This is a genomic window from Hymenobacter tenuis (assembly GCF_054780495.1).
Map to the genome: position 1 here is coordinate 169,962 of NZ_BAAGWF010000003.1, position 57,671 is coordinate 227,632.

44 protein-coding genes (2 of these 44 cut by a window edge) are annotated in these 57,671 nt (G+C 56.5%); 16 read left to right on the plus strand and 28 right to left on the minus strand.

Annotated elements, in window-relative coordinates; all coding sequences use genetic code 11:
- The 4 genes from ACYVGU_RS12220 to ACYVGU_RS12235 all read right to left on the minus strand — a co-directional run.
- Positions 1-177, minus strand: the 5' portion of a protein-coding gene (locus tag ACYVGU_RS12220; protein WP_460622327.1) for an McrC family protein. Its footprint begins 855 nt before the window's first position; the window shows 177 of its 1,032 coding nt (coding positions 1-177); it begins with the start codon at positions 175-177; its stop codon lies off the left edge, out of view.
- A 5-nt stretch (positions 178-182) separates the two neighbouring features.
- Positions 183-1,535, minus strand: a complete 1,353-nt coding sequence (locus ACYVGU_RS12225; RefSeq protein WP_460622329.1) for an AAA family ATPase — start codon at positions 1,533-1,535, stop codon at positions 183-185.
- Between the two features lie 120 nt (positions 1,536-1,655).
- Entirely contained in the window at positions 1,656-1,778 is a 123-nt protein-coding gene (locus ACYVGU_RS12230) for a hypothetical protein (protein WP_460622331.1), read from the minus strand.
- Between the two features lie 342 nt (positions 1,779-2,120).
- Positions 2,121-4,217 (minus strand): sigma 54-interacting transcriptional regulator, encoded by a 2,097-nt coding sequence (locus ACYVGU_RS12235; protein ID WP_460622332.1) that lies wholly within the window; start codon positions 4,215-4,217, stop codon positions 2,121-2,123.
- Between the two features lie 236 nt (positions 4,218-4,453).
- Between ACYVGU_RS12235 and ACYVGU_RS12240 the strand changes: the two genes are divergently transcribed.
- The 3 genes from ACYVGU_RS12240 (at position 4,454) to ACYVGU_RS12250 (ending at position 7,506) form a co-directional block, all read left to right on the plus strand.
- A complete protein-coding gene (locus ACYVGU_RS12240; protein WP_460622334.1) occupies positions 4,454-5,779 on the plus strand; it encodes a TolC family protein in 1,326 nt (441 codons plus the stop codon).
- A gap of 111 nt (positions 5,780-5,890) precedes the next feature.
- On the plus strand, positions 5,891-6,316 hold the full coding sequence (locus tag ACYVGU_RS12245) for a universal stress protein (RefSeq protein ID WP_460622335.1): 426 nt from the start codon (positions 5,891-5,893) through the stop codon (positions 6,314-6,316).
- A gap of 83 nt (positions 6,317-6,399) precedes the next feature.
- Positions 6,400-7,506 (plus strand): HlyD family secretion protein, encoded by a 1,107-nt coding sequence (locus ACYVGU_RS12250; RefSeq protein ID WP_460614934.1) that lies wholly within the window; start codon positions 6,400-6,402, stop codon positions 7,504-7,506.
- Between the two features lie 46 nt (positions 7,507-7,552).
- Here the strand turns inward: ACYVGU_RS12250 and ACYVGU_RS12255 are convergent, their stop codons facing one another.
- On the minus strand, positions 7,553-7,942 hold the full coding sequence (locus ACYVGU_RS12255; protein WP_460622336.1) for a four helix bundle protein: 390 nt from the start codon (positions 7,940-7,942) through the stop codon (positions 7,553-7,555).
- Positions 7,943-8,023: 81 nt separating this feature from the next.
- Here ACYVGU_RS12255 and ACYVGU_RS12260 point away from each other — a divergent pair, with 81 nt between their 5' ends.
- Positions 8,024-9,595: an efflux MFS transporter permease gene (locus ACYVGU_RS12260; protein ID WP_460614936.1), complete on the plus strand. Its 1,572-nt coding sequence runs from the start codon at positions 8,024-8,026 to the stop codon at positions 9,593-9,595.
- A 64-nt stretch (positions 9,596-9,659) separates the two neighbouring features.
- Here ACYVGU_RS12260 and ACYVGU_RS12265 read toward each other — a convergent pair whose 3' ends face one another.
- The 4 genes from ACYVGU_RS12265 to ACYVGU_RS12280 all read right to left on the minus strand — a co-directional run bounded on the left by ACYVGU_RS12265 (position 9,660) and on the right by ACYVGU_RS12280 (position 16,429).
- Complete coding sequence (locus ACYVGU_RS12265; RefSeq protein WP_460622337.1) at positions 9,660-13,163, minus strand: PAS domain-containing protein; 3,504 nt, start codon at positions 13,161-13,163, stop codon at positions 9,660-9,662.
- A gap of 253 nt (positions 13,164-13,416) precedes the next feature.
- Entirely contained in the window at positions 13,417-14,454 is a 1,038-nt protein-coding gene (locus tag ACYVGU_RS12270) for a hypothetical protein (RefSeq protein ID WP_460614938.1), read from the minus strand.
- A 225-nt stretch (positions 14,455-14,679) separates the two neighbouring features.
- Positions 14,680-16,041 (minus strand): TonB family protein, encoded by a 1,362-nt coding sequence (locus ACYVGU_RS12275; protein WP_460622338.1) that lies wholly within the window; start codon positions 16,039-16,041, stop codon positions 14,680-14,682.
- Entirely contained in the window at positions 15,998-16,429 is a 432-nt protein-coding gene (locus ACYVGU_RS12280; RefSeq protein WP_460622339.1) for a BlaI/MecI/CopY family transcriptional regulator, read from the minus strand. Before ACYVGU_RS12280 ends, ACYVGU_RS12275 begins: the two co-directional genes overlap by 44 nt.
- A gap of 216 nt (positions 16,430-16,645) precedes the next feature.
- Here ACYVGU_RS12280 and ACYVGU_RS12285 point away from each other — a divergent pair, with 216 nt between their 5' ends.
- Positions 16,646-17,908, plus strand: a complete 1,263-nt coding sequence (locus ACYVGU_RS12285; RefSeq protein WP_460622340.1) for an alpha/beta hydrolase family protein — start codon at positions 16,646-16,648, stop codon at positions 17,906-17,908.
- Positions 17,909-17,981: 73 nt separating this feature from the next.
- Here ACYVGU_RS12285 and ACYVGU_RS12290 read toward each other — a convergent pair whose 3' ends face one another.
- From ACYVGU_RS12290 to ACYVGU_RS12310, 5 genes are all read right to left on the minus strand, one after another.
- The gene (locus ACYVGU_RS12290; RefSeq protein WP_460622341.1) at positions 17,982-18,368 is read right to left on the minus strand and encodes a hypothetical protein; all 387 of its coding nucleotides are present in this window, start codon (positions 18,366-18,368) and stop codon (positions 17,982-17,984) included.
- Positions 18,369-18,378: 10 nt separating this feature from the next.
- Positions 18,379-18,819, minus strand: a complete 441-nt coding sequence (locus ACYVGU_RS12295) for an energy transducer TonB (protein WP_460614943.1) — start codon at positions 18,817-18,819, stop codon at positions 18,379-18,381.
- Between the two features lie 28 nt (positions 18,820-18,847).
- Complete coding sequence (locus ACYVGU_RS12300; protein WP_460622342.1) at positions 18,848-21,322, minus strand: penicillin acylase family protein; 2,475 nt, start codon at positions 21,320-21,322, stop codon at positions 18,848-18,850.
- Between the two features lie 75 nt (positions 21,323-21,397).
- Positions 21,398-21,997, minus strand: a complete 600-nt coding sequence (locus tag ACYVGU_RS12305) for a hypothetical protein (protein ID WP_460622343.1) — start codon at positions 21,995-21,997, stop codon at positions 21,398-21,400.
- A 168-nt stretch (positions 21,998-22,165) separates the two neighbouring features.
- Positions 22,166-22,984, minus strand: a complete 819-nt coding sequence (locus tag ACYVGU_RS12310; RefSeq protein WP_460614946.1) for a septal ring lytic transglycosylase RlpA family protein — start codon at positions 22,982-22,984, stop codon at positions 22,166-22,168.
- A gap of 380 nt (positions 22,985-23,364) precedes the next feature.
- Here ACYVGU_RS12310 and ACYVGU_RS12315 point away from each other — a divergent pair, with 380 nt between their 5' ends.
- Complete coding sequence (locus ACYVGU_RS12315) at positions 23,365-24,279, plus strand: DUF72 domain-containing protein (protein ID WP_460622344.1); 915 nt, start codon at positions 23,365-23,367, stop codon at positions 24,277-24,279.
- A gap of 181 nt (positions 24,280-24,460) precedes the next feature.
- Positions 24,461-26,578, plus strand: coding sequence for a matrixin family metalloprotease (locus tag ACYVGU_RS12320; RefSeq protein WP_460622345.1), 2,118 nt, complete (start codon positions 24,461-24,463; stop codon positions 26,576-26,578).
- A 122-nt stretch (positions 26,579-26,700) separates the two neighbouring features.
- Here ACYVGU_RS12320 and ACYVGU_RS12325 read toward each other — a convergent pair whose 3' ends face one another.
- Positions 26,701-27,648, minus strand: coding sequence for a 3-oxoacyl-ACP synthase III family protein (locus ACYVGU_RS12325; protein ID WP_460614949.1), 948 nt, complete (start codon positions 27,646-27,648; stop codon positions 26,701-26,703).
- A 207-nt stretch (positions 27,649-27,855) separates the two neighbouring features.
- Between ACYVGU_RS12325 and ACYVGU_RS12330 the strand changes: the two genes are divergently transcribed.
- Together ACYVGU_RS12330 and ACYVGU_RS12335 are read left to right on the plus strand one after the other, a co-directional pair.
- Positions 27,856-28,386, plus strand: a complete 531-nt coding sequence (locus tag ACYVGU_RS12330) for a hypothetical protein (RefSeq protein WP_460614950.1) — start codon at positions 27,856-27,858, stop codon at positions 28,384-28,386.
- 410 nt (positions 28,387-28,796) lie between these two features.
- The gene (locus ACYVGU_RS12335) at positions 28,797-31,694 is read left to right on the plus strand and encodes a PA14 domain-containing protein (protein ID WP_460622346.1); all 2,898 of its coding nucleotides are present in this window, start codon (positions 28,797-28,799) and stop codon (positions 31,692-31,694) included.
- A 105-nt stretch (positions 31,695-31,799) separates the two neighbouring features.
- Here ACYVGU_RS12335 and ACYVGU_RS12340 read toward each other — a convergent pair whose 3' ends face one another.
- Entirely contained in the window at positions 31,800-32,501 is a 702-nt protein-coding gene (locus ACYVGU_RS12340; RefSeq protein WP_460622347.1) for a head GIN domain-containing protein, read from the minus strand.
- Between the two features lie 315 nt (positions 32,502-32,816).
- Entirely contained in the window at positions 32,817-34,874 is a 2,058-nt protein-coding gene (locus ACYVGU_RS12345; RefSeq protein WP_460622348.1) for a M13 family metallopeptidase, read from the minus strand.
- 99 nt (positions 34,875-34,973) lie between these two features.
- On the opposite strand from ACYVGU_RS12345, the gene ACYVGU_RS12350 reads away from it, so the two are divergent.
- Together ACYVGU_RS12350 and arfB are read left to right on the plus strand one after the other, a co-directional pair.
- Complete coding sequence (locus tag ACYVGU_RS12350; protein WP_460622349.1) at positions 34,974-35,420, plus strand: hypothetical protein; 447 nt, start codon at positions 34,974-34,976, stop codon at positions 35,418-35,420.
- A gap of 67 nt (positions 35,421-35,487) precedes the next feature.
- Entirely contained in the window at positions 35,488-35,895 is a 408-nt protein-coding gene (gene arfB / locus ACYVGU_RS12355; protein ID WP_460622350.1) for an aminoacyl-tRNA hydrolase, read from the plus strand.
- 54 nt (positions 35,896-35,949) lie between these two features.
- Here arfB and mgtE read toward each other — a convergent pair whose 3' ends face one another.
- Positions 35,950-37,335, minus strand: a complete 1,386-nt coding sequence (gene mgtE / locus ACYVGU_RS12360; protein WP_460622351.1) for a magnesium transporter — start codon at positions 37,333-37,335, stop codon at positions 35,950-35,952.
- A gap of 272 nt (positions 37,336-37,607) precedes the next feature.
- Here mgtE and ACYVGU_RS12365 point away from each other — a divergent pair, with 272 nt between their 5' ends.
- The 3 genes from ACYVGU_RS12365 (at position 37,608) to ACYVGU_RS12375 (ending at position 41,348) form a co-directional block, all read left to right on the plus strand.
- Positions 37,608-38,435 carry a cyanophycinase gene (locus tag ACYVGU_RS12365; protein WP_460614957.1) on the plus strand — a complete coding sequence of 276 codons (828 nt, stop codon included), beginning with the start codon at positions 37,608-37,610 and terminating at the stop codon, positions 38,433-38,435.
- A 198-nt stretch (positions 38,436-38,633) separates the two neighbouring features.
- Complete coding sequence (locus ACYVGU_RS12370) at positions 38,634-39,881, plus strand: OmpP1/FadL family transporter (RefSeq protein WP_460622352.1); 1,248 nt, start codon at positions 38,634-38,636, stop codon at positions 39,879-39,881.
- Positions 39,882-39,902: 21 nt separating this feature from the next.
- Positions 39,903-41,348: an SGNH/GDSL hydrolase family protein gene (locus tag ACYVGU_RS12375; protein ID WP_460622353.1), complete on the plus strand. Its 1,446-nt coding sequence runs from the start codon at positions 39,903-39,905 to the stop codon at positions 41,346-41,348.
- A gap of 76 nt (positions 41,349-41,424) precedes the next feature.
- On the opposite strand, the gene ACYVGU_RS12380 is transcribed toward ACYVGU_RS12375, so the two are convergent.
- From ACYVGU_RS12380 to polA, 3 genes are all read right to left on the minus strand, one after another.
- Positions 41,425-42,441: a YpdA family putative bacillithiol disulfide reductase gene (locus ACYVGU_RS12380; RefSeq protein WP_460622354.1), complete on the minus strand. Its 1,017-nt coding sequence runs from the start codon at positions 42,439-42,441 to the stop codon at positions 41,425-41,427.
- A gap of 69 nt (positions 42,442-42,510) precedes the next feature.
- On the minus strand, positions 42,511-42,930 hold the full coding sequence (locus ACYVGU_RS12385; RefSeq protein WP_460622355.1) for a DoxX family protein: 420 nt from the start codon (positions 42,928-42,930) through the stop codon (positions 42,511-42,513).
- 66 nt (positions 42,931-42,996) lie between these two features.
- Positions 42,997-45,885, minus strand: a complete 2,889-nt coding sequence (gene polA, locus ACYVGU_RS12390; RefSeq protein WP_460622356.1) for a DNA polymerase I — start codon at positions 45,883-45,885, stop codon at positions 42,997-42,999.
- Positions 45,886-46,020: 135 nt separating this feature from the next.
- On the opposite strand from polA, the gene ACYVGU_RS12395 reads away from it, so the two are divergent.
- On the plus strand, positions 46,021-46,659 hold the full coding sequence (locus tag ACYVGU_RS12395; protein WP_460622357.1) for a DUF1684 domain-containing protein: 639 nt from the start codon (positions 46,021-46,023) through the stop codon (positions 46,657-46,659).
- Between the two features lie 635 nt (positions 46,660-47,294).
- On the opposite strand, the gene ACYVGU_RS12400 is transcribed toward ACYVGU_RS12395, so the two are convergent.
- From ACYVGU_RS12400 to ACYVGU_RS12420, 5 genes are read right to left on the minus strand one after another with little or no spacing between them, the layout of a single operon-like run.
- A complete protein-coding gene (locus tag ACYVGU_RS12400) occupies positions 47,295-49,730 on the minus strand; it encodes an MG2 domain-containing protein (protein WP_460622358.1) in 2,436 nt (811 codons plus the stop codon).
- A gap of 39 nt (positions 49,731-49,769) precedes the next feature.
- The gene (locus ACYVGU_RS12405) at positions 49,770-50,921 is read right to left on the minus strand and encodes a DUF4249 domain-containing protein (RefSeq protein ID WP_460622359.1); all 1,152 of its coding nucleotides are present in this window, start codon (positions 50,919-50,921) and stop codon (positions 49,770-49,772) included.
- Positions 50,922-50,967: 46 nt separating this feature from the next.
- The gene (locus ACYVGU_RS12410; protein WP_460622360.1) at positions 50,968-52,125 is read right to left on the minus strand and encodes a DUF4249 domain-containing protein; all 1,158 of its coding nucleotides are present in this window, start codon (positions 52,123-52,125) and stop codon (positions 50,968-50,970) included.
- An 11-nt stretch (positions 52,126-52,136) separates the two neighbouring features.
- On the minus strand, positions 52,137-54,917 hold the full coding sequence (locus ACYVGU_RS12415) for a TonB-dependent receptor domain-containing protein (protein ID WP_460622361.1): 2,781 nt from the start codon (positions 54,915-54,917) through the stop codon (positions 52,137-52,139).
- Between the two features lie 50 nt (positions 54,918-54,967).
- Positions 54,968-55,750 carry a hypothetical protein gene (locus ACYVGU_RS12420; RefSeq protein WP_460622362.1) on the minus strand — a complete coding sequence of 261 codons (783 nt, stop codon included), beginning with the start codon at positions 55,748-55,750 and terminating at the stop codon, positions 54,968-54,970.
- Between the two features lie 200 nt (positions 55,751-55,950).
- Between ACYVGU_RS12420 and ACYVGU_RS12425 the strand changes: the two genes are divergently transcribed.
- The gene (locus ACYVGU_RS12425) at positions 55,951-56,544 is read left to right on the plus strand and encodes a 3'-5' exonuclease family protein (RefSeq protein WP_460622363.1); all 594 of its coding nucleotides are present in this window, start codon (positions 55,951-55,953) and stop codon (positions 56,542-56,544) included.
- A gap of 78 nt (positions 56,545-56,622) precedes the next feature.
- On the opposite strand, the gene ACYVGU_RS12430 is transcribed toward ACYVGU_RS12425, so the two are convergent.
- Together ACYVGU_RS12430 and ACYVGU_RS12435 are read right to left on the minus strand one after the other, a co-directional pair.
- Entirely contained in the window at positions 56,623-57,462 is an 840-nt protein-coding gene (locus ACYVGU_RS12430; RefSeq protein WP_460622364.1) for a TPM domain-containing protein, read from the minus strand.
- A protein-coding gene (locus tag ACYVGU_RS12435; protein ID WP_460614972.1) for a TPM domain-containing protein crosses the window boundary here: on the minus strand, positions 57,459-57,671 show its final stretch. The gene runs 243 nt beyond the window's last position; only the last 213 of its 456 coding nucleotides appear in the window; its start codon lies off the right edge, out of view — the gene reads right to left on this strand; the stop codon is at positions 57,459-57,461. Before ACYVGU_RS12435 ends, ACYVGU_RS12430 begins: the two co-directional genes overlap by 4 nt.

The window sequence follows — 57,671 nt, forward strand, 5'->3', positions numbered from 1 at the left end:
GTAAGCCACGGGCAGCCCCAGCCGCAACTGCCGCCGGGTAGCCGTGAGCAGAACGTGCGCCAACAGCTCTAGCGGCCGATGAAAAGCGCCGGCGTGGGTTGCCAACAGCTCGGCACGCTCCGGAAGCCGGTTCCAGGCATAGCAGAGCAAGTAGTATAGGTTCTGAATCGGTATCATCCGCCTCAGCCCAGCAGCTTCTTTTTTTGCTGCGCGGCCTTCGCGGGTTGGTCGAGCCAGTAGTCATCTAGCAAAGGGGCAATTTCCTGCTCCAGAATCAGGTGTAGCCACTTAGGTGCTTCCGAGGGGGTAGTGGGCGGCTGGCAGAAGTAACTGTGGCCAATGCAGAAGTCAGGTCCTAATTCCGGGTCGTCGCTGATTACCTGGTTCAGGTCAGTGAGCAGGCTAGTAAGCCGCGTACTAACGGACGCGGGCACGTTGTGCGCCGCCAGAAACGCGCGGAGCGGCTCGCCAAACTCGGGCTCCAAACCCACGAAGGCAAACCGGCGGCGCAAGGCATAATCCAAGGGAGCCAGGCTGCGGTCGGCTAGGTTCATGGTGCCGATGAGGTAGAGGTTTTCGGGCACGAAAAAAGGGGCACTTCCGGCCGGAGAGTAGGGTAGGCGCACGGCGTGGCCGGGCCCGCGTTTGTCGGCCTCGAGCAGTAACAAAAGCTCCCCAAAAATGCGCGCTACGTTGCCCCGGTTCAGCTCATCAATCAGCAGAAGGTATGGCCGCTCGGGGTCTTGGGTGGCGCGGTGGCAAAAGTCAACCAGAATGCCATGCTGCAGCCGGAAGGTGCCCTGTGCATCGGGCCGGAAACCTTGCACAAAATCCTCGTAGCTGTAACTGGGGTGAAACTGCACCAACTCCACCCGAGAGGCGTCGGTAGCGCCCAGGGCTAGCCAGGCCAACCGCCGCGCCAGAAACGTTTTGCCCGTGCCCGGCGGCCCCTGCAGAATCAGGTTGCGGCGGCGTTGCAAGGCAGCCTGCGCCGCTACTAGCTTTTCCTCTGAAATGAACAGCTCTGCTAATGCCGTTTCCTGAGTATAGGGCTCGGTTGGCGGCCGCTCATAGGCTAGGGCCGGCTCGTGGGCCACTGGTATTTCTACCTCTGCCGGGGGAGGGTTGACGGGTTCTGAAGGCCTAGTGCTCCCCGACTTCTTAGGCTTAACGGGCTGCGCTTCGCGTGGCGAGCCGGTATATAGGCCCTGCATTTGTTCCTGCGCAGCTACATCCCCATCCAATAGCGGGGAGTTTTCTAGGGTAGGCCGCTTGGTGGCAATAGTAAAGTCAAGCTGCTCCAGTACGCGGTTGGTAGGCGCGCCCGCGGCTAAAGGCCATTTGGCGGCGGGCTCCCCGGTGGCCAACCGAAAGGCCAACTGCGCCACAGCCCGGGGCGCGTACCGGCGGCCTTTAAACACTAGGTCATATACGGTGCTCAAAGGCATGCGCGGGCCTTCGCGGTCGAGCTGGCGAAGCGCACGCAGCACTTGGTCGCGGGTGAGGAGGGTGGGGTCGAGGTCGGGAACTGGCATTCGGTTCTAAAGTACGGTCAAAACACCGTTGGCGGTACAGTTAGCTCCCGAGCGGGGCTTGGGCCACTAAAAAAAGCCCGACCGCTTCTGGGCGGTCGGGCTTTTTTTCAAGAGGCGGTATTAGCCTTTTTGAGTGGTCTTTTTCTTGCCATCGGGCTTGTCCTTAATGGTCTCCTCGTTCTTCTTTTCCTGGGTTTTGGTAGCAGGATCGGTATGCTGGGGCGTGGTGGTAGGCTGGGCCATGGTATGGAGTCGTAAATGAATGGATACCACTGTTTACGTCTGAGCTAACGCTAGGGCGACAAATGCCGAAGTATTGTGCAATAAAGGGCCACGAACTTCTCTCTTCAGAGCCTTCTGCCGGCTTGGTGTGTACATTCGGCTAACTACACTACTGCTGTTTTTATGGCACTTGTTACTACACTACCTTGGCCCACCTGCTGCGCTTGAACGCCGAAGCCCGCAGCAGAAAGCCGTAGTGCTGGCAAAAAAGAAGGCAAACCTGCCGAAGGCTTTCAGGAAGTGCTGTGCACAATGAAAAGCCGCACGCTCGAGGTTACTCCCGTAAACTGCCCTAGTGAGTTACTAGTCGCCAGCAGTTATTGTGCGCTGAATGCCTAGCTTTTTCATGCGGGCTTCCAGGGTTTTGGGGTTGATATCAAGCAGAATAGCGGCTCCGTTTGGGCCGCTTACTCGCCCGCCCGTACGGCGCAAGGCAGCCAGTATATGGTCGCGCTCCTGGTCTTTAAGCGTTTTGATGGGCCCGCCGGCTTCCGCTGCTGCCGGTGTGGCCAAAGCAACTGCCGAAAAGCCCGCGAATTCCAGAAATGGCCCTTGGCTCACGATAACGGCCTGCTCCAGCACGTGTTCCAGCTCGCGCACGTTGCCTGGCCAGCCATATTGCTGCAGCGCCCGCAAATCCCGCTCACGCAGGCCACGCACCGGTTTGCCCATTTGCTTGGTAAAGCGCTCCAGAAAGTGGCGCATCAGGGGCTCAATGTCTTCGGGCCGCTCGCGCAGCGCGGGCAGCCGGATGGGAAACACGTTCAGGCGGTAGTATAAGTCGGCGCGGAAATGCCCGGTGGCTACCTCGTCTTCCAGCACCCGGTTAGTAGCCGCAATTACCCGCACATCTGCCCGAATAACCCGCCGGCCGCCAATGCGCTCAAATTCTTTTTCCTGGAGCACGCGCAACAGCTTGGCCTGTAAATCAAGCGGCAGCTCACCCACTTCATCCAGAAAAATAGTGCCCCCATCGGCCAGCTCAAACTTCCCGATGCGCCGGTCGTGCGCCCCGGTAAAGGCACCTTTTTCGTGACCGAACAATTCACTCTCAATTAACTGAGCCGGTAAGGCTGCGCAGTTTAGCTTAATTAGGGCCCGTTCACGCCGTGGCGAGAGGTTGTGCAGAGCCCGGGCCACCAGCTCTTTGCCCGTACCGGTTTCGCCCGTAATCAGTACTGTGGTGTCAGTGGGCGCCACCTGCGAAAGGCGCGTGTACACCTGCTGCATCACGCCGCTACCCCCCACAAAGTCATCAAGCCGGGCCGAGGCAGTAGTATTAATTTCGTCGATGAGGTAGGTGCGTTCCCGTTCCAGCTGCGCGCGTAGAGTGTCAATCTGCTCGAAGGCAAACACGTTTTGTACGGCCAGCTGAATCTGAGGGACTAGGCTCTCAATCAGCTCCAGGGTAACCTGTGTAAACGCCAGCGGCTGATGGCTGGCCAGCACCAGCGCAGCCGTTTGCTTGTCGTCGAGGTCCATTGGCACGCACAAAATAGACTGGGTGCCCCGCTGCTCCCGGATGTAGCGCAGCAAGGCGTGGTTTTTAGCCAAGGTCTCGAAATCGTGACCGGTGTACACGCCGGGCCGCGAAAAAAGCTCGGCCATTGCCTGCTGGTCGGCTTCGGACTGCGGCAGCTCATCGTAGCGGTTTTCGTCCAGCACGATAAAGGAGCCATCCGGCTGCTTGGAAAACTCGGCAAAGGCCCGGACCGGTGAATTGACCGAGCGCACGCGCACTCCGAAATAGTCGAACGGGGCTACGCGGTTGATTTCAGTAGCAATGGCCCGGAACAGCTTTTCGCGCTCCTTGATGCTGAGCAAGGCATTGTTAAGGGCCAGCTGCATAGTTTTTTCCTGCTCGCGGCGGGCAATGGCCTCAAATGCCAAGGTGTTGGTTACGGCCACGGCCACTAGGCTGCCAATCTTTTCCAGCAGGTCCGCGTCCATCTCCGACAACTTCGGTTGGTGCCGCGCTACTAGGGAAAGCAACCCGATGAGTGTGCCACCGGTGCGCAGCGGTACCACCGTGAGGTAGCGCATGCCTTGCTTCAGTAAAGCACCTAGTGTCAGCGAGGCGCTATATTCTTTTACGATGTCTTCGAGCTCATACTGCTGCAAGCGCGGTTGCCGGATAAATTGCTCAATTGGAGTGCCTTCAATGGACGTCCGTTGGGCCTGCTCATTGGGCTTTTCGGGCAGTAGTACTTCGCCTAAGTAGTCGCGCAGGAAAACCTGTCGGTATTGATGTTCCGTATCGATAACCATGATTGTAATAGCATCAAACGGGAAAATCAGCCGGAGTTTTTCCGTTATGCTACGAAACAAATCTTCCTTATTACGGGTGGTTGCAATGGCATCATTAAGATACAAAAGCAACGAGTCGTCCTGATCTGGCATAGAACTAACAGGGAGGAGCTAAGGCGCTATTTTTTCTTAAATATCAGGAATAATAGTTAGGATATCCTGATATATCAGGGATAATTCTGATGTTGTAATAGATTGAACAGGGCATAGGTAAAATTATTTTATGCGTTTATAGATCATAAAGGCGGTTTTAGGGGTGCGTTAAGAGTTTTTTAATCAGTTGGCACAAGAATAGGATAAGGCCGGGCACTACCAAGTCGTACACACGTATGCTTTCCCGACCAAAATTAGCCGTACCACTCGTGGCCCTAGGGGTCTTTGCAGGCGGAACGGCCTTTGCCCAACAAGGCCCTGTTATTTCTGATTCCTTGACGCTGGATGGTACCATCCGGTCCGTGCTGGACGCGAATCCGGCTATTACTACCCTCGAAGAAGAGGTGAACGCAGCTACCAGCCGGGTTAACCAAACGCGGGGCGGGTTTCTGCCCCAAATTACCGGCACTGCTACGTACACCCGCATTGACCCGGTGGTAAAGCTGCAGATTACGCCCGATGCGCCTGCTTTTCAGTTGGCACCCAACAACAACTACGATGCCCACATCACCTTGCAATACGGGCTGCTGGACTTCGGCAAAAAGGAGGCAACGTACAATCTGGCTGAAAGCCGGAGGTTATCTGCTGTTGATCAGATTAATGTAACGCGCCGCGACCTGGCTTACTCCGCCGTGCAGGCGTACTACAACATTCTGTTTGTGCGCGAAAGTATTAAGGTGCAGGATGCCCAGATTGCTTCGTTGCGGCAGCATCAGCGCGAAATGGAAAAGCGCGTGGAGGGTGGTGTGAGCACCCGCTTTGATGTTACTACCACCCAGGTGCGCATCACGCAGGCCGAAAACACCAAAATTGACCTGCAAAATCAGTTGCGCAACCAGCAGGTATTGCTGGCCCGCTTGCTGCACAAGCCTGAGTATGTAGAGGTGCCGGTGCGCGGGGTGTTTGCCTATCAGCCCCAGGCAGTAGATGTAAATGCAGCGCTGGCGAAAGCAGTGGAGAGCCGCCCGGAAGTGAAGCTAGCCCGCGACGCGGAGCAAACTGCCACCCTGAACCTGAAAATGATTGAGCGTGCCAACACGCCTACGTTCGGGGTAGGGGCTCAGCTCGGTGCCAAGAACGGCTACCAGCCTGAGCTAAACCGAATCCGGCCAAACTCAGTGGCCGTAGCGCAGCTTTCAGTGCCGATTTATGATGGCAACAAAAACAAAAACCAGCGGGTAGAGGCAACCGCCAACATCCGCGGGGCCCAGGCCCGGATTCAGGACACGCAGGAGCTAGTCCGCTCCGATGTGCGCCAGGCTGCCAACAACCTGGAGTCGAGTTCAGCGCGCTACACCAATGCCCTACAGCAAATCAGCCAGGCTTCGGATGCGCTTACCCGCGCGCAGGCCCGCTACCGCTATGGCGTAGGCAACAACCTAGATGTGCTGGATGCGGAAACCTCCTTGTCGCAGGCGCGCTTGGCCCGCTTGCAGGCTATTTACAACTACACCCTGGGCCAGTACCAGCTGAAGCGGGCTACCGGCGAGCAAATTTGGTAGGTCCTGATCTGCCGAGGCTCGGGTTGCTTGCTGAGTTTACTAGGTCAGCGGCCAGCTCAATCCTCAGCCGAACAAACCGCTTTCCCTTTTGCCATTTCCTTACCTCACTATATGACCATCCTGTGCCCGATTGATTTTTCTGCCGCCACGGAGGCCCTGGTGATGTACTCGGCAGCTCTGGCTACCGGTACGGGCGCCGAACTACGGTTGCTGCACGTGCTGGAGCCCCAACCTACGGCTACCACGGCATCCAACTCCGATGTGGCCCTGGCCCGCCATATGGCCGCGCACCGCGAGGCAGCGCAGGCAGCTGGCGCGCAGGTAACTACCGCCATTATTTCCGGCAATGCTGCCCACGAAATCGTAGAAGAAGCCCGTCGGCATCCGGCCGATATCATCGTGATTGGAGCGCACGGCCAGACGGGCCTTACCCGCTTCCTGATGGGTAGCACTGCCGAAACCGTAGTGCGCGCCGCGCCTTGCGTGACACTGCTGGTGAAACCCGGCTGCCCGAAAGCCTACCGCCAATCGGCGTAACATATTCCGCTTACTAGCCCTGCTTTCGCTCGAAACTCCTAGTAATCTCTCAACCACCGACAACGAACTATTTAGTACCTCATATGGCAACTCCCGTTCAACCCGATTCGGCCGTAGCACACCACCACAACTCGGCCTACGAGCCAACTGTGGACGAACAGCCCGAAGGTCGCTCCAAGCGCCCTCTTATCTTTATTATTCTGGCCCTGGTGCTGCTGGTAGGTGGCTATTTCGGATGGCAGCGCTACCAGTTTGGCCAAACGCACGAAGAAACCGATGATGCGCAGGTAGAAGGCGACGTGTACCCCATTTTGCCCCGCGTGAGCGGCCCCGTGCTGGAAGTTAAAGTAGAAGATAACCAGCCTGTGAAGAAAGGTGATGTGCTGGTAACTGTTGACCCCGCTGACTATCAGCAGCGGATAAATGCTGCCGAAGCTGCGTTGGCTGCCGCCCAAGCGAATGTGGTAGCAGCACGTGCCGCTGTAGGTACTGCTTCCGCCAACGTAAGCTCGGCCCAGGCTACTATTGGGGTGAGTGATGCCAACCAGGCGCGCCTCCAGAAAGACTTAAAGCGCAGCGAGTTTCTGCGCAAAGAAGATATCATCCCGCAGAGCGAGTATGATGCAGTGCAGGCCAACCTGAAATCGACGACGGCCCAGCGTGCTACGGCTCAGCAGCAAGTGCGCGTGGCCCAGCAGCAGGTAGCGGCGGCCCGCCAGCAGATTGCTGTTGCCGAAGCCGTCGTAAAGCAGCGCCAGGCCGACTTAGATAATGCGAAGCTGCAGTTGAGCTACACCACCATCACGGCGCCTGGCAACGGTATCGTGAGCAAGAAGAACGTGCAGCCCGGCCAGGTAGTCAGCCCGAACCAGCAGCTCATGGGCATTGTAGCTTCGGAGCGGACGTGGGTGGTAGCCAACTTCAAGGAAACCCAGCTGGAGAATATGCGCGTAGGCCAGCCCGTGCAAGTGGAGGTAGACGCCTACCCGAACGAAGAATTTTCCGGCAAAATTGAGTCGCTGTCGGCAGCAACGGGTGCCCGCTTTGCCCTGCTCCCTCCCGATAACGCCAGTGGCAACTTCGTGAAAGTAACCCAGCGTGTGCCCGTGAAAATCGTGCTGGATAAAGTTGACCCCGAGCACCCGCTGCGCGCCGGCATGAGCGTAACAGCCACGGTGAAAACTAAGTAGTGAACTTGTGAAAAGGTGAAGTTGTGAAGTAAAGCAGCTTCACCTTTCACAAGTTAGCTTTTGCCTTTTTGCGAACAGAAGCAAGAATTGATACAATCTCTTTGTATTCTTTCTCTAGGTCAGCTAAACGCGTCTTGGCTATAATATCAGCGTCGCCGAGGAGCTCCAGCCAAAATAGGGTTTCATCAGCTTCCTCCACACAAATGCAGAGTTTAGCATACCACTCCGCTGAGGAACGGCCCCGGCAGGCGGCCCGAAAATTAGCAGCTACAGAGGTAGCAGAGCGCAACAGTTGTTTGCCAAGCACACTCGCCTCGCCCGTGCGAGGCAACTGCTGAAATAACCGAATTATACGTAGCGAGGCCTGCTTAGTCCGAAGTCGAATGTCTTCATTGAAAGATAATTGAGTGGAGGATTGCAGCGACTCGTTATCCATAACATAGTGTGTAGTAGAGATGGATTGTTAAGCTACAAAAGCTGGCCATTTCACAACTTCATAGCTTCACAATTTCACCTCATGGAAACCGGATTTACCAAGTGGATCATCGTCGTTACGGTGGTGATGTGCTGCTTGCTGGAGCTTATTGATACCAGTATTGTAAACGTGGCCCTGACCCAGATGATGGGTAACCTCTCGGCCACGCAACAGGAAGTAAGCTGGGTTGTGGCCTCGTACGGAATTGCCAACGTGATTGTGATTCCGATGACGGGCTTCCTGGCTGAGCAGTTTGGCCGCCGCAACTACTACCTGTTCTCGGTGATACTGTTCACCGTTGCCTCTATGTTGTGCGGCCAGAGTACTAATATTTGGGAACTGGTGGGGTTCCGCTTTATCCAAGGTATTGGTGGCGGTGCCCTCATGGCTACCTCGCAGGCCATCCTGATTGATACGTTTCCGCCCAAGCAGCTGGCCCTTGGGCAGGCGCTGTTTGGCATGGGCGTCATCATCGGCCCAACCATCGGCCCCACCCTGGGCGGCTACATTGTGGATAACTACGACTGGCCCTGGATTTTCTATGTGAACGTGCCCGTCGGTGTACTAGCCTCTATCTTCACCATCCTGTTTATCCGCGACCCTGAGCGCATCCGGAATGCTATTCCGCGGCCGCTTCGGGAAATCGACTGGGCTGGCATCTTCCTGCTGATTCTGGGGGTGGGCTCGTTGCAGCTGGTGCTGGAGCAGGGCGAAACCGAAGAGTGGTTTGAAAGCCTCTACATCACCTTCTTCACAGGTTTGGCCGTGATAGGAATAGTAGGCTTCATCTGGCGCGAGCTTACGGCCAAGCAGCCCATCGTGGATTTGCGGGTGCTTACGAAGAGCCGAAACTTGGCCATTGGCGCCTTCCTGTCGTTTATTCTGGGCTTCGGCCTGTTTGCCTCGGTGTTCGTTTTCCCGATTTTCTGCCAGCGCATACTAGGCTTCTCGGCGGCTCAAACCGGCTACATCCTGCTTCCTGGCGCACTGCTTTCGGGCTTTATGATGCCGGTGGTAGGTAAGATGATTCAGGGCGGTGTGCCGCAGAAGTATATTCTGCCAGTAGGCTTCTCTACCTTCTTTTTCTTCTCCTACTGGATGAGCACCCAGATTTCGCCCACGGCTGGTGAGAGTGACTTCTTCTGGCCACTAATTCTGCGGGGCTTTGGGCTGGCGCTGTTGTTTTTGCCCATCACTACCATGTCACTGTCAGGCATTAGTGGCAAAGATGCGGGGCAGGCCGCCGGCCTTACTGGCATGATTCGTCAGTTGGGCGGCTCGTTTGGGGTAGCGTTGGTGGGTACCTATCTGGAGCGCTCCATTGCCCAGAACCGGGTAGGCATTGCCTCCAATGTTTCCCTCTACGACCCCGAAACGCAGCAGCGCCTCCAGGGGCTTACCGCCAGCTTCATGAGCAAAGGCGCCAGCTTCCTTGATGCGCAGCAGCAGGCTTACGCGGCCCTGAGTGGCATGATCATGAAGCAAACGTCCATCATTACGTACGCCCAAACGTTCCTGATGATTGGCGCCTTCTTCCTGTTGTGTCTGCCGCTGATTCTCCTAATTCAGCGTGCCCGCCCCGGCGAAAAGGTCGATTTGAACGCGGCGCACTAGCCTACTTCAGGCACTCAACTTACTGCAACAGCCGCTGATCCAATGGGTCAGCGGCTGTTGTGTGTTAGCTGATCGGGAGCGGGAGGTGTACTCTGAACAACGTGCCTCGCCCTACCTCACTTTCTACCTCCAACCGTCCGCCCGACTGCTGCACAATGCGGTTGACGAGGTATAGGCCCATACCTGAGCCTTCAACGTGGTAATGGAACCGCCGAAACATCTGAAAGAGCTGTTGGCCGTAGCGGTCTAGGTCAATACCCAAGCCGTTGTCCTGAATACTGAGTAGCAGCCAGTTTTCTTTGGTGGTAGCCGTTACCTGAATATGGGGTGGCCGTTCCGGCACGGCGTATTTAAGTGCGTTGCCGAGCAGGTTAAACAAGATGCTCTGGAGGTTGGGCCGTATCACTAGCACGGTTAGCGCCGGATCAATGGCTAGCTCCAAGTGGGCGTGCAGTTCCTCCACCTGGTCTTGCAAGCTCAGGATAATGTTCTGGGCAAACGCAAGCAGCTCAATAGGCTCCGCTGGCAGCTGATCGTGCTGGCGCTGCACCTGAACCACATCGGAAAGGTTGCGGATAGTGACATTAATCTGCTGCAGCGCATCATCGAACATCCCGATGAGCTGCGCGGCATCTTGGTCATGGAAGGTAACGTTGCGCTTGAGCTCTTCAAAAATGCCCGCCATGTTGGTAATCGGCTGCTTTAAATCGTGCGAGGCGGTGTACACGAAGTTATCGAGGGCCTGATTGATTTGGGTGAGCTGCGAGTTTTGCAGCTGCATCAGTTGCTGGTTTTGCTTTACCTCGTCGATATCCGTGCAGGAGCCAAACCACCGAATGACGTGGCCGTCCTCGTTGCGGAGTGGCTCGGCCCGGCCCAGAAACCAGCGGTAGCCGCCCGTGCGCGAAATAAAGCGGTACTCTATTTCATAGGGAGTTCCATTCTGGTAAGCCGCCTGCCAGGTAGCCAAGGAGCGGGCTTCGTCATCGGGGTGCAAAAGGGCTGCCCAGGCCGAAAAGCCTAGGCAGTCTTCGGGCCGCAACCCAGTTACCTCCAGCAGCCGCTGGTTAAAGTAGTCTACCTGGCCATCGGCCTCCGCTGTCCAGATAATCTGGGGTACACTTTCTGAAAGGAACCGGAAGTATTCCTCGCTCTGGCGCAGGGCTTCCGTAAGCTCCTTTTGGGTATGGATATCGGTGTTGGAGCCGTACCACCGCAGCAGCAGCCCAGCCGCGTCCAGCTCGGGTTGGGCCTGGTTGAGAAACCACCGGTACTGGCCATCAACTCCCCGAAACCGCACCTCGAAACTCCAGCCGCCCTGCTGTTGCCGCGCTTGTTGGTAGTGGTTTTCTACCCGCGCCAAATCATCAGGATGCGTGACGTCTCGCCAATGCTGGGCAATGCTGGAGCCCTCTGGCAGGCCCGTGTAGGCATACCACTGCGGACTTACATAATGCCCGTCGCCGGAGGCCTCATTGATATAGGTGATGTTGGGCAGCGCATCGAGCATGCGCCGCAACCGCTCGTCGCTGCGCCGAACTTCCGCCGCCAGCCTATCGGCCCGCTGCCGGGCCAGTACCTGTTGGGTTACATCAATGCCGAACGCCAAAATGCCCTGCGCTTCGCCCTTGTTATCGTAGAGCGGTTGGTACACATAATCGAGGTAGTGTTCCCGGGTGCCTCCGGTTTCTGGGTCCAGTAGCTGAATAGGACTCTCGTGGCCAATGTGCGGTTGGTTGGTGCGGTACACGGTTTCAAGCAGGTCAATGAAGCCCTGAGCCGCTACTTCCGGTAATAGCTCCGCCGCCCGCTGGCCTAGCTGCACGCGCCCGCCCATTAGGGTATTGTAGTTGGGTGTTGCGAAGGTAAATCGGTGCTCGGGCCCGCTTACGGTGGCAATGTAGGCAGGTACCTGGCTCAGAATCTGGAGTAGTTGCTGGTCTTTTTGCTCCAGCTGCTGCTGAAATAGCTTGGCATCATGAATATCGATACTGGAGCCATACCACCGTGTGATGGTGTTATTGCTGGGGTGCAGCAGCGGAACGGAATGCAACAGCTGCCAGCGGTACTGGCCGTCGTGGCGACGCAACCGCAGCTCCATCGACCAGGGTTTCTCCTGCGCTCGGGCCTGGGCAAACGCCTGCTGGAAACTTTCGACATCGTCTGGGTGAACGGCATCTTTCCATTTTTCGGCCCCGCCGGTAGCCGGCTGTCCCGTGTAGGCGTAGTGTTGCGGATTCAGGTACAGTACGTTACCCTCGGCATCGGTTATGGAAATCAGCAGGGGTAGTGATTCCACCAGGGTCTGGAACTGCGCATCTTGCTGCCGGATTTCGTCCATCAGCTCGGCGGTCCGCTGGCGGGCTACTACCCGCTCCGTCACGTCAAGCCCGAACACCAGAATGCCTTGGGTCTGGCCTTGCTCATCTGTAAGGGGCTGAAAGCTGCCGTCGAAGTACAGCGTACTCACCGAGCCATCAGGTGCGGGTGGCTGCTCCATAGGCATCTCGGAGAGCACAAAGGGCACCGCAGTTTCATACACATGGTTGATCAGCTGCAGATAGCCGTTGGTGGCAAACTCCGGCCGGGCCTGTACCGCGGGCACGCCTAGCTGCACTGTGCCGCCAAACAGCTGCTCGCTGCGTGTATTCATGAAGGTATACACATGGTTGGGCCCGCTGAGTGTGGCAATATGCGCCGGAATCTGCTGCAAAATCTGGTGCAGCTGCCGGTCTTTTTCGGCTAGCTGCTGCTGTACCTGCTTCTGCTCGTGAATGTCGGTGCCGGTGCCGGCCCAGCCAATTATTTCTCCGGCCTCATTGTGGCGCGGTACCCCGCGGCTCAGGATCCAGCGGTATTCCCCATCATGGCGGCGCAACCGGTACTCTGCCTCATAGGGCTGGCCACTCGCCTGCGCCTGCGCCCAAGCCGCCTGCGCGCGCTCCCGGTCGGCCGGATACATATCTTCCAGCCAGCTCTTGCCCGCTACATCATTGGGTTGCCGGCCCGTAAACTCAAGCCAACGCGGGTTTTGGTAGTCCGCCGAGCCGTCGGGCTGGGTGGTCCACATCATAAGGGGCAAGGCCTCAAGCAAAAAGCGGGCTTGCTGCTGACTTTCGGCTAGCTCCTGCTGCACCTGCAACTGCTGTTGCTCGGTTACTTGCTGGTGCGTTACGTCCTCGGTTTGCTGCAGAATGTAGCCTAGGCCGCCTTGCTCATTGAGAATGGGATAATGCGTTGCCTGCCAGTACAGCTCCTGCATGCCGCCTCCTTGCTCCAGGGGGCGCTCCAAATCATAGCGGATGCGGGGCATGGTGTGCGCCTGCTTGGTTTGCTCCACCTGCCGCAAAGAGGCCAGCATAATCTGATGTGCCTCCGGGTTGGTTGCCGGAAACGCCTCAAACAAAGGGCGCCCTACCAGCTCCTCACGGTGCTTAAACGAGACGGCCGCGTGGCCATCGGTGTTATCCGCAATGGTGTAGTCTGCATCGGGGGTAATCAGCAAAAAGTTGCCGGGCAGATGCCGAAACAGGCTCAGATAGTCGGACAGGGGTGGGAAAGAGGGCATACCAAGGAGGCTAAGGAAGCGTGCCGAGTACACCTATGGGCGAAATGCACTAGCCTCCATTTTTTTAAAGATACTAACCACACGCTGCATGCGAGTGCTTTGCCTGCCAATGACAAGTTACACTGGCCGAATACCAGACGGTATTGCATAAACTCATTGCCAGCCCGGGCTCCGGTGGCGGGAGGCCAGAACAGAAAAAGCCCCACCAATCAGGATTGGTGGGGCTTTTTCTGATAAAACTAGCGCAGACAGCTTACTGATACTGGATGTACAACGGCTTGGGCGTAAGCTGCGTCAGGATTTCAGTGGGGGTCATGATGTGGTGCGGCTTGGGGCGAGCATCGTACTCGTAGAATAGCTTGAAGCCTGTGTACTGCACCGGTTCAGTCTGGATGTAGTCATGGTACGAGTCCTTTTTCAGGGTAGGCTCGCCGTGGCCGTCCATGTGCATCACAATCTGTACCCGGGGGTCAAGCTTGATGTTTTTGTAGTTGGTAATCATCTTCCGCGTGAAGCGGTGCACCGTCAGGACTTTGGGCGGTAGCTTGTTTTCGCTCACGATACGGGCCAAGAAGTTCACCGTGAAGTTTACGTCCTTAGCATCTAGGGTGCCGATTTTCTGGTTAGGACGCACGCCGGGCATGGTCGAAAGCGAAAACTCTGGGTCGATGCCGAGGTGCACAATGGGGTCTTTCAGGTACTGCTCCAGCTTGGGCAGTTCGGCCTCTAAAGTGCTGTGTCCTGGCTGCACATCCAGAAACAAAATGCAGTTGTGCTCCTTAGCCCAGCTCAACACTTCCTCGATGGTAGCTTTTGAGTTCATCAGGCGCCACTTTCCGTCTTTGCCAGGCGTGCCTTGGGCCGTGATGGTTACGTTGTGCAGCGCAGCCTGAACCGGAATGGAAGGGTCGGCGTCCTGCCACTCTTTCAGCACGCCCTTAAACTTGCGGAACATCTGCTCCTTCGGCTCGCGGCCCAGAATGCCCATGCCCTTGGAGCGGATATTACCATAAAAGGCAATAATGCGGTGTCCAGGCAGAATAGCGCCGGGCAGTTGGCCATCTTTCTTGGCAATAGAGTCGGCCTTGAGCGAGTCGCGGCGCATGGCCTGCTTCTGCAGGGCCAGCGTATCAACTACTACCGGCTTGGCGGTGTCGGCGAGGGTAGCCGGGGTTTCCGTGTCGGTGGCGGAGCGTGAACCGCAGCCGGGCAGGGTAGTGAGGGTAAAAGCAAGGCCCAAAGAAGCCAGCGCAGGGGCCGCCAAGCGGGTGAAAGTCCGGAAATAAGTCACTGAAAGGAAACGAATTGAAAGCGAATGGTGCCTCTAAGGTAGCGGGTTTCCGAACGAAAAGTGGAATAGCTGGTTCGGGTTACTAGAAGAAAATCCGCGTTTTAACCTGTTTTTAATGTGATTTTTAAAACAAAGTCGCCGCTCTGGGTATGCAGAGCGGCGACTTTGTTTTGAGCAGGCCTCCACTTTACAGCGGAGAATGTGAAGCGGCTAGTAGCCCGCTTGTTACAAAGCAAAGCTTATCGGAACGGTGTAGAAAACGGCGGCCGGCTTGCTATCTTGGCGGCCGGGAGTCCAGCGGCCATTCAGGCTTTTTACAGCGGCTAGGGCTGCTTCATCCAGTGCTTTAGCGGCGGCTTCCTGTCCTTTCGGCGCTGGTATGCCTTTCTGAAGGTGCACCGCTTGTATGCTGCCATCTTCAGCCACAATAAACTTTACAAATACGCGGCCCTCAAGGCCAGCTGCTTTGGCAGCGGCCGGATACGTTACCTGCTTGGCGATATCCCGCAGGAGCTGTTCCTGGCCGCCGGCATACTCAGGCATTTGCTCGACATACGTATACACCAGCTGGGGTGGGGGAGGAGGAGCTATCCGGTCATTGGTAGTAATGAGAGTGGGTGGCGGCGGGGGCGGGGGCGAAAGCTCGGCAGACTTCTCGCAGGCCAGTAGCCCGAGCAGCGCCACGCTGAGCGGCAGTGCCAGCCACTGCTTCCAGCGGCGAACAGGAGATTGGGAGGTAAGCATACGAATACGGGTAAGGGTAAGAGAATTGGTAAAGGAATGCGTAAGCGGTAACTCAGGATGAAGCTGGCGCAATGCCAGGCGGGCCAGTAGCGCCGCATAAGATTCGGCCGGCTTCTCCGGTGCGGTAACCGTAGGGCGCAGGGCAGCGGCATCGGCCAGAAACTCATGCGTTAGCTCCAGCGCCCTTGGGAAGAAGTGCACAACAGGGCAGGCCCAAAGCAGTGCCCGTGCTACCTCCAGAAGCAGACGCGCCCGGGTGTGGCCCTGGCGCACGTGCGCCACCTCATGGGCCAGTACTGCCTCCGCCTCTGGGGGCGTGAGGTGGCTGGTTTCGTCCCAGAAAACCCACCGGCCAAAGGAGCTGACCGGGCGCCGGCCTCCGGTGAATACCAAGGTGTACCCCGTGCGGCTTTCGCGGGGCCAGGAGCGGGTAGTACGCCAGAGCTGCAGTACCTGCGCCCCCAGTCGAGCCAGCAGCGCCAGCACTACTACTCCATACACCAGTGGCAACCCCCCGGCTATAGCCAGCCCGCCCACAGGTACTGTGCCGTTGGCTGTAACCTGTACTTCCGGCAGCAGAGCACTCAGGAAGGCCCCCTTGCCCGATATACTTCCTAACGGCAGTATCACTGCCTGAAGCCAGGGGATGGTTAGGGTTAGCAACGGAGGCAATACCAGCGCCAACCAAGGTGCCAGCAGCAGAAAGCGCCTGTTATACTGAAAGCACCGCTCCTGCCGCAGTACCAGAAGGTAAAACAGCCAGCCAGCACCCAGCAGCAGGGTGCTCTGAATCAGCCAGCTACACAGGGCGGGAAGGGTCGTCGGAAGTAGGGAGGTCAGCATCAGTGGGTGGGGTAGGAGGTGATGACTGGGCGTGCCGTAGAAGCTCATCGAGCTGCGTTGTATCCAGGTTTTCTTCCTTGGCGAAAAAGGAAACCAACCGGCTAAACGAGCCGCCGAAATAGCCGCCTAGCAGCTTCCGCAGCGAAAAGCTCCGGTACTCATCTTGGCCAACGAGCGCAAAGTAGCGGTGGGTGCGCCCAAACGCCTCGTGGTCAACGAAGCCTTTTTGCTCCAGGATGCGGATGATAGTGGACACTGTGGTATAGGCCGGGGTTGGGGCCGGCAGCTCGGGCACCACGTCCTTCACGAAGGAAGGGCCGCGCTGCCAGAGCACCTGCATTACTTGCTCCTCGGCGCGGGTGAGTTCGGGAAATGATGAATCAGACATAGAAGTAGGAGTGAAGTAGATAAATGTAAAACTAAGAAATTAGTTATGCAACTAATTTCTTAGATAAAAAGATAAAATATTCTGACTCCAGCCAGGTTGAGGTGCCGGCGGTTACTAGGGTGATGCATAGCCTGAACCTACTAGGCGGCCCGAACCAGAAGCCGAGCGACTTGGGTGCGGAACGCGACCTAGCGTTTCCGGTGTTAGGCCCGTCACATGGTTACGTCCTTCATTCTGTCTTCTGTGCAACTACCTGATCTGCGACGGGCCTCTGCCCGCATACCTGCCACTTGGCTGCTGAGCCTGCTCGTGTTACTTACGGCCGCGCCGGGCTGCAAAAGCAACTCGCCGGAGCCAGCTGCCCCTATTACTGCTACCCCACCCGTAGCGCCCGAACCCAAAGCGGTGCTGGTGGGCAGTACCCTAATCGGCGAATACAGCACAACTGCCTTGGCCAGCAGGGTAAACGAGATTCCGCTGGTGGGTGCCCTGGCTCGCTACCCCATTAAGGTGTACCGTCTCACCTATGCCACCACCAACACCGATGGGAAGGCCATTACGGCTTCCGGTGCGGTGCTGGTTCCGGTAACTCCTCAGGCCCTGCCAGTTATCAGCTACCAGCACGGCACCCTGCGGCCCGAAGATGAAAACCGGGCGCCTTCGTACTACAGCTCCGGGAGCGAGCTATGGTCGGTAGTATCGGTGCTGGCAGCTACGGGCTACGTGGTTTCGGCCCCCGACTACATTGGCTACGGCGCCTCTAAGGCCTTGCCACACCCCTATGAGCACGGCCCTTCGCTTGCCACGGCCTCAGCGGATATGCTGCGGGCAGCCCGTGAATTCTTGAAAAAGGAAAACGTGGCCGTAAACCAGAAAAACTTCCTGTTGGGCTATTCTGAAGGCGGCTATGCCACTATGGCGCTGCACAAGCTGCTGGAAGAAAAATACGCCACCGAGTTACCCGTAACGGCAAGTGCACCCGGGGCCGGTGCCTACCACAAAACGGCTTTTGCGCAGTATATCATGAAGTCGGAGCAGTCGTTGAATTTCCTGAGCACCTACGTGTGGGTCCTGACGACCTACAACCGCGTGTATGGATTAAACCGGCCGCTGTCGGCGTACTTTAAGGAGCCGTATGCGGCGCAGCTGCAAGCCAATCCGTTTGGAGCGGTGCCTAGTCGGCCCCAACAGCTTTTTGCTGAGCCTTTCCGCCAGGCCGTGCTTACTAGCTCCGACGCAGCCTTGAGCGCCACCTTCCGCAGCAACGACCTGCATGACTGGAAGCCCGTAGCGCCGCTAGCCCTCTTCCATGGCACCGCCGATGATTACGTGCCATTCTTCAACTCCGAAGATGCCTACAACGCCATGCGGGCCCGCGGCGCCACCCAAGTGCAGCTGCGCCCCATTCAGGGCGGTAACCACTTTACCTCAGTAGCCAACTACACGCTCCAGGCGTTTGCGTTTATCTCGCAGTATTAGTCGGAGTGAGGCAACCACAGAAAAGGCCGCGCATCATTTGGATGCGCGGCCTTTTCTGTGGTTGCTTACTAGGTTAGATTTCCGATGAAACCGGGGTAGGCGCCGTGGCAGGGGCTAGTGCTTGGCGGGCCCAGTAGCCAGTAAGAGCCGCCAGCCCACCTACTAGCCCAGCTATCAGCCCGCTCAGTAACGCCAACGTCCAGGCATTGCCGCCTAGGGGGAAGAGAGAGGCCAACCGGCTAGCCAGCCGCTCAGCACCGTGGGTGTTCAGCCACAAGGCTGGCAGCCACCAGCTCAGCCCCGTGCCCAACAGTCCGACCAGAAATGCCAGCCAAGCCGAGCTGCCTCGCCACGCGGCCAGCAGCAGGCAAACAGGCACCAAGCTCCACCACGGCAGAAACAGTTGGGCGACCGAAGTCAAGGCGGCAATCAGGAAAAGTAGAAGCCAGAAACGAGCCATACGCGGGCAATTAGGGCTTTTTGAAAATGATAGGAATAGTTTGGATGACGGCTACGGCGCGGCCATTCTGCCGGCCTGGGCTGAAGCGGGGCAGGCTTTCCATCACCCGAATGGCTTCTTCATCGTAACCAGCCCCTAGGCCCTTTATCACCTCGATCTGGGTGAGGCTGCCATCGGGGAGCACTATGTATTGCACAAACGCGCGGCCCTCCAAGCCCCGTTGCGGAGCCATGGCGGGGTAGCGCAGGTTCTGTTGGATGGTTGCCAGCAGGGCCTCCTTGCCACCTGGGAAAGCGGGCATCTGCTCCACATATGTATAGGCCTGCACGCGGCTGGCCGCAGGTGGGCCCGGAACGGTGGGCATCGGGACGGGGGTAGGATTTTGGGCTACGGCGGAATAGGTGCCTAGTACTAAGGAGGCGGCCAGAACAGCGCGTGATAAGTACATCATAGAACAGATAAATAGAAAAGGAAATCAGTTACTGAGCCGCCTCCAGCCGCCAGGCGGCTTGCAGGCGCGGGTGGTTTTCGTCGGCGGCCCGTAGAAATACTAGCTCATCGAGTTTGCCCAACCGCCAGCTTTCAATCATGTCATCATAATACGCCGAGGCTGGATTGCCACTTTGCCCGCCGGGGAATATGCCGTACGCCTTCACCTGTGGGCCCAGCGCTACCACCATGCGCCACGAGGGGCCGTTGCGTGGGCCAGTGGCATTCACGGAGCCGGGGCTGCCGGGGCACTCAATATCATGGCGGCCAAAGCCGGGCAGGTTAGCCAGGTGGTTGATGTCGGTGCTTTTCTGGTTGGTCCACGCCCATTCTGCGCCCAGCGGCCCAAACTTGCGGGTCAAGGAATCGACGGCGAAGTGCAAGGAAGCTCTCAGCAGGTCCTGGATGTTTTCGCGCTTCGGCGTACTGCGGTTATCCACCCACGGTGCTGTTTCTGCTTCCTGAAGCAGTAATTGATTGGTGCGGGCGCGGCTGGGGTAGCGCATTTCTAGCCCCGTGCCTGCCCCAAACTCATCTTCCCACAGGCGCTTCACCAAGTCATTGTACCATAGCTCGAACACGGTAGCGCCAACGGCATCGGCGCTGTACTGGTAGTTCCAGAGCCGGAGTTTATCTAGTACTTTGCCTTCCGGAGAACTAGGGGCAAGTGGTGGATATGCGCGGTCTGTAAGCTTGGTGCCAGCCATAGTGGTTAGCATCCAGGGCAGCATCTGGCGAGCATTCACGCCTAGGTTGTCATTCTGTAGCAACCGCAGGCTATCGGGGGTTGCGCCCTGCATACGCGCTAGGCGCTCATTGATGCGGTGGCCGCGGTCAGAAGGGGCGTAGTCCCAGCCCAAGTAGTAGGGATAGTCGAGGCCAGCGGAGGGCTGGTTAGCCGACGACACGAAGCCGCGGGCCGGATCTTTCACGTGCGGGTTCTGCTCCATCGGAATCCAGCCCTGCCAGTCGTGGCGCGCGTCGGTGCCATCCAGAATAAACTTGCCTTGGTCGGGCCACTTCAGCGGAAAGCGGCCGTTGGGCTGAATGGCAATTTCATTCTGGTTATCGGCGAAGATAAAGTTCTGGGCCGGTGAGCCATACGTGCGCAGAGCGCGGCGGTAATCTTGGTGGGAGCGGGCGTGGTTGAGGCGGTAGAAGGCCAGCACCTCGTTGGCGCCATCGTGGGCCGTCCAGCGCATGGCGTGCCGCACGGGCGTTTGCTTGTTAAAAACCTTCTCGTTCTGGTCGTACACAATGGGGCCGTGGTGGGTATAGAGCACGGTATCAAGCCGGTCGGGGAGGCCGCGCACCGGAATGCGCTCCACCACCCGGCGCACGGGCTTCCAGCGGCCATCGTGCCAATAGGCCTGCTTGGTTGAGTCGCGGAACTTGAGTTGATACCAGTCTAGCACGTCGCCGCCCACGTTGGTAACGCCCCAGGCCGCGTTTTCAGTAAAGCCAATAATGACGGCCGGCGCCCCCGGAATGGTTACGCCGTACACGTTCTGGCCCGGAGCATGCAGCTGAATCTGGTACCAGATGCTGGGCAGGTTAAGCTGCAAATGCGGGTCGTTGGCCAGCAGTGGCAGTCCGGAGGCTGAGCGGCTGCCTGCTACGGCAAAATTGTTGGAGCCCAGTTCGGCATCCGGCTCCCGCGCCGGCACTTTGCCCGACATGGCCGCGGCAAAGGAGGGAGGGGTAGGAGGCACCGGCACCGGCGTGAAGTTGCGCGGCGTGCCCGGCGGCACAATGGCGTACTCGCGGTTGGGGTAATCCGGGAACAGATCCTGCACCACCTTCGGGCCGTACTTGCTCAGGATGTTGCTCATCCGCAAGTCGTCGGAGCGGCCGCTTAGGTCCCAAGCCATCAGCTTCAGTAACAGGGCGCACTTCAGCGGTTGCCAGGGTTCCGGGGCGTAGTCGAGGAACTTGTATTCGAAGGGGTAGTCTTTCGGCGAAAGGCTGCTGATGTAGGCATTCACTCCCGCCGAGTACGACTCCAGAATCAGCTTGGTGGTATCGTTGCGCAGCATTTCGCGCAGGGAGTTTTCGGCGCCGTATGCTAGGCCCATGCGGCGCTGAAACCGGTCGTACTCTAGCGCTTTTGGTCCCACTACTTCCGAAATCCGGCCGGCCGCTACCCGGGTCATGAACTCCATCTGCCAGAGCCGGTCGCGGGCCGTGAGGTAGCCCTGGGTGTAGTAGAGGTCGTGCTCGTCTTCGGCAAAAACATGCGGCACGCGCCGGTCATCGAAGCGCACGCGCACGGGCTGGTGCAGGCCGGGCAGTGCTAGGGTCTGCTGCTCCGGAAAGTCATCGGGCGTCTCGCCATTTCGCCAAAAGCCCTGGTAGGGGCTCAATAGCCGCGCTACAGGCGGTACATCGCCTTGTTTGGTGTTCAGTACCCACGTGAGGGTAAGAGTAATAAGTAAAGCGAAGGCAGCCTTAAGAATACGAAGCATACAGAACCAGCGAGCAGGAGCCCGGAAGGTAGTAAATGCTTCGTATTCTATTGTTAGCTAGTGAGACCTACCCCCTTACTCTGCCGGAACCGAAGCAGCGCCGCCTTGCGGCAGGTACACCCGGAAGCCCAGGTTGATGTCAAGGTAGCCCTTGCCAAATACGGTTGAGTTGCCTGTGTTGGTAGCATATTTTGCCAATGCCTCCAAACCCACATTCGGCGTGATAAAATAGCTGTATCCTACCCCCAGGCTGGCCAGCAGGCTAACATCGTTGCCTTTGAAAGTGATGCCATCCCTCTCGGTCCGATAGCTATCCAGTACTCCTCCTGCGCTTAACTCACCAAATACCCGGTGTTTACTGCTGGAAGGAAGGTAGTAACGGAGCCACGGCAAAAGCGCCAATTCCAGACCTCGACTGGTGCCGAAGTTATACGGCGACTTCACGGAGGAGTAACGAACAGGTATGGCAATGCCCAGCGCTACATTATCGGCCACAAACGTACCAATGGAAGGAGCAAGCTGTGCGCTAATCTGACGGTAGCCGTTATTTTTTTGGTAGCTAATGTTTCCAGCGCTCAGACCTAGCACCGTGGTGCCCTTTGTGGTTTGACCCAGAGCCGTGCTGGCAGTACATACAGTGAAGCCGAGTGCCAGAAGGCAATACGTTTTTAACATGTAGAAAAGAATAAATGAATTGTTGAGTCAAAGATGATCAACGAACTCCAATAGATGCCATTTATGCATAGAATAGAATAAATATTCAATAAAGAGCTATACCCTGCTTGAAACGAAAAAGGCCGTTCCCGGACAGGAACGGCCTTTTTGTAAGGTAAAAGGAATCTGCTACAGGTTTTCGCCCTGCCGAACCAAGCCGGCAATACCTAGCCGGGCTAGGCGTTGGCGAACTACATCGGCTTCGGCGGGCGTGGCAAAGCGCCCTACTACCACACGATTCAGGGCTTTACCTTCGGGCGAAGCGGTAGCAATGCTGGTCACGAGCAGCTTGGGCTCTGAGCTCTGAATCTTATCCATCAGGGCCTGGGCATTGCGTACGTCGCCAAAGGTGCCGGCCTGAATGACGTAAGTTGCCGAAGGCTCAGCCGTGAGGGCTACATCAGCTGCCTCGGTAGAGCCGGAGCGTATATCGGTGTGGAGTTCAACCTCAACTGTTGAATCTTCAGCCAGCACAGCCAGATTCTCGGGGGCATCCGTAGGGCCCAGGGGCGTTTCGGGGCTCACCACTTCGGCTACCACCGACACGGCGCCATGCGTAACGATGCCCAAAGGGCGGGCCGCAACTTCCGAGAGGTCGAGGATGCGCTGATGACGGAATGGCCCGCGGTCGGAAACCCGCACTACCACCGACTTACCGGTTTCAGGATTGGAAACCCGCAGACGAGTGCCGAAGGGCAGGGTCTTGTGGGCACAGGTGTACTTGTTCCGGTCGAATCGTTCGCCGCTGCTGGTGCGCAATCCTTGGTGTTCGCGGCCGTACCAAGAGGCGCGGCCACGTAATACGGTTGCCTTTTTAGCGGCACCGGCTGGGGCTTTTTCATCATCACTTACGCGCAGCGTACGGGCTGAAGCCGAGAAGGCCGTCAGGAGCACAAAGAGCGTGGCCATCATCAAGCCCGAGAAAAGTAGTCGTGTAACAAACTTCATACATTTTCCTGGTTGGTGAGTCAGACAAATCTAGAAGGGCTAGCCAAACCACAACCTTTGCCACACACGTATGAACACCTACTATTGCTTCAAAATTGACCTTTTTTTATAATTATTGTATTTAAATAATCCGACGTAATAGCCTAAAATGCCTGATTGTGTTTCGTTAAGACGACTTTTGTACTCTTTTTATACATGTTGTAGGGGCGTGCAGAAATAAGACAATCGGCGGCTAATAAAATTTTGTCATTTTTGAATTGGAAGCTCGGGCAGGCAGGTTGCAAATGTCCCGGAAATATGCTAAGACCAGTAAGCAGATAGACGGTTCAGGCTCTGGTTGAAGTGTAACGGCGGGAGCTGGTTTTGCCGTACCTTCGGCTATGGATTTTGGCCGCCTTTCCGACCTGCGCTACGTTAATTTTCGGCTTCCTCCGGACCACCCCGAAACTCCCACTCTGTTGGCGCGTGCCCTACCGGCGCAGCCCGCACCTCCTACCGTGTATGTGGGCTGCCCCATCTGGACCAATAAGGCTTGGCTAGGGAGCTATTTTCCGCAAGGCATCCGGGAAACTGACTACCTCCATCACTACGCTCGGCAGTTCAATAGCATTGAGCTGAACACCACGCACTACCGCATTCCGGACGCGACTACCGTGCGACGCTGGCGCGAGGCGGTGCCCGCTAGCTTCCGGTTTTGCCCCAAGTTGCCCCAGGTAATCAGCCACGACCGCGCCCTGTACAACGCCGACGACCTTACCATCAGCTTCTGCCGAGCTATTGAGGGGCTGGGCGAAACCCTGGGCCACACGTTTCTGCAACTGCCGCCTACGTTTGGTCCGGAGCACTTGCCCCGCCTGGAGCGCTACCTGCTCGATTTTCCGGCCTTTGTGCCGCTGGCCGTAGAGCTGCGGCATCCGGCTTGGTTTGCTGATCGGGAGTTACTTGCCTCCGTAACGGCCATGCTCGAGGCCCTAGGCAAGCCACTCGTGCTAAGTGATGTGGCCGGCCGCCGCGACGTGCTGCACATGCGCCTGACTACGCCCGTTGCCTTCCTGCGCCTGAACGGCCACAGCCTTATCGACTCTGACTTCCGGAGGGCTGATGACTGGGCAGCGCGCATTGCGGCATGGCTGGAAGCAGGGCTGCATACGGCCTATGTATTTATCCATCAGAAAGATATTATGCACTCGCCTATTTGGGCTGAGCACTTTCTGCGCCGCCTGCACGAGCTTACCGGCATGGCCGTGCAGCCACCGCGCGTAATTCCGCAACCAGTACAGGGGAGCTTGTTTTAACGGTTTGAGCGCAAGGGCAGCCTAGTAAGTTGCTAGGCCTTATAGGCTCTCGAACTGTGTGCTGGGTTGCGGGCACAGCGACTGGTAGCACAAGCAAGTCAAGTAAAAAATACGGGGCCTGCCAATCTTTCGGCAGCCAAAACCAGTACCTTACTAAAAGCCCACGGACCGTTTCTATTCTATGAAATTTCTACCCCGCCTGCTGTCAGCTGTGGCGATGTGCCTGTTGGCCTCACCTCGTGGTCAGGCGCAATCTACCGACCCTGCCAGCCCGCTACTGGCTGCTGCTCCGGAAACCCACTGCCTGTTGCTGCCCATTGACCCCGCCGTGCGCGCAGCCCGCGCCGCGCTCATTGTAGAGGCTGAGGTAGTTACCGCCCAGAGTTTTAGAGCGCCAAGTGGGCGAATTTTTACCCGCCATCAGCTGCGGGTGTTTAAGCAACTCAAAGGCCTAGCGCCCGCCACGCTAACCGTGCTAACAGAAGGCGGCACCGTAGGCCTGGAACGCCAACAGCTAACCAATACGCTTTCCCTTTCACTGGGGCAGCAAGGTGTCTTCTTTCTCGAGAAAGCGGCTTTCAAAGGCTTGAGCAGCACTTCTGGCTGGGCCGTGTATGCCAGCCAGCAAGGCTTTGTGCAGTATGACCTGAGCACGGCCACAGCTACCGATCCTTTTCGGCGCTATGAGCAATTGAATGCGGCTTTCTACCAGAAAGTAGCAGCGGCCGCTCCGCGGGAAATTGCCCCCAACCAAGCATTGCAGCAGGCTTTGGCCCGCCAGACGGCGCCTGTAGCGGCTCGCGGGTTGGCACCAGTAATTACGGGCTTGTCGCCGCTGAGCCTGCCGGCCGGAACGGGCGCAGTGCTTACTATCTCGGGCACCGGCTTTGGCGCTACCCGCGGCACGGGCTACGTGGAGTTTCGGAATGCCGATGACGGCGGCGCCAGCTACACCAAGGCCAACGAAGATGATTACGTTAGCTGGAGCGCTACCCGCATTCAGGTGCGCGTACCCTCGCATAGTGCCACCGGCAACCCAGCCGGCACTGGGCCCGTGCGCGTATCTACCTCCGAGCAGGTGCAGGGCCTAAGCCCGCTGCCCATCACGGTAATTTATGCGGCTGCCAACGTAGAGGATACCAACACCAAGCAGCGCGGCGTGCCGGGGCACCGTAACCAAAACAGCTCGGGCGGTATCACGTTCCGCTTCGATCCAAGCTTTGCTTCCAATGCAGCAGCAACTGCCTCGTGGCAGCGGGCCCTTGCAAGCTGGCGTTGCCAAACGGGCATCAACTGGGAAGTAGGCCCCACCCGCACCCAGAGCGGCGCCGACGAAGATGAGCAGAATGCTGTTGGGTTCGATGGCAGTAGCGAGTTGCCGGCGGGCGTGCTGGGCCGCACTACTAGCTACTACCTGGGCTGCTACCTGCCAAACGGCAACGTATCGTTTTATGTACAGGAGCTGGACATGCAGTTCGACGATGACGTGAATTGGCAGTACGGGCCTGCTAACCCCAGTGTTAATCAGATAGACTTCGAGTCGGTGGCAGTGCACGAGCTAGGCCATGCCCAGCAGCTTGCCCACTTGATTTTGCCCACCGCCGTAATGCACTACGCCATAGCCCGCGGCCAACGGAGCCGGGAGCTAGCGGCCATAAGTGATATAGCAGGTGGCCGCTACGTACTCCGCACCCGCGGCTTCAACATCCCGATTTGTGGGGAGCCCGCCATGTTGCCGGCTCCTTTAATAAGCCAGAACGCCATTTTTGCCGCTGGCTTGGGCGTAACGGTACAATGGGCCACCCGCGACGAGTGCTTTGTAACCGAGTTTGTGGTAGAGCGCGCCCCCGCCGATACAACTAGGGGGTGGCAAACACTAGGCACCGTAGCCGCCGGAAACGGCACCGGCCAATACCGCTTCCAGGATGCACAAGCGCCCACCGGGCTGCTTTACTACCGCGTGCGAGTGCGCCGGCCCGATAACAGCCTCGATACCAGCCCGCCAGTAGGCGTCACCGACGATGCTACTGCTGTAAACACGCTCCAGATATTCCCAAACCCTGTCACGGGTGAAGGTGGCCCGCTGGGGCTGCAGTACCTGGGTACGGCCAATGGCTCGCTCACGGTGCGCTTTTATGATGCGGTGGGCCGGTATCTGGGCGGCTCCCTGCTCGATTATCAATTGGGCCTTAACCGGTTGGTTGTGACTCCGCCCGACTTGCGCCCTGGTTACTACCTAGTGCGCTGGACCGATTCTAACGGCGCCAAAGGCACTACCCCCTTCATTCGTCTGGACTAGGCCTCTATGTAACGCAAACCGCCCCGCTCGTAGTGCCTGATGGCGGACGAGCGGGGCGGTTTGCGTTACATAGAGGCCTAGCAAATGCTGCTACCTCGGCTTGGGGCATGAACCGTTTGGAGTTAGCGCTCCAGCAGCATGGCGCCATAGGAGTAGCCGCCGCCAAATACCGTCACGATAATTTTGTTGCCGGGTTCCAGTTGGTTCCAGGTTTCGCCTAGGGCAATGGCTGCGCCGGCACAACCCGTGTTGCCCAACTGCTCAATATTGGATATGCCTTTGTCTTCGGAGAGGCCCAGTTGCTGCAACACGTTCTTGGTAATGCGCAAATTGGCCTGGTGCGGTATCAGGTACGTTACGTCGGCCACGGAAAGGCCATTGCGCTCCAGAATCTGCTGGGTTACCCGCGTCATGTAGGTGCAGGCATGCAGAAACACATCCTTGCCATGCGGCATTACAATGCCTTTTTCCACGGGCTTCAGCGTCACGGCAATGTCGGCTTTGCCTATGTTGCCGGCGCCGCCAGTTAGCACCGAGCGTATATGCAGGTCAGTGGGGGCTAGTCGCTCTTTGGAAATAAGCAGCGCCGAGGCCCCATCGCCCCACAAGTGGCCGGCTATAGTATCGTGCTCATTATTGTAGGCCGTGTTATGCTCGCTTACCACCACCAGGGCCCGGCTGGCTTTGCCCAAGGCAAAATAGCCTTCCACAATTTCTACCGCATTCAGCAAGGAAGAGCAGGCCGACGAAATGCTGACCACCGGAATATCCGATACGTTCAGTTCGCGCTGCACCGCGTGCGCTACTGTATAAATGGTGTCGTGGGGAGTGTAGGTGCCACCTACAATCAAATCAACTTCAGCGGGCAGGAAGGCTTCCGTCTGAGCCATAACCCGGCGCGTTGCCTCCAGAGCCATGGTATTGGTGTTTTCGCCGGGGCCAGCCTTGCGGCGCGCCTGTATGCCAGTACGCTCCGTAATCCACTCGTGAGAAAGTCCGTTCAGACGGGTGAAGTGTTCGTTATGAATGATTTCGGCGGGCAGATAAGCCGCCACCTGATGAATGTACACGGGCGTGAAAGAGGAATTAGGAGCAAAGCGAAAACGGTGGCAAGGTACACCGTTGGGTGGCAAGTTGACGGCTTTTCCGAACCGGGCCCGTACTTTGCATCCGTACTGTTCGTTGAACGCGTAGCTGCTGCTCAGGTTCAAAGCCGCTCTTAAAAGATTATGATGTTCTCACAGATACTCCGTGCAGGAGGGCTCTCGGTCATCGGAATGCTGACCGCTGCCCTGCTGGCACCCTCCGATGCGCACGCACAAAAATACCGCACTGCTGCTGGCCTGCGCCTCAGCAAAAACAACTACGGGCTCACCATTCAGCAGAAGATCTTCGAGAAAACCACTCTGGAAGGGTTGGCCCTGGTAGGCTCCAGAGAAGTGAGTGCCACGGTGTTAGCTGAGCGTCACTTCGGTATTCTGGGGCCTAGCCTCAACTACTATTTCGGGGCGGGTGGCCATGTAGGCAACAACAAAGACACGGGCGGCTTTGGCGGCCTTGATGCCCTAGCAGGGGTAGAGTACAAAGTAGCGTTTACGCCAATCGTGCTGAGCCTTGATTTTAAGCCAACAGTTGAGTTCAACTCCGACGATTGGGCCCGCTTTCCGACGGCCTTGTCGGTGCGCTACATTCTAGTAAAAGAAAAGAACACCGGCTTATTGAATGGCTTGTTCGGGGACGGAAAAGACAAGAAAAAAGAAAAAAGGAAATCGAAGGAAGCACCCCGGCGAGGCCTGTTCGACTGGTAGCGCTTAGCAGCTCTCACTTTGTATAATCCAATCAGCCCGCAGCCGTCAGAGCATTGCTCTGACGGCTGCGGGCTGATTGGATTATATGGCTAAATATCAAATAGTTAGAGTTGCTATTGTCCTTGGTTTGAATAATCGGGCGGGGTCTTGAACAGTTGACTTCAACTGGCATCAGGAGTACTATGAGCTCAACTAATTACAAAATTTTGTTCATAGTAATATGTATGAATAATTGAAGGTCAGGTTGTTATAACATGTTAACCAGTGGGCCTAAAGGAAATAATATTAGAATAGTGAAAGTGATATAATATTATTAATACAATATAAAAACAGAATGTTGCAATTTGCATGTATTATTTTACCTTTAGTACGTAGTGCATAGTGTCTTAATTACAATAAATCTCGACAGCATGAAAAACGGCTCCTCTACAAGTAAATTGGTTTGGTTGGGTTTCGTGTTGTTTGGGATACTTCTGCTTCGGGTTTCGTCGGCTTCAGCGCAGGCGTGTACCGGTAATGACCCTAGCGGGCAGCCTGCTGCTACAGGCCTGTACGCTGAGTACTTCACCGGATATTTTAATGATGACCTGGGGTTTTTCTCCGATAACCGCAACCCCGCCGGCATCACGCGGATTGAATCTCAGGTGAACTTCCCGGATGCGGCCAGTTTCGGTAACCTGTTGGCAGTGTCGCAAGGCTCCGAAACGGATGCTGACCGCTATAGCCTTCGCATGCGGGGCAGCCTGCTGATTCCTACTACCGGCGAATACACCTTCTACCTCACCTCCGACGACGCCGCCTACGTCTGGTTGGATGGCGAGGCGCTGTTGCTGCCGCCCACTCTTGGCACGGCCCTAATTGACAATGGCGGAAACCATACCAGCCAAACCAGAGCAAGAACGATTACGCTCACGGCCGGCCGCCACAATGTGCTGGTGCTGTACGGCGACGACTGCTGCGACAATGTGCTGGTGTGGGAGTACTCCGGGCCCGGCATCAGCAGGCAGGTAATTCCATCGGCCGCGTTCTGCACCGCACAGGTACCGGCTCCGCTCACGCCGCGCGCCATTACCTACAGCCCTTTGGAGCGCGCCTTCCCAAGTGGTGGTACCGGCACTTCAGCTGCCCCTACCGTCCAGAACGGGAGTTCAGCCGTTACGGGTTATGCGTTGGCCAATGCCGCCACGCTACCCGCGGGTATTAGCATCAATGCCACTTCTGGCGTGATCAGCGCTACCGCTGCCGTACCGCAGGGACAATACAATATTGATGTGGCCGTGACCAATGCTGTGGGCACCAGCACCTTCCGCAACGCGTTCCGCTTTCAGGTAACTACCCCACTCCCTAGCGGCTGCGGAGGCCTGAACCCCGGCGGAGAGCCCACAGCCGCCGGACTGTATGCCGAGTATTTCGCTGGCTACTATGCCGATAATCCGGCTTTCTTTACGGGTAAAACCCCCGGCATTATCCGCACCGAAGTGCAGCTAAACTTTTCAGAAGATGATAGTTTTGGCAACCTACTGCCGGTGGCTGAGGGCACCCAAGCCAACCCCGAAAACTTTAGTGTGCGCCTACGCGGGAGCATTTACCTGGCGGCTACCGGCACGTATACTTTCTACCTAACCGCCGATGACGCAGCCTACATGTGGCTAGACAACGCCGCCCTTGAGCCCGTACTAAAGCTAAATGAAGCCGTCATCAATAACGGTGGCTTGCACTTGCCCGAAGAGAGAAGTGTTACGCTCAAGCTCAGCGCCGGCCTGCACAACATTGCCTTTCTCTATGGCGATTTGGAGGTAAACAACCAGCTAGTGCTGGAGTATGCCAGCCCCGGCCTGAACATTGCGCGGCAGGTAGTGCCCACCAGTGTTTTCTGTAGCTCTACCCAGCCGTTACAGGCCCTAGCTTCAGCCCTGACGTACGCCCCCAACACCTTGCGCATGCCGGTAGGCCGGGCCGTGAACTCAGGTTTGCCTACCACTACCAGCGCATCGGAAGTGGTACAGTATACCATTGCCAACGCGGCTGCTTTGCCCGCCGGCATCACCATCAACCCCGATAACGGCCGCCTGACTATTGGCACTACCGTGCCGGAGGGAGCCTACTCTATTGATGTGGCCGCCCGCAATGGTGGCGGAACTGCCGTGTTTGCCCAGGTATATTCGGTGCAGGTGGTAGCCGTAGCGCCGCTGGAATGTCGTGGGCTTGATGCCGGCGGCGGCCGCGCCTCGTCGGGGTTATATGCCGAGTTTTTTCAAGGGTATTTCGATAAGCTCAATTTCTTTAACAATAATCCAGCACCCGTCCAGACCCGGCTTACGCAGGCCCTCAATTACACGAACGATGGTAGCTGGGGAGACCTGACGGGAATTGCCACCAGCACCTCAACGGAAGGAAGCCCCGACGACTTCACAGTGCGTTTCCGAGGCCGCATTTCTATACCGGTTGATGGTACCTACACGTTCTACCTGACTTCAGATGACGCCTCGTATATGTGGCTCGACAATTTTGCAATTGCTAACAATCCTACTGCCGGCAACGCATTTATCGACAATGGCGGTCAGCACTTGCAAGAAACAGTGTCTAAAACGGTAACCCTTACGGCGGGCCTACACGATGTTCTGATAGTGTATGGTGATGACGGCGGGCTGAATGTGCTGCGGCTTGAATACTCGAACACGGCGGCAGGCATTGCGCGGCAGGTGGTGCCGGCGGGTCGGCTCTGTACCTCCACCTCCAATGCGCCTCTGCCAGTTACGCTCACGCGCTTTGGAGCGCAGGCCGAGGCAGCCGGGGTAGCAGTTCGGTGGGAAACTGCCATGGAAGTAAACAGCGCCGCCTTTTTGGTTGAGCGCTCCGTGAACGGCCAGGTGTTTGAGCCGGTAGGGGAGGTAGCGGCGGCTGGTAACTCGCAGCGCCAGCAGGTGTACTCCTTCCTTGACCGCACGCCGTTTGCCGGTCTGAGCTACTACCGCCTGCGCCAGGTTGATCTGGATGGCAGTGCGCGCTTCTCGGAAGTAGTATCTGTCCGGAAGGAAGGAGCAGCCAACGCGGGTATGCGCCTAGCCCTTTTCCCCAACCCAACCCCCGATGGCGCTTGCACCATTCGGTTGGAGCAGCCCACGGCCGAAGCCATGGAACTGCAGGTGCTGGACCTGACGGGCCGGGTGGTTTACGCCCAGAAACTGCCGGCCAGCAGCAGCACTGAGCACACCTTGCGGCCCGGCCAGCTGGCCCCGGGCGTGTATATGGTGCGGCTGGCTTCAAGCAAAGGCATCGTAACACAGCGCCTGGAAATACGCCGCTAGCCTCTGGCGGGTAGGACACTCGCCTAGGGTCCTAAACAACCCAAAGCCCCGACTGCTATGGCAGCCGGGGCTTTGGGTTTACTAGAGCTTTGGTGAAAACTGCGGCTATTGCTGATGAACGCGGCCGCTGCCTACCACGGAGCTTTTGATTTGGGGGTGGCCGGTTACGTACACATCACCGGAGCCTACAATGCTGGCTTCCAGCCGGTCGGTAGCCTGTACCCGGCAATCACCAGAGCCGCTAATGCTGATGCTGCAGGTTTTGCTTTTCAGGTTGCGAGCTTGCACGCCGCCCGAGCCGCTCACGCTGATATCATGCGATGGCGCTGCCCCCGATGCCGCAATGGTACCCGAACCCGAAAGCGAAGAACTGATTTTATCGGCCGTTACGCTGGTAAGCTCAATACCGCCCGAGCCGCTCACCGCCAGGTCCAAGTTGTTGGCTTTAATGGGGTCCGCTGCCTTAATGGTGCCCGAGCCGCTTACGCCTAGCGCTTTAATGGTGGGCATCGTCACGAACACCGTAACATTGTCTTTGTAGCGGTACGAGTTGAAGTAGCCTTCCTTTTTAGTATTGATGTGCAGCTGGCCGTTGGTGACTTTCGTTTCGAGGTGGGCCAGGTCCTCGGAGTTGCCGACTACTTCCACTTTCTGCGGGCTGCCCTGGCGCAGCACTACCTTCATCGAGCCGCCCAACCCCACAGAAGTGAAAGCGCCCACGGAGCGCGTCTCGCGCGTATCAGCCACCCGAAAGGCCGACAACAGAAGTACAGCAAGCAGCAAGCCGGGTACAAGTAAACGAAGCATTTTCATGATACTGAGCACATTAAAGGTGGATATCAGCGTATAAGATGGAGCACGCCCGCCAAGGGTTGCCCGTTTGCACAAAACAATTGTTCGGCGTCTATATAATCAGACCTAAATAGTCGGTGCGCAAACTCTTAATACTGTGCGTAAAGCAGTTGCAGGCAACAGCAGACCTAGGGTTCGAGAACTCCTGATGCCTAGTAACTATCCAGGCTGCTGCCACTGCCAATCGGCCCCATGTCAACAGTTTCGCGAGAAACCATTGGCATGGGGCCGAGGCTTTAAGAGGCTGAGCTACCTAGTGCACGCTAGGTGTTACCAAATCTTCACGCGGGCCGAATCAGGCAAGTAAAGCTTGTTACCAGGCTTCACATTGAAGGCCTCGTAAAACTCCGGCACATCGGCGAAGGGGCCGTTGATGCGGTACTGCGCCGGCGAGTGCACGTCGGTCAGGATGGCTTGGGCCAGGCGCTCGTCGCGCTGGTGCACCTGCCAGCCCAGCGCATAGCCTAGGAAGTAGCGTTGCGTAGGCGTGAGGCCACCAATCTTTTCGCCTTTCTTATACTGCTCGGTTTTCTTAAACGCATCAAGTGCAATGACGATGCCGCCCAGGTCGGCTATGTTTTCGCCGGCGGTGGCTTTGCCGTTGATGTGCAGGGAATCGAGCACGGTATAGCCATTGAACTGGCGCACAATGCCATTTACGCGCTGCTGGAACAGCTGGCGGTCTTTCTTGGTCCACCAGTTGCGCAGGTTACCGCGGTCATCAAACTGGCTGCCCTCGTCATCAAAGCCGTGCGTAAGCTCGTGCCCAATGGTGCTGGCGCCCGCGTACCCATAAATGATGGCGTCATCGGCGTTGGCATCAACCAGGCCCGGAATGGCGAATATGGCCGCTGGCAGTACAATTTCGTTGTTGCTGGGGTTGTAGTAGGCGTTGTAGGTTTGGGGCGTCATTTCCCACTCCTGGCGGTTTACAGGCTTACCCAGTTTGCTTAAGTTGTACCGGTAGGCCCACTCGTTGGCGCGCATCACGTTTTGGGCGTAGGAGCTGCGGTCAACCTTCAACGTGGAGTAGTCTTTCCATTTCTCGGGGTAGCCCACCTTGCGCGTGATTTTGCCCAGCTTCACGAGGGCTTTCTGCTTGGTAGAGTCGCTCATCCAGTCCAGCTTCTGAATATGCTCCCGGAAAGAGGCTACTACATTTTCAGTTAGCTTCTCGTAGCGCTCCTTGGTAGCGGGCGGGAAGTACTCTTTCACGAAAAGCTGACCTAGTACCTCGCCCATAGCGTTTTCCTCGGCATCGAGCACCCGTTTCCAGCGGGGCCGCTGCTGCTTGGCGCCCTGCAGAATAGTGCCGTAGAAGTGGAAGTTCTGCTCATCAAAAGCGGGGCTGAGCGTGCCGGCATAGGCATTCACGAGGTGCCACTGCAAGTAGGATTTCCAGTCGGCGAGTGGGGCAGTCTGCAGCAGGCGGCCGGCTTCTCTGTAAAATTCCGGCTGGCCTACAATTACGGTATCCACCTGGGCCAGGTCAAGCTGCCCTAGCCACGTTTTCCAGTTGAGGCCGGGCGTGAGCTTATCGAGGCCCGCCACGGTCAGTTTGTTGTAGTTAGCGTAGGGGTCGCGCAGGGCTTCCAGCTTGCGCGAGGCGGCGGCTAGCTTAGTTTCCAGCTGCATCACGCGGGCCGCATTGGCTTGGGCTGTAGCCGCATCCTGGCCTAGCAACCCAAACATCTTAGCTAGGTGCAGGCTGTACTCTTTGCGGATGTTGCTGGTGCGGGCGTCTTTGTTGAAGTAGTAGTCGCGGTTTGGGAGGCCCAAGCCCGCCTGGTACAGCTGCAAGGCCATTTTGTCGCTGTTTTTGGCATCTTGCCCGATGTAGCTGCCAAAGAGCGCATTCACGCCCAGCGGTTTGAGGCGGGCAATTTCAGTCTGCACATCGGCCACCGACTGCATGGCCGCAATCCGGTCTAACTCCAACTTCAGGGGCGCGGCTCCCTGCTTGGCAAGCGCCACGGAGTCCATGCCGGTGGCCCAAAAATCCCCGATTTTCTGCTGCACCGAGCCAGCTGCGGCATTGGCCCGGGCGGCGTCTTCGTTCAGCTTGCGCAGCCGGGCGTACACTTCATTCTGTACCTCTTTGCCGATGCCCCAATTGCTTTCGGAAGCCGGAATGGGGTGCTGGGTAAACCAGGTGCCGTTGGCGTACCGGTAAAAGTCGTCGCCGGGGTGCACGGTGGTATCGAGGTTGGCCTGAATCAGGTCGGGCTGAGCAGTACCGGACTTGCCGCCGGAGTTGCAGCTACCTAGAAAAAGGCCCAGAACAGGAGCTGCCAGTAGCCAGGGCCGCAGAGAGGGGGAGAGGTGCATGAAGGAAGTGGGAAAACAGATGAGCAGGCGAATGTAGCGCGAACCAGGTATTTCACGTAGGCACAAAGACAGCTATTCTGCTGTCCTCGTTGCCTGCTTATGGATTTGCCCCAACTTACTCTCCTTAACTTTTTGGTAACGGTGTACTTAACCGGCGTAATCTGGACGGTGCAGCTGGTGCATTACCCCGGCTTTGCCCAGGCTAACCCCGACACATTTCCGGAGTTTCATCAGCAGCACTCCACCCGTATTGGGTGGGTAGTGATGGGCCCCATGGTGCTGGAATTGTTGCTGGCGTGCGCCTTGGCCTGGCAGGGGCATGAGCTGGGCTTGGTCCGGTGGTGGCAGCTAGCGTTGGTGCTCTTTGTGTGGGCGGCCACTTTTTTCATCTCCGTGCCTTTCCATAACCGCTTGGCACAGGGCTACGACTATGTGGCCATTGATGGGCTAGTGCGCACGAACTGGGCTCGCACCGTGGCCTGGACGATTCGGGCCGGCTGGCTGGGGTGGCTGCTCTGGAAAATGCTGAAGTTTGTGGGCGCCTAGGCAGCTTGGTTACTAGCCCTGCGCAGCGCGCAAACCCCTCCTTTCTGTATACCTCGTTACTGCTCTCATGCTACCTCCCGCCGACGCGTTTCTGCCCGAACTCATTTTCCAAACCAGCCGCAGCAGTGGGCCCGGCGGCCAAAACGTAAACAAAGTAGAGTCAAGAGTAGAGTTGCGCTTTCGCATTCAGGAATCGGAGCTGCTTACTGAAGAGCAAAAGCAAACGCTGCTGCAAAAGCTGGCCTCGCGCCTGACCACGGAAGGCGAGTTGCTGATTTCAGCGCAGGAAGATCGGAGCCAGCTGCGCAACAAGGAAACGGCCTTGCGCAAATTTCATGAAACGCTCCAAAAAGCCCTGCACAAGCCCAAGGCCCGCAAAGCCACCAAGCCCAGCAAAGGCGCCGTGCGCCAGCGCCTGGAGTCCAAGAAAAAGCACGGCGAAAAAAAGGCCAACCGCGGCAAGCTCGATTTTTAGCTTGAAGCGGTTGGCCCGAATAAGAGGGGTAGCAAGGTAGCTTCTGGGCTGCGCTTACAGCAGCGTACCGCTGAGCACGAACGTAGCCACCGAGAAGTAGATAATAAGCCCCGTTACGTCTACCAGCGTGGCAACGAATGGCGCCGAAGCCGTGGCCGGGTCGAGGCCTAGGCGCTTAAGCAGCATGGGCAGCATAGCACCGGCCAAGGCTCCCCACAACACAATGCCCAGCAGCGAGAAGCCGACCGTGATGGAAATCAGCTGCCAGTACTGCCCGAAGTAGCCGGGGTCGATAACGGTGGCCCACAGCACAATGCGCAACGAGCCTACTACCCCCAGAATCAAACCTAACAGCAAACCCGAGAGCAGCTCCCGGCGCATTACCAGCCACCAGTCAGCTATCTGAAATTCGCCCAAGCTCATGGCCCGGATGATAAGGGAAGTAGCCTGCGAGCCGGCGTTGCCACCCGCCGAGATAATCAGCGGAATAAACAAGCCCAGCACGGCCGCCTTCTGCAAATCGTCCTCGAAGTGGTGCATGGCTGAGGTAGTCAACATCTCGCCCAGCAGCAGAATCACGAGCCAGCCGGCCCGCTTCTTCACCATGCCCCAGATGGAGGTGGCCAGATACGGCTCATCCAGGGCAGCCGAACCACCCAGCTTCTGAATGTCTTCGGTATCCTCTTCTTCCCGAATATCCAGGATGTCGTCAATGGTCACGATGCCGAACAGCACGCCTTCGTCGTTTACCACGGGCAGCGCTACACGGTCGTTGCGCCGGAACACCTCAATGGCCTCCTCCTGGTCCTGCATGATGTTCAGTTCCACAAAGCGGCGGTCCATCATGTCGCCCACACGCTTTTCGGGGTCAGCCAGCAACAGCTCCCGAATCCGGATATCGTCAATCAGCACGCCGCGCTCATCGGTTACGTACAGCACGCTCAGGGTTTCCGACTGGCCTCCGTGCCGCCGGATGTAATCAAGCACCTGCTGCACCGTCCAGCTTTCCCGAATGGCAATGTAGTCTGGCGTCATCAGGCGGCCTACCGAGTACTCGGGGTAGCCCAGCAGCTCCAGCGTCACCTTGCGCTCCGGCTCCGACAGCGTCTGGATCAGCTCCCGCACCAGCTCATCGGGCAGAAACTCGAGCAGCGCCGTCCGGTCGTCGGGCGACATCTCGTTCAGGATGTCGGCAATTTTGTCCTGCGAGAGGTTGGCCAGAAAGTGCTTCTGAATGTCGAGGTCGAGGTACTCAAACACCTCGGTGGCCAAACTCAGCGGCAGCAGCCGGAAAATAATCAGCTGCTCGCGCTCTTCTTCCTGTTCAATCAGTTCTACTACCTCATTGGGCTCAAAGCGCTTGAGCACTTCCTTGAGTTTGAAAAACTCGCCCTCCTGAATCAGGGACGTAATATGGTCGGTAGTGGGGTGCTGATTCATGTACGGCAAGAGGAGGTTTTTCGCTAGGCAGAAGGGAGTTGGTGAGACATGCCGAACCGGCGCGCAAAAGTACCTCTTTTCGGTCCGATAAGTGGCCTGTGCAATATATTTATCCGGGCCGGTTACTAGGGGTCACCAGCGCCGGAAGCCATGATGGGTAACTACCGGAGCGGTTGCGTTTGCAAGCTCCGCCGTAACCTTACTTCGCGGCAGGCAGTTCCATACCCGGCCTATCTGCTACTTTTGGCCCGATCTGTCCTTTTCTCTGCTCTATGTCCCAGTCGTCGCCGTCTGCTGCCCTGCCCCTAGGAACGCTCATTGCCCTTGGTGGAGGCGATGATGATAACCTACTGGCGTTGCTCTGCGACATGCTGCCCAGCCCCGGTACCCCAGTTGAAATTCTGACGGTAGCATCACCGCGCGATTCGCAGGCTACGGCTGCAGCCTATGAGAAAGCACTGCGCGAGCTAGGCTGCACGGCCGCCCACCACTTGCCCATCAGTGAGCACCACCCCGCTGATGCGCCCGCCACGCTGCGCCGCCTGCGCCGGGCCGGCCTCGTGTTCTTTTCCGGCGGCGACCAAGAGCTTATTACAGAGGTATTGCGGGGTACCGAGTTTCTGCGGGTACTGCATGAGCGCTATTACACGGAGCCCAGCTTTATAGTGGCGGGCACTAGTGCTGGCGCCGCTGCCCTCACGGAATACATGCTGGTAGATGGCTACGGATGGCGCGCTCTGCGCAAAGGCGGCATCCGTACCGAATCGGGCTTGGGGCTGCTGCCGCGCCTGCTTATTGATCAGCACTTTATTGAGCGCGGGCGGTTCGGGCGATTAGCCCATGCGCTGCTAGCCCATCCTATGTGCCTGGGCATCGGGCTGGCCGAAGAAACCGGTATAATTGTACGAGGCGGCCAGGAGGCCGAGGTGTTTGGCGATGGGGTAGTGATGGTGGTAGATGGACACCATTTAAGGGGTAGTAATCTCGGAAAAGTAGGAAAGGGCGAGCCCGTAAGCGGGCAGGATCTGCGGGTGCACCTGCTGGTAGCGGGTCAGCACCTGAACCTAGCTTCGCGTGAGGTGCTGGCTAGCCGTGAGTAATTACTTACTGCCAGCCCAATGAAAAAGCAAGGTGTGTAGGTGCTAGGTTTGGTGCCCAAACAGACCTAGTACTTGCAAAAAGTGGCCATAGGCGCGAAAAAACAAATAATAAACTTAGTCGGCAAGCCGACTAAACCTTCATTTTTCTCCCTACATTTAGGCCTATAACCCTCAATTCTCACTCATCTCTTTCTCCGTATGAATTTAAAATATCTACTCCTCACGGGAGGGGCGCTGCTCTCGGTAACAGCGGCTTCGGCGGGTGGCTATCAGGTAACCCTCTCGGGCCAGAAGAATAATGGCATGGGCGGTGTAGGTGTAGGCTTGTCGCTGGATCAGGCGGCCATGTTCTATAACCCCGGCGCATTGGCTATGGTAAAGGACCGCGGCGTGCAGATAGGGGTGAATGCTACGATGGCCCGCAGCGCGTTTGTGGCCGAAGGCGGCAGCCAGCAGCGGGAGTTGCGCAACACCGTAACTACTCCCTTCAACGTGTATGCTGGCTTTGGCCCTACGGAAGGTAAATTCCGCGCTGGTATTGCTGTATACACGCCTTTCGGTAGCCAGCTGCAGTACGCTGAGGGCTGGGAAGGCCGTACGGCTCTCACGGACATCGATCTGAAGTCGATTTTTGTGCAGCCCACCGTGAGCTACGCTATTACTGACCAGTTGAGCGTGGGCGCCGGCCTAGTAGTGTTGGCATACGGAGCCGTAAACCTGCAGCGCGATATTCCATTGCCTGATTCCTACGGGCACATTGAGCTGGATGGTAAAGCCGAAACCAAGCTGGGCTTCAACGCCGGCCTGTTCTTTAAGCCATCCGAGAAGTTTACCCTGGGCATCAACTACCGCTCGAAAATTGACGCGCAGGTAAAAGACGGCGACGTAACGTTCTCCGGCATTCCGGCCACGTTCACCTCACGTTTCCAGGCTACCAAGTTTGGTGCTACGCTCCCCCTGATTGCTACTACCAGCGTGGGTATTGGCATCATGCCTAACGATAAGCTGACCATTGGCTTTGACGTAAACTTGGCCCATTGGAGCGAGTACCGTTCTCTGCGCTTTGATTTCGACCAGCAAATCAATGGCGCTACGTTCAGTGAGTCGAAGCGCAACTACGAAGATGCTCTGACCTTCCGCCTCGGCGGCCAGTACAAACTCACCGAGGGCCTGACCGTGCGTGCCGGTGGCGCCTACGACGAGACGCCGGTGAGAGACGGTTTTGTAACGCCCGAAACGCCCGATAACGACCGCCTCAGCGGCACGGCCGGTGCTACCTACGCCTTTGGCAAATTTGGCGTCGACCTGTCGGTGCAGTATGTGGGTATCCGGAAGCGGACCGAAACGCAGGAGCAGCTAGTGAACAATGGCACTACTGACCGTGTAGCCGGCACCTACAAAACCAACATCGTTATTCCGGGCATCGGCCTGACCTACGCTTTCTAATTGCGACTCGCTTTCTGACCCATGAATACTTCCCTGTTTCGCAAATTTTCGCCCTTCGCTGCACTGCTCGGGCTGGGCTTTACTGCCTGCCAGCCTGATTTAGAAGATGATTTCAAGCCCAGCAGCGGCACGGCTAATTTCGCTACCTACATTGCCGTAGGTAACTCCCTGACGGCTGGCTTCTCTGACAATGGATTATATCTGGAAGGACAGCAAAAGTCGTATCCGGCTATTCTGGCCATGCAGTTCCAGAAGGTAGGCGGTGGCAATTTCGTCCAACCTCTCTTCACGGCAGCACAGAGCAACGGCAGCGGCTATTTGCGGCTGACCGGCTTTGATAGCAACGGCAACCCTCAGATTGGTAGTGTAGCCCCCAATGCCGTTGTAGGTCTTGGTGCCGATGGCAAAACGCCCCTGCTAGCTAAGTACACGGGCACCGATAACCAAAACCTGGGCGTACCCGGCATCCGGGTGGCCGATGTTACCACGGCCGGTTACGGTCTGGATAACCCTGTTGGCTTCAACCCTTACTTCGAGCGCCTGTTGGGCACCTCACCAGCTTCATACCTGCAGTATGTACAGGAGCGTGTAAGCACGTTAAAGCCCACCTTCTTCAGCAACTGGCTGGGTAACAACGATGTGCTAGGCTACGCCACTTCCGGCGGCACCGGTGCACCATTGACTTCCGTTGCTGATTTTACTGCCAAATACAATCAGGTAGTAGATGCTTTGACGGCTAATGGCGCCAAAGGAGTAGTAGCTACCATTCCGAGTGTAACCAACGTGCCCCTGTTTACGACGGTACCTACGGCTGCTGTTATCGCTCAGGTGCGTGCCACTCCTATTCCGCCAGCACTGGTTCCTACTATAGTAGCAGCCTTAGGTCTGCCCGAGGGTAGTCCTCTACCTGCCGGAACCCGCTTTGGCCTGTACGTTACCACTGGCACCGCTAGCGAGCCCGTGAAGCGCGAAGCTACTGCTAATGACCTGCTGTTGCTAACGGCCCGCTCGGTTATCAACACACCATCAGCTACCAGCCCATTCCCCAACGGTATCGGTCTGGTGATTCCAGATGCTCCGGCTCCTGTTGCCACTGCCTTGGCCCGACTCTCCAATGCGTTGCCAAGCTCTCTGGTGCTGGATGCTACGGAAGTAGCAGCAGTAACCAGCCGTACTAACGCGCTGAATACGGTTATCACGAGCACTGCGACTGCAAAAGGCTTGGCAGTTTTTGACGCCAACAGCTTCTTCACGCGCGTAGCAACGTCTGGTATCTTTACGAACGGCGTAAACAACACTGCTGGCTTTATCAGCGGCAACTTGTTCTCGCTGGATGGTGTGCACCCCACGCCTCGTGGCTACGCCATTATCGCCAACGAAATGATTAAGGCCATCAATGCCAAATACAACGCTGGTGTTCCTCAGGTAAACCCGAACGATTACCGCGGCGTCGACTTCCCCCAGTAATAGTACTAGGATATTTAAATTGCAAAAGCCCTCTCCTGCAAGCAGGAGAGGGCTTCTCTTTTGCTTATAATTTCGGTTAGGAAAGCTGAACTGGCTGCAACACTTCGGGCAGCTCTGGTGAAGGCTCGCCGGCCAGCCGGGCCGCAATTACCTGGGCGTGGTAGCGCCCATTCTCTATAAACCAGCGGCTGGTGTTCAGGCCGCCGCATACCGTGCCGGCCAGGTACACGCCAGGTAGGTTGGTTTCCAGCGTGTCGGCATCGTGGGTAGGGGTTTGGGCGGCATCGGTTTGGCACGTGATGCCTAGGGCCGTCAGGAAGCGGAAGTCGGGGTGGTAGCCGGTGAGAGCGTATACGTAATTAGCGGGTAGCGACAAGGGGCCTTCCGGAGTTTGCAGCTCTATGGTTTCGGGCATGATGCGCTGCACTGTGGTATTGAAAAACGCCTTGATGCGGCCTTCCTTAATACGGTTTACTAGGTCGGGCCGAATCCAGTACTTCACCGACTGGCTGATGTCCTCGCCCCGGATAACCATCGTGACATCGGCGCCGGCGCGCAGCAGCTGGAGTGCGGCTTTGGCAGAGGAGTTCTTAGCGCCGATTACTACTACCCGTTGCCCAGTGTGTGCATACGGCTCTTTGTAGTAATGGCTGACGTGGGGCAGATCCTCGCCGGGCACCTGCAGGTAGTTCGGCACATCGTAAAAGCCCGTGGCCACCACCACAAAGCGGCAGCTGATGCGGCCTTTCTCCGTCACCACCTCATAGCGGCTTGGGTCGCCTTCGAGGCCTAGTACCCGCTCATAAAGCCGCAGGTGTAAATTCTCGGCAAAAGCCACGCGGCGGTAATAGTCGAGGCCATCTTCGCGCAAGGGCTTGTAGTGGCTGGTGGGGAAGGGGTGCCCCCCAATTTCCAGCAGCTCCGGCGTCGAGAAGAACTCCATATTGGTAGGGTAACCAATAATGGAGTTCACGAGTGCACCCTTATCTACTACGCAAGCCGTAAGCCCGCGCCGCTGCACCTCAATGGCACACGCCAGCCCCACCGGCCCGGCCCCGATTACAACTACGTCGAAGCGAGAATTTATTGTCATATGCTATACTACCAACGAGAGGCATGAGAGTTTAAACTCTGTTGCTGTAGCCAGGCTTCTGTTCCGATGTTACCGGCGTTTTAGCGCGCGAAGGGCACCCGTCGACCACAAAGCCCAGCCCATCAGTACGGGTTGGAAAAATAACCGACCTAGCCGCTTCGCATCCGTATCGAGGCCGAAAGCGGAAATGTGGTGCGTGTACTGATGCACGTTGCCCGGAAACACTAGGGCATAGAAAGCCGCCAACCCTAGGCCCATACGCACTCGGTTCCGGCCTTTCAGCGCGAGCAGGGCCAGTCCCAACCCAATTTCCACTACTCCTGAAGCCAAAACGATACTGTCTTTATCCAGCGGAATAAAGTCGGGTACCTGGGCCTGAAACTCCTGGCGGGAAAACGTGAGGTGCCCCGTTCCGGCAACTACCATAAAGGTGCCTAGCAGGCCACGAGCAATGTTTTGTAAGGTAGTAGTGTGCGTATTTTCTAACATACAAAGGGCACTGGGAAAGGCCCAGCCGTGGGGTATACGGCCCCCCGGCCGGACCGGATACCCAGGCTAGTGTGCTTGCAGCCAGTTGCGGCCCGTGCCTACTTCTACCTCCAAGGGCACACCGTGGGGCAGGAGCAGGGCAGTGGTCATCAGTTCCTTTATTTTGGGCGTGATGAATTCTACCTCTTCCTGCACGGCATCAAACACCAGTTCGTCGTGCACCTGCAGAATCATCTTGGTGCCCAGTTTCTCCTCAATCAGCCAGTCGTGGATATTGATCATGGCCTTCTTGATGATGTCGGCGGCGGTGCCTTGTATGGGCGCGTTGATGGCGTTGCGCTCGGTGTAGCCGCGCAGGGTAGCGTTGCGCGAGTTGATGTCGCGGAGGTAGCGGCGACGGCCCAGCAGCGTTTCGGCGTATTCCAACTCGCGCGCTTTGTTAATGCTGTCGTCCATGAACTTCTTTACCGAGTAGAACTCCTCGAAATACGTGTCGATAATTTCGGTGGCTTCCTTGCGCGAGATGCCAATACGCTGGGCCAGGCCGAAAGCGGAAATGCCATAGATGATACCGAAGTTGACGGTTTTAGCTTTGCGGCGCATCTCGCTGTCCACCTGATCAAGCGGCACTTTAAACACCTTGCTGGCAGTGCTGGTATGGATGTCGAGGCCCTGACGGAAGGCTTCAATCATTGTTTTGTCGCCCGAGAAGTCGGCCATAATGCGCAGCTCCACCTGCGAGTAGTCGGCGGCGAGCAGCACATGCTTATCATCGCGGGGCACAAACGCCTTGCGAATTTCGCGGCCTTTTTCTGTCCTAATAGGAATGTTCTGGAGGTTGGGGTTGGTGGAGCTCAGGCGGCCGGTGGCGGTTACGGCCTGGTTGAAGCTGGTGTGCACGCGGCCATCCAACTCGCATACCAGCTGGGGCAGTGCCTCCACGTAGGTTGAGCGCAGCTTAGTTAGCTGGCGGTGCTCCAGAATCAGGCTGGCAATGGGTGCATCGGCGGCCAGCTGGCTCAGTATTTCCTCGCCGGTAGCATACTGGCCCGTTTTGGTTTTCTTGATTTTGCCGCCGCCTAGGCCCATTTTATCAAACAACACCTCCCCAAGCTGCTTCGGTGAGCCAATGTTGAATTCCTGGCCGGCTTCGGCAAAAATCTGCTTCTCCATTTCCTGGATGTAACCTTGCAGCTCCGCCGAGTATTCGCCCATGGCGCCGGAGTCAATCTTCACGCCCTCATACTCAATGTCGGCTAGCACCGGCACGAGCGGATTTTCCACTTCATTCAGCAGATTCAGCAAGCCTACTTCCTTGAGTAAGGGCTCGAACACGTGCTTGAGCTGCAAGGTCACGTCGGCGTCTTCGCAGGCGTAGTCTGAAACTTCGGCCGGTGGCAGGTCGGCCATGGTTTTCTGCTTTTTGCCTTTGGGGCCGATGAGCTCCGTAATGCTGACGGGCGTATAATGCAGGTAGGTTTCGGCCAGCACATCCATGTTGTGGCGCATGTCGGGCTCCAGCAGGTAGTGGGCCAGCATAGTGTCGAAGAGCTGCCCGCGCATCTGCACCCCGTAGTGCTTCAGTATGGTCAGGTCGTACTTGATGTTCTGGCCGATTTTGAGAATCTGCTCGGCATCGAAGAAGGGCCGGAATTCATCTACCAACGCCTGCGCAGCTTCCTGGTCATCCGTCGGGACGGGCACGTAATACGCTTCGCCGGGCAGCCAGCAAAACGACAGACCTACGAGGCGCGCCGTCATGGTATCGAGGCCGGTGGTTTCGGTATCGAAGCTGACCTCGGTTTGCTGCAACAGGAACCCTAGTAAAGACTGGCGCAGCTCGGGCGTATCGATGAGGTGATAGTTGTGCGGAACATCCTGCAGGGTGCGGCGTGGGCCCGAGGGAGCGCCAAGGCTGCCGGTTTCGCCTTCCTCGGTGGCAATAGCCACGGCTGCATCGGCCGAAGAACCGAACAGGCTGCCCTGGCCTTCCGTGACCTTGGGCCGACGGGCACCCCTAGGCGTTGGGGCGGCACTAGTACCAGCCGCACTACCCCCGCCCAGCACCCGAGCCGCCAATTGCCGGAACTCCAGCTCATCAAACAACTGCCGCAGCTCCTCGGCGTTGGGCTCTTCCAGCACCAATTTGTCGGCCTCAAACTCAATCGGGACGTCGAGGTGAATCGTTGCCAGCTCTTTGCTTAGCAGGCCCTGCTCGGCGAAGTTGCGCACGTTTTCCTGCTGCTTGCCTTTGAGCTTATCTACGTTGGCAATCAGGTTTTCAACGGAGCCAAACTCCTGCACCAGCTTCTTGGCGGTTTTTTCGCCAATGCCCGGAATGCCCGGAATGTTGTCGGAGGCGTCGCCCTGCAACCCCAGAATGTCAATCACCTGCTCTACCCGCTCAATCTCGAAGCGCTCCAGCACATGCTTCACATCGAGCACCTCGGCCGCATTGCCCATAAAGGCGGGCCGGTAAATCTTGATGCAGTCCGTTACAAGCTGGCAGTAGTCTTTGTCGGGCGTCATCATAAACACCTCACCAAAGCCTTGTTTTTCAGCGCGCTGGGCCAAGGTGCCAATTACGTCATCGGCCTCAAAGCCATCCACCATCAGAATTGGGATGTTGAAGGCTTTGATGATTTTTTTGATGTAGGGAATGGCTAGCCCAATATCCTCGGGCATGGCCTGGCGCTGGGCTTTGTACTCGGCAAACTGCTCGTGGCGGAAGGTTTTTTTCTGGGCATCAAAGGCTACGCCAATGTGGGTCGGCTTTTCCTTCAGCAACACTTCTACCAGGGTGTTCGTGAAGCCCAAGATGGCCCCCGTATTCAGTCCTTTGGAGTTCACGCGCGGGTTTTTGCTGAAGGCAAAGTGCGCGCGGTAAATCAGGGCGAAGGCGTCGAGCAGAAAAAGCTTGTGGGGCTGGTTAGCGGCGGAGGCGTCAGGAGTCATAGGAGGGCGAAGGTACGGAAGAGGATTGGGCAGAAGATAGGGGGTAGCAGGAGAGGCGCGCTACTGTAAACGCGGCTGGCCGCCCCATGTTCCGTAGAAAGTGCTGGGTAGCGCGAAGCAAGCGTACTTTGCAGCATGAAAACTATCTGGCTGCTTGGGGTTTTGCTTGTTTCGGGGCTTCATGGGGCATGGGCCCAGGCGGTTACCGCTTCCGCGCGACCTAGTATGGCGGAGCACGCCAAACTAGTAGCGGCATTTCAGCAGGAGCTGAACGCTGAGTACCAGGATTCGCTTAAATCGCCACTACCGGCCCCGGTGCGCCTCACCTTCACAGGACTGCCGTTTTACCCCACCAACTACAGCGCCTACGTAGAGGCTCGCTTCATCCCTGACTCGTTGGGGGCACCCTTCAGCATGGAAACTAGCACTGCTCGCCGCCCATTGTACCGCAAATACGGCGAGCTAGACTTCCAACTGCAAGGCAAAAAACACAAGCTGACCGTATACCAAAGCCTAGATTTGCAAAGCAACCCCGAGTTCCGCGACTACCTGTTTGTGCCCTTTACCGACCGCACCAACGGCCACGGCAGCTACGGCGGCGGCCGCTACCTCGACCTGCGCCGAGGCCAAATCCGGGACGGAAAACTGGTGCTGGATTTTAACCGCGCCTACAATCCGTACTGCGCCTACGGCGGCCTGTATTCCTGCCCCGTGCCACCCGCTGAAAACCGCTTGCCCGTGTCCATTGCGGCCGGCGTAATGCACGACCACTAGGTCCTCATATGGCTGAAAGTCACTTCAAGCCTTTAATTCAGAGTTGCTTTAGGAGCGTATAGACTTGCGGAGGTTGTCGGTCTGCTCGATAATGTTAAAAAAGTACAGTGAAAATCAGATAAAAGTCATTTTATGTTAATAAAGAATATTATTCACGCCATTTATAGAATTGCGTACAGAATCCAGGTTTCCAACTACGATCCTAAAGAAAGTGCACGAGAGCACGCAGTGGGAATCTCAACTTTCGTTGTGGTATTTTATTCTTATCCTGTTATTTATTTTATACTGAGATTAGTGACGCTTAAAACAAGCCTATTGTTTCCACTTATGTATGGGTTTGTTGTTTATTTTATTACAAGAAATCAAATAAAAAGCATATTAAAAGAAGTAACAAATGCGAAAAGTATGTATAATAAATCAAGTAGATTATTTGTAATTGTTATAGGCCTTATTTTGGTGTTAAGTCCTGTATTTTTTGTGTATTCGATTGAACTATTGAAAAAAATATATTTTCATTAAATGAATGCTTATAATCATTTTACAAGCATTCATTTAATACATTATTGTTTTATGCCATACCGGAGGTTATACCCAAAGCAGCTTTCAGCCATGAGATAGGCTAGTAAACCAAACGGTTACAACGCTTGGTTTACCTGGAATGTGAGGCTAGTGCTGCCCGCGAGGCCATTGGCTGCTAGGCCCTGAAAGACGACGAAGTACGTGCCGGCTTGGTCAGAAGTGTAAAAGTCGAGGGTACGTGCAGCATTGCTAGTGGTGACGTTGGGGTTCCAGTACAGCAAATTACGCTGGTCAGCGAGGCGGTTTTGCTTTTCCTGGGGCGTATCGTAGCGCGGCGCGAAAAACTCGCGCTGCAACTGCACGCCCTCATACTCCTGAATCAGGGCCCTCGGATCTACCTCATAGCCTTGTAGATTGCCTTTGTAGGTAGTAAAGCTCACGATACCGCTGTACATCAGGCGGCCCTGGAAATAGCGGCTGTCAAGTACTTCCAATTTCTCGATCTTGAGCGGATCAACGGCCATGATTTTATTGGTGTTGAACACCGGAACGCCATCGAGCAGTACCAGCGGCGGATCCGTGAAAATTGTGCGGTTCGGGTTATCGAGCACCGTGAAGTGAAAGCCGTCTTTCTTCATGCGCACCTTCACGCCGGGCACGTATTCGCGCATTACTTCCTCCATTACTTTAAAGCGCGTGTAGTCATCGAGCCGATAGCTTTCATCAGGCTTGCCAAAGAAGGCGACGCTGTCGGTGACGGGCAGGGTGTAGAGAGAGTTGTATTTGCGGAAATATGCATTCTGCACCTGTGTTTGCACGTGGCGCTGGGCAAAGTCGGCTTTAAAACGCGGGTACGGCGTGAACGGCCGGCTAAGTGTAGTGGCCGCATACTGCTTTGAAAACGGCGAGAATATTTCCAGCTGGTACGTGCTGTCGCGCTGGGTATTGGTCTGGACTACAATGTCGCGTGCGCCGTAGAAGTCGCTCATTTCAAACTGCACGCTGCCATCGGCCGCGCTAATAGAGTTGCTAAGCCGAACCAGGCGGCTGGGCGACGCCAGATAGGCCGGAATATCGGCGGCGGGCTTGCCAGTACCCTTCTGCGTTATCCGGCCCCGAATTAGATGGCCTCTCAGCTCCGGCAGATACTGGAAGTTCAGCGGCTTGTTCGAGAGCATATCTTCCCACCGAAAGCGGCTCCAACCGTGCGTCAGCATCAGGTTTTCCGTGGCTTCGGCTACTTCCGGGCTGGCGTTGGTGAAGTAGTAATCGGGATTTTCCACGGCCCCTTTTAAGTCAGAAGCTAACCAGAGGTAGCTCAAAATACTAGGGTTCGCTACGGCCGAAAGCGAATCAAGCCGATATACCGCCATTGAAAGGTTAGCCGGTTGGGCCGTAGCGGAGGAGGTAGTGGTGGCTACCTGCACACTCACTTTGTCGCGGAGGGCGTACTGGAGCTTGTCGGTTTTGGCGTTGATGACCAGCTTTTGCTTAGGCTGCACAAAGTACAACCGCTCACACACCGGCTGGCGGCTGGCGTTGAAAACAGTGAAGTGCGAAATTCCCTCCGGTAGCTCCTTCTTATTGATCACAAACTCGGCACGGCCCTGTGTCAGGATAGCGCTGGCTTGCACCGAGAGTTGCTGCCGTGCGTGGCCCAGCAGAAAAATAGTTTCGGGAGCTGTTTGGCCCGCGCCGGCCTGTACTGAAATGGTAAGCTGCTCGGACTTGTTGTCTGAAAGGCGCATGACGTAGCCTTGGGGCTGGGCAAGGGGTAGGCGGCTAGGCACTACGCGTCCGTTGGGCAGCTTCACGGCGGCGGTGTAGGCGTAGTTGTCGAGAGCAGGAGTAAGTTGAAACGAGCCCATGCCATAGCGCAGGGTTTTGAAGTTGCTCAGCGGTTTGCCGTTGGTATCGAGCACCGTGCCTTCAGCCGCCACGCCCTTGCCATTTTTATCCGTCACCTTAAATGCCACGCGGCTAGGTATCCCTTTCACTAAGTGGCCACCTTCCGGGAAAAACTGCACGTCGTACGACGAAGTATCGAGGGTGGAAACCACACCGGAGGCCCGGAACGTGTTTACTACCGTTACGGGGCTGTGAAAGTAGAATTCAGGGCTGAAATTCTTCATCCAGCTGGTGTAGGCCCGCACCGTGTAGCTGCCGGAGTTAAGGGACGAGGGCAACTGAAACGAGCCCTGCCCAGTAGCATTCTTCAGCGGAATTTTGCCTTGCAGCACGGCCTGCTGGTTTTTGTCTAGCACCTCTACATACACTACCGTGCTCAAAGGCAGCGGTTTGGCATAGGTGCCATCTGTGGCGTATACCTTAAACCACATGGTTTCGCCGCTGAGGTACAGCGGGCGGTCGAGGTGCAGGAACACTTTTTCCTGAAGCGTCTGCTGCTGATACTGCGTAAACCGGCGGGCTAAGCTTTGCAGCGAATCGGACTGGGCCTGAACAGTTAAGGGGCCAACTAGCCCTAGTAGCAAGGCTCCGGCAGCATAATAACAAGAGACGGATAGGCGCATAAAGGAAATAAAGGCAGGCATACACATTGGAAAGAAAGGCAGAAGGAGGAGGCAATTGGCCTACGGCCAAAACTCGGGCTTTACCGGAGTGCCACGCAAGCGGCAATCCACGCACTCGGGGCTTTGAGAGGTGTAAAACCCACCTGATACGCCAACCGGAATGCGCTGCGTAGGGTCTTCGAAGTACTCCTGCAGCGTTAGGCCTTTCCACCTATCACTAGGAAAAGTGTCCAAGCCGATGCACTTCTCGTAGCCATCAAGGTTGGTTCGCCACTCAAATGGCAACGAGAGGCGGTCGATGAAGATGCGCTTTTCTACTACCGAGGAAGCGCCCACAAAGCCTAGTACGGGTTCCTGCTCATCGCTCAGGCAGTGCACGTTGCCCTGGATCTGGCTGGGCAAGGGGTCGAACAGGGTGCCGATGTTTTCGGTATTCTTCTTCACGGCTTCCCAGTAGTCAAACTCCTCTTGCGACAAGGCGTATTGCCGCACCAAAATGCTGTACTTAATGCGCAACTTGCCTGAGTTGGAGGGAATAAACAAGAGACGGTAATCACGCACGGCGTCGCGGGTGAGGCGCACGGTGCTTGTGGTAGCAATAGCGGTGGAGTTTTCCGTACGCCAGCAGTTATAGATGTTCTCGGAGCGGGGCACTACCCGGGTTCCATCGAAGGTAAGGCCACTCCGGAAGGCGGAGGTGTACTCCCAGGTTTCGGAGTACTGCCAGCGGTAATACTGGGTTTGGTTGCTCTCGTCGTGGGCGCTGATGTAGAGCTGCAGGCCATTGGGGGTAGGCCGGCCTTCAAAATTGTCGATGTCGGGCGTGGCTTTGAGCGGCACGTAGTCGGAGGCATAGTCGCGGCCCTGGCTGGTGCGGATGCGTAAGCGGTACTGCTGGCCGGCGGGCAGCTCCTGGCTAGGCGAGGTGTATACCCCTGGTTCTGTTTCCTGCAGCTTATACGCTGGGCCAGCCTGACCTTCAATGCTCACGGTGGCCCGGGTTTCCGCTGGGAAAGTCACTTTAGCAGATAGTTGCACCGACCGGGAAAGACGGATGGTAGTAGCGCCCTTGCCATTAATAAAGCCATCTACTACCAGAAAATTATTATCGGAGGTAATCACCTCGGGCAGGTATTCCTGCACGCAGCCAACTGCCACAAGAGCCAGCGCCAGCAAGAGGCTCCAAAAAGCTGAACGTGTAGGCGTATTCATGAAAGAGAGAACAGAGTAAAAAATAACATCTTTAAATTAAGATACTTTAGGGCCAAAAGCTTGGCTTTACGTTGCTACCACGCAGGCGACAGTCGACGCAATCAAGGGTCTGGATGGTATATCCTTCGGAACCTGCTAACCTACCAACCGGAACCCGATACACGGAGTCGCCGAAAATATCATCGATGGTGTAGCCGGAGTATTTGTCTGCATTGGGGTATGTATCCAGGCCGGTGCAGTGCTTGTAGGCTTCGTCCCGCACCCGCCACTCAAATGGCAACGAGAGGCGGTCGATGAAGATGCGCTTTTCTACTACCGAGGAAGCGCCCACAAAGCCTAGTACGGGTTCCTGCTCATCGCTCAGGCAGTGCACGTTGCCCTGGATCTGGCTGGGCAAGGGGTCGAACAGGGTGCCGATGTTTTCGGTATTCTTCTTCACGGCTTCCCAGTAGTCAAACTCCTGTTGTGACAAGGCGTACTGCCGCACCAAAATGCTGTACTTCGACTTGAATCGTTCTTCATCCGATGGAATAAACGTCAGGCGGAAGTCGCGCACAGCATCTTGACTGAGCCGTACGGTGCTGGTAGTGGTAACGGCCGTGGAAATCTCCGTGCGCCAGCAGTTGTACACATTATCCGTGCGCCGAACGACGGTATTATTGCCTATGTACCGGTACCGACTCTCATAAGCAGAGGTAAACTCCCAGGTTTCCTCGTAGCGCCAGCGGTAATACTGGGTTTGGTTGCTCTCGTCGTGGGCCGAAAGGTAAATCTGCACCCCATCGGGCTGCAAGCGGCCTTCTACTTGGTCAATCGCCGGTGTCTGTTTGAGCAGTACGTAGTCGGAGGCATAGTCGCGGCCCTGGCGGGTGCGGATGCGTAAGCGGTACTGCTGCCCGACAGGCAATTCCTGGCTGACGGAAGTGTATTCTCCGGCAGAGGCTGTTTCAGAAAGAGAGTAGCGCAGGCCACTTTTACTTTCAATAACTACTGTTGCCTTAGCCTCGGGCGGGAAACTACTAGGTGCTCCTAGCTTGATACTGCGAGCTAACCGGATGGTGGTAATACCACTACCGTTAATAAAGCCGTCGACTACTAGGTAGTTATTAGCGGCGTCTACCACCTCAGGCAAATACTCCTGCACGCACCCGCTCGCACCCATCACCATTCCCCAACACAGCAAGCGCAGTATTAAACGTACCATGGCACAACCTGCTAAAACTTGAAGTTGTAGGTGATAGTCGGGATAGGGTTGCCGAAAATTGAGAGCTGATACCCTTTAATTTGGCCACCTACTGATTTGAAATACACCGAGTACGGGTTCTTACGGCCTGTTAGGTTGTATACCCCAAAGGTCCAGGAACCGTGCGCTAGCTTCTTCACCTTGTGGTTGCCTTCCAGGTTCAGGGCCAGGTCGGCGCGGTAGTAGTCGGGTACACGGTAGGCGTTGCGCTCTGAGTAGTACACGCGAGTAGCGTTGCCCACGTAATACTTGGCCAGTGGCAGCGTAATGGGGCGGCCGGTGCTGTAGGTGTAGTTCAGCGAGGCGCTGATGCGGCGGCTGAAGCGGTAGTTGCCAATCAGGGTGAAGTCGTGGGGTTTGTCGAAGTTGCTAGGGTAGTAGCGGCCTCCGTTTACCATGTCGGAGATAGTGCCTTGGTTTACCTGTACCAGAGAGCGGGAGTAGGTGTAGCTAACCCAGCCATTGATTTTGCCGGTCAGCTTTTTCACCATTACCTCCACGCCGTAGGCCTTGCCCACTGCATTTACAATATCGGTTTCAATGTGGCGGTTCAGGATGAGGGTAGCACCACCCTTGTAATCCACAAAATCCTTGGTCGATTTGTAGTAGGTTTCCACCGATGTCTCGATGGTGTTGGAGCGGAAGTTCCGGTAGAAGCCAATGGAGTACTGGTCGCCTACCTGGGGCCGCACGTTGGAGTCACTGAGCTTCCAGATATCCGTCGGCGACATGGCCGTGGTGTTCGAAAGCATGTGAATGTACTGGCGCGTGCGGTTAAAGCTGGCCTTTACTGAGGTATTATCGGTGAGGGAATAGCGCGCCGAAAGCCGGTACTCTGGGCCATGATAGGTGGCAATGACCTTGCCCGAGCCATACGCTACCGTATCCGTAATCGTATTCAACGACTTGGAGAGGCCCGGTACGTAGTTGTACACCTCGCGTGGCCCTAGAGCATTGTAAAAGGAATACCGCAGCCCCACCGAAACCGACAAGCGCGGCGAAACCTCAATCCTATCTGAAACATACACGGCACTTTCTAGGCCTTGCTCCCGTGGGAGAACATCAGCCTCAATCAACGACTCGGAGCCTGAGGGTGTTAGCCCGCCCGGCGAAACGTGGTACAGAATTGAGCTGGCACCGAAATCGAAGGTGTGCTTTGGGTTGTGCGAGTACGTAAAGTCGGCCTGCGCATTGTACTGGTTGATTTCGTAGTTCAGCTTTGAAGCGGTGGAGGCGTCGCGCTTGCTGGTAATGTCGTACTGATAGTGGCTGGTAGCGCCTGTGAGTACGCCGTACAGCTTGTTATTGAAGTTGTGCCGCCACTTAACGCTCGCCGTGCGGTTGAGGTATTTGTACGCCGTGTCACTGGCCAGCTGAAACTTATCGGAGCTAAGATAACCGGTGGCGTAAAGCGTGTTGTTCTCGTCAATCTCGTGGCTGATGTGGGCGCTTACGTCGGAAAATGACGCGGAGCTTTGCTTGAAGCTTTCATTGGGTAGCAGGCGCAGTATCCAGTCGGAGTAGCTGCTGCGGGCCCCAATGATAAAGGACGTCTTGTTTTTAATAATTGGGCCTTCCAGTGTCAGACGGCTGGTAAGCGGGCCAATGCCGCCGGAGGCTGAGAATTTCTTTTTGTTGCCGTCTCGGGTCGTAATGTCCAGTACCGACGACAACCGCCCACCGTATTTGGCCGGAATTGCGCTCTTATACAGCTCCACCGACTTAATAACATCGGGATTGAACGCCGAGAAAAAGCCAAATAAGTGTGAGGGGTTATAGAGGGTGGCGTCGTTGAACAAGATCAGGTTCTGGTCGGTAGCGCCGCCGCGCACGTTCAGGCCTGTGTTGCCCTCACCCACTGATTTCACCCCGGGCAGCGTGAGCACTACCCTAAGAATATCGGTTTCGCCGAACGCAGTAGGCACCTGGCGCATCGTCTTGATGTCGAGCTTTTCCATGCCCATTTGCATGCCCGCTACGTTCCGGTCCTTCTCCGCTTCAATTACCACCTCCCGGAGCGTATTTACATCTTCTTCCGTCTCGATATCGAGGCGTCCATTGGCCTGAAGCACAATTTGGCGGCGGGTGCTTTTGATGCCGATGCCGCGGATAAGCAGCGTATGGCGCCCTATAGGCAACGTTAGGGAGTAGGAGCCGAACTCATCAGTACTAGTACCAATGCTCGGCGACTCAATGTAAACCGTGGCACCAACTACCGGCTCGCCTGAGTTTGCTTCGCGTAATCGGCCGGCTAGGGTCGCTTTGCCAGATGCGGGGGCAGCTCCGGCTGCCCCAATTTCATACAGCTTCAGGGCCGAGGTGCTGGTAGTAGCGCTTTTAGTCGATTTAATGTCTTGGTCGGCGTTCGGGTTTTGGCCACTCGCCATACTGCCTGCCGATTCAGGTTGAAAAAAGCTCTCCGTCAGCTCCGTCTGGATGGCAGTGCCCGTTGTGATGTATATCCGGTTTTGTTCATCTACCGCAAAGCGCAGAGGCGTATTCTGCAGGGCTAGCTGTACTACCTCCCGTACGGGCTTGTTTGTTACCTGAAGTGTGATGGTAACACTGTCTACCGCGGCGGGTGTATAAAAAAAACGAAAGGGTGTTTTCGATTCAATTTCCTTTACAAATTGCTCAAACGGCACTTGCTGAAAAGTACCGCTGATGACTGGTTGCTCTGTCTGCTGCGCACGCACTGACTGAGCCGTGCAGGCAAGCAAAACCAAGAAAAATAAGGTGAAAAGGTGCTTCATGTACACGGAGTAATTCGGCTTAAGAAAATAGTAGCAGGCTGATAAAATAATTACGGGGTAGTAGCTGATGCTTGGGTTTCCTGAGGAGATAAGGTGGTGTAGTAACGCAGCAATTGAATAATATCTGCCTCGCGGGTTTCTTTGCTAAAATTTAACTTATTGGTGCGTGCGAATTTCTGCAGCTGCTTTCTGCTCTCAGGAAATAGCGAAATAATAGAGCCTTTGCTTTTAACAGCATAGTAGGCATTACCCTTCTGGATGAAATACCGATCAGCTGCCGTGAATTCTGCGCGGGTAGTATTTTGGCTTGGCTGCGCCTGCATCCGTTTGGTATGCTTCGCTAAAAGTTTAATGTTTTTATCAAGCAGCAAATCGTAATAGCCGGGCGTAATATTCTGGTTTGCCACGCTGTCTTTTTCTAGCCGGATAAAAGTGTGTCCGTGAATAGAAAAGTTCTTTACCTGTTCATCAACTAGCTTTAGGCTAAAGGAACTGGTAGGCTGCTTGATAATTACCTGATCAAGCCGAATATCATAGAGCAACGGCACGTTGGTATACTGGTGCCCGCCATAATATACCGAGCCGGGCTGATCCGTGGGGGACATGAAAAACTGATGACCGCGCACCTCTTGGTAGTAACGCGTGTAGTTGAAATACTCTGCACCGTTGTAAAGCTGCGACTGATCCTGAATGGCTTGGGCGTAGCGCTGCTCTACCTGCTTTTTGGCGGCTGACAGGAATGTGGAGTCAGTGGGAACGGTTTGGGCTTGCGTTGGCTGGCTCAGCAGAACGCCCGCAAAAGCGAGCCAAGCAGTAGCTTGAGCTAATTTCATAATCAACAAGGAAAGGATAGGATAGAGCGCGACAATAGACAGACAGCCCCGGAATGAATAAGGCTGCATGGCAGGTAATTATACCCCCGATTGACTGGGATGCAAACATAACTAAAATAGGTGCTACCCTAGCTGTTAAGCTGAAGTGTAGACGCCCCCCCGCTCATCAACCTACACCTCAGGCGGCCGTAGAGCGGGACATGCGCTACATTTCCCTTGACCTTGAAACTACCGGAGGTCGTCCGCTTCGCCACCAGATTCTGGAGTTAGCAGCAGTGATAGAAGATACCAAAAACCTGCGGCCATTACTGGAGTTGCCGGTGTTTCGGAGGGTAGTGCGCCATCCGGAGTATGTAGGCACGGCTGGTGCCTTGGCCCTCAATGCCCGCCTGCTAGAGGAACTGGCCCGTAAGGAGGATAACCCAGAGTTGTGCACGCCGGAGGAGCTAGTGCCGCAGCTGCGTGAGTTTCTGCTGGCTCACGGTTTCAGGCCCGACAAGCATGATTGCATCACGGTAACGATGGCTGGGAAAAACATAGCCTCCTTCGACCTAGGGTTTCTGCGAGAGTTGCCCGGCTATGGCACCCTAGTACGCGCTGAGCCAGCCATGCTCGACCCCGCTGCCTTCTATCTTAACTGGCGCAAAGATTCCCGCCTGCCCACCATGCAAATCTGTAAAGCTAGGGCCGGTTTTGCCGACGATACCGTAGCCCACGAAGCCGTGGCCGATGCCTTGGATGTCGTGCAGCTGCTGCGCCCCTTCTATGATATGCCGGTATACAAACAGGTATAGGTACTGAATTGCCCACAAAAAAGGCCCGACTGCTCGTCGGGCCTTTTTTGTGGATGAAAAAGCGATACGCACTAGGGGTTACCAGTCGCCGGAGGCACCGCCGCCGCCGGAGCTACCGCCGCCGAAGCCGCCAAAGCCGCCACCACCACCGCCTCCGCCGAAGCCTCCCCCGCCGCCAAACACGCCGCGGCCGCCGCTGAAGTCGCCGAAGATGAGGGGCGGAATCATAGTACCGCCAAATCCCCGATTCCGCCGTCCGCCGCTGCTGCCTCCGCCCCGGTTACGGAGCAGAATAAACAGAATCAGCATGCCAATAATTAGCCAGAACGTCCAGCCGGAGCCACTGGAGTCATCGGAGCTGCGCGGTCGGGGTTGCGTGGTCTGATCGGCTTTGTACTCGCCTTTGGCCAAGGCAATCAGCTGGTCCGTAGCCCGGTCGAGGCCAGCGTAGTATTGCTCCTGCTTGAAAGCCGGAACAATTGTATTGGAAATGATCCGCTTAGCCAAGGCATCCGGAATGGCGCCTTCCAGCCCATAGCCGGTATGAATACGGGCTTTGCGCTCTTGCTTGGCTACCAGCAGCAGCAGGCCGTTGCTATTGGCTTTCTGGCCAATGCCCCAGGTTTCATACAGTCGCTGAGCGTAATCAAAAATGTCGTAGTCGCCGAGGGTATTGACGGTCACGACAGCAATCTGCGAAGAGGTAGAATCGTTGTACGCCACCAGCTTCTGCTCCAGCCGCTGCTCCTCATCGGGGCTCAGCATGCCAGCCAAATCGTTTACGAGGCGGGGTGGGTTGGGGCGGGGCGGTACGTTTTGGGCCAGCACCACTAGGTGGGTTAGCACCAGCAAGAGGGCTAGTATCCCTGTTCGCAACGCGGTATATGGATGAAAAACTACGCGGTGTGTTGGCTTCATGTGCGCGGGGGTGGCGTACTGCCAAACGAAATGGAGTCGTCGAGCTCGTTTTGGTCCGTGGCGGCATCGTAAGGGAAGTAGCGGCGCAGCTGTTCGCCCACTAGCCGTACCCCTTGGTCCAACCCCTCCACGTACTTCTCGGCCCGGAAGTGTTGCAGTACCGTTTCTTTCACGGTTTCCCAGAAATCATCGGGAACAGCCGCGTTAAT

Excerpts from the sequence above, each read along its gene's own strand:
- ACYVGU_RS12365 (WP_460614957.1), top strand. The coding sequence starts at position 37,608 with ATGTCCCAGTCGTCGCCGTCTGCTGCCCTGCCCCTAGGAACGCTCATT.
- polA (WP_460622356.1), bottom strand. The coding sequence starts at position 45,885 with ATGACTCCTGACGCCTCCGCCGCTAACCAGCCCCACAAGCTTTTTCTG.
- mgtE (WP_460622351.1), bottom strand. The coding sequence starts at position 37,335 with ATGAATCAGCACCCCACTACCGACCATATTACGTCCCTGATTCAGGAG.
- ACYVGU_RS12340 (WP_460622347.1), bottom strand. The coding sequence starts at position 32,501 with ATGCTTCGTTTACTTGTACCCGGCTTGCTGCTTGCTGTACTTCTGTTG.
- ACYVGU_RS12330 (WP_460614950.1), top strand. The coding sequence starts at position 27,856 with ATGCTGACCGCTGCCCTGCTGGCACCCTCCGATGCGCACGCACAAAAA.
- ACYVGU_RS12425 (WP_460622363.1), top strand. The coding sequence starts at position 55,951 with ATGCGCTACATTTCCCTTGACCTTGAAACTACCGGAGGTCGTCCGCTT.
- ACYVGU_RS12275 (WP_460622338.1), bottom strand. The coding sequence starts at position 16,041 with ATGCTGACCTCCCTACTTCCGACGACCCTTCCCGCCCTGTGTAGCTGG.
- ACYVGU_RS12420 (WP_460622362.1), bottom strand. The coding sequence starts at position 55,750 with ATGAAATTAGCTCAAGCTACTGCTTGGCTCGCTTTTGCGGGCGTTCTG.
- ACYVGU_RS12405 (WP_460622359.1), bottom strand. The coding sequence starts at position 50,921 with ATGAATACGCCTACACGTTCAGCTTTTTGGAGCCTCTTGCTGGCGCTG.
- ACYVGU_RS12250 (WP_460614934.1), top strand. The coding sequence starts at position 6,400 with ATGGCAACTCCCGTTCAACCCGATTCGGCCGTAGCACACCACCACAAC.
- ACYVGU_RS12400 (WP_460622358.1), bottom strand. The coding sequence starts at position 49,730 with ATGCCTGCCTTTATTTCCTTTATGCGCCTATCCGTCTCTTGTTATTAT.
- ACYVGU_RS12380 (WP_460622354.1), bottom strand. The coding sequence starts at position 42,441 with ATGACAATAAATTCTCGCTTCGACGTAGTTGTAATCGGGGCCGGGCCG.
- ACYVGU_RS12335 (WP_460622346.1), top strand. The coding sequence starts at position 28,797 with ATGAAAAACGGCTCCTCTACAAGTAAATTGGTTTGGTTGGGTTTCGTG.
- ACYVGU_RS12315 (WP_460622344.1), top strand. The coding sequence starts at position 23,365 with ATGGATTTTGGCCGCCTTTCCGACCTGCGCTACGTTAATTTTCGGCTT.
- ACYVGU_RS12370 (WP_460622352.1), top strand. The coding sequence starts at position 38,634 with ATGAATTTAAAATATCTACTCCTCACGGGAGGGGCGCTGCTCTCGGTA.
- ACYVGU_RS12385 (WP_460622355.1), bottom strand. The coding sequence starts at position 42,930 with ATGTTAGAAAATACGCACACTACTACCTTACAAAACATTGCTCGTGGC.
- ACYVGU_RS12280 (WP_460622339.1), bottom strand. The coding sequence starts at position 16,429 with ATGTCTGATTCATCATTTCCCGAACTCACCCGCGCCGAGGAGCAAGTA.
- ACYVGU_RS12350 (WP_460622349.1), top strand. The coding sequence starts at position 34,974 with ATGGATTTGCCCCAACTTACTCTCCTTAACTTTTTGGTAACGGTGTAC.
- ACYVGU_RS12260 (WP_460614936.1), top strand. The coding sequence starts at position 8,024 with ATGGAAACCGGATTTACCAAGTGGATCATCGTCGTTACGGTGGTGATG.
- ACYVGU_RS12230 (WP_460622331.1), bottom strand. The coding sequence starts at position 1,778 with ATGGCCCAGCCTACCACCACGCCCCAGCATACCGATCCTGCTACCAAA.
- ACYVGU_RS12395 (WP_460622357.1), top strand. The coding sequence starts at position 46,021 with ATGAAAACTATCTGGCTGCTTGGGGTTTTGCTTGTTTCGGGGCTTCAT.
- ACYVGU_RS12245 (WP_460622335.1), top strand. The coding sequence starts at position 5,891 with ATGACCATCCTGTGCCCGATTGATTTTTCTGCCGCCACGGAGGCCCTG.
- arfB (WP_460622350.1), top strand. The coding sequence starts at position 35,488 with ATGCTACCTCCCGCCGACGCGTTTCTGCCCGAACTCATTTTCCAAACC.
- ACYVGU_RS12235 (WP_460622332.1), bottom strand. The coding sequence starts at position 4,217 with ATGCCAGATCAGGACGACTCGTTGCTTTTGTATCTTAATGATGCCATT.
- ACYVGU_RS12345 (WP_460622348.1), bottom strand. The coding sequence starts at position 34,874 with ATGCACCTCTCCCCCTCTCTGCGGCCCTGGCTACTGGCAGCTCCTGTT.
- ACYVGU_RS12410 (WP_460622360.1), bottom strand. The coding sequence starts at position 52,125 with ATGGTACGTTTAATACTGCGCTTGCTGTGTTGGGGAATGGTGATGGGT.
- ACYVGU_RS12305 (WP_460622343.1), bottom strand. The coding sequence starts at position 21,997 with ATGTTAAAAACGTATTGCCTTCTGGCACTCGGCTTCACTGTATGTACT.
- ACYVGU_RS12415 (WP_460622361.1), bottom strand. The coding sequence starts at position 54,917 with ATGAAGCACCTTTTCACCTTATTTTTCTTGGTTTTGCTTGCCTGCACG.
- ACYVGU_RS12255 (WP_460622336.1), bottom strand. The coding sequence starts at position 7,942 with ATGGATAACGAGTCGCTGCAATCCTCCACTCAATTATCTTTCAATGAA.
- ACYVGU_RS12240 (WP_460622334.1), top strand. The coding sequence starts at position 4,454 with ATGCTTTCCCGACCAAAATTAGCCGTACCACTCGTGGCCCTAGGGGTC.
- ACYVGU_RS12300 (WP_460622342.1), bottom strand. The coding sequence starts at position 21,322 with ATGCTTCGTATTCTTAAGGCTGCCTTCGCTTTACTTATTACTCTTACC.
- ACYVGU_RS12265 (WP_460622337.1), bottom strand. The coding sequence starts at position 13,163 with ATGCCCTCTTTCCCACCCCTGTCCGACTATCTGAGCCTGTTTCGGCAT.
- ACYVGU_RS12290 (WP_460622341.1), bottom strand. The coding sequence starts at position 18,368 with ATGGCTCGTTTCTGGCTTCTACTTTTCCTGATTGCCGCCTTGACTTCG.
- ACYVGU_RS12320 (WP_460622345.1), top strand. The coding sequence starts at position 24,461 with ATGAAATTTCTACCCCGCCTGCTGTCAGCTGTGGCGATGTGCCTGTTG.
- ACYVGU_RS12430 (WP_460622364.1), bottom strand. The coding sequence starts at position 57,462 with ATGAAGCCAACACACCGCGTAGTTTTTCATCCATATACCGCGTTGCGA.
- ACYVGU_RS12310 (WP_460614946.1), bottom strand. The coding sequence starts at position 22,984 with ATGAAGTTTGTTACACGACTACTTTTCTCGGGCTTGATGATGGCCACG.
- ACYVGU_RS12375 (WP_460622353.1), top strand. The coding sequence starts at position 39,903 with ATGAATACTTCCCTGTTTCGCAAATTTTCGCCCTTCGCTGCACTGCTC.
- ACYVGU_RS12225 (WP_460622329.1), bottom strand. The coding sequence starts at position 1,535 with ATGCCAGTTCCCGACCTCGACCCCACCCTCCTCACCCGCGACCAAGTG.
- ACYVGU_RS12295 (WP_460614943.1), bottom strand. The coding sequence starts at position 18,819 with ATGATGTACTTATCACGCGCTGTTCTGGCCGCCTCCTTAGTACTAGGC.
- ACYVGU_RS12285 (WP_460622340.1), top strand. The coding sequence starts at position 16,646 with ATGGTTACGTCCTTCATTCTGTCTTCTGTGCAACTACCTGATCTGCGA.